Annotated in this window: 53 protein-coding genes and 1 tRNA gene (2 of these 54 running past the window's edge); 27 read left to right on the top strand and 27 right to left on the bottom strand. The window is 57.3% G+C overall.

All coding sequences use genetic code 11. The features are described 5' to 3' along the window. The 13 genes from YBN1229_RS11795 to YBN1229_RS11735 all read right to left on the bottom strand — a co-directional run. A protein-coding gene (locus tag YBN1229_RS11795) for a L,D-transpeptidase family protein (protein WP_052743895.1) crosses the window boundary here: on the bottom strand, nt 1-523 show its 5' portion. It extends 914 nt beyond the left edge of the window; only the first 523 of its 1,437 coding nucleotides appear in the window; its start codon is at nt 521-523; the stop codon falls past the left edge of the window. A gap of 196 nt (nt 524-719) precedes the next feature. After that, the gene (thiL, locus tag YBN1229_RS11790; RefSeq protein ID WP_046479135.1) at nt 720-1,730 is read right to left on the bottom strand and encodes a thiamine-phosphate kinase; all 1,011 of its coding nucleotides are present in this window, start codon (nt 1,728-1,730) and stop codon (nt 720-722) included. Further along, on the bottom strand, nt 1,723-2,340 hold the full coding sequence (gene nusB, locus YBN1229_RS11785) for a transcription antitermination factor NusB (protein ID WP_046479136.1): 618 nt from the start codon (nt 2,338-2,340) through the stop codon (nt 1,723-1,725). The genes thiL and nusB overlap by 8 nt, the downstream gene beginning before the upstream one ends. Continuing rightward, on the bottom strand, nt 2,337-2,858 hold the full coding sequence (ribH, locus tag YBN1229_RS11780) for a 6,7-dimethyl-8-ribityllumazine synthase (protein ID WP_046479137.1): 522 nt from the start codon (nt 2,856-2,858) through the stop codon (nt 2,337-2,339). Before ribH ends, nusB begins: the two co-directional genes overlap by 4 nt. A gap of 142 nt (nt 2,859-3,000) precedes the next feature. Then, nucleotides 3,001-4,152 (bottom strand): 3,4-dihydroxy-2-butanone-4-phosphate synthase, encoded by a 1,152-nt coding sequence (gene ribB / locus YBN1229_RS11775; protein ID WP_348270692.1) that lies wholly within the window; start codon nt 4,150-4,152, stop codon nt 3,001-3,003. Continuing rightward, entirely contained in the window at nt 4,149-4,742 is a 594-nt protein-coding gene (locus YBN1229_RS11770) for a riboflavin synthase (RefSeq protein WP_046479138.1), read from the bottom strand. The genes ribB and YBN1229_RS11770 overlap by 4 nt, the downstream gene beginning before the upstream one ends. An 11-nt stretch (nt 4,743-4,753) precedes the next feature. Continuing rightward, entirely contained in the window at nt 4,754-5,863 is a 1,110-nt protein-coding gene (ribD, locus tag YBN1229_RS11765) for a bifunctional diaminohydroxyphosphoribosylaminopyrimidine deaminase/5-amino-6-(5-phosphoribosylamino)uracil reductase RibD (protein ID WP_052743894.1), read from the bottom strand. A gap of 205 nt (nt 5,864-6,068) precedes the next feature. Beyond that, nucleotides 6,069-6,623, bottom strand: a complete 555-nt coding sequence (nrdR, locus tag YBN1229_RS11760; RefSeq protein ID WP_082101116.1) for a transcriptional regulator NrdR — start codon at nt 6,621-6,623, stop codon at nt 6,069-6,071. A gap of 98 nt (nt 6,624-6,721) precedes the next feature. Next, nucleotides 6,722-8,032, bottom strand: a complete 1,311-nt coding sequence (glyA, locus tag YBN1229_RS11755) for a serine hydroxymethyltransferase (RefSeq protein ID WP_046479140.1) — start codon at nt 8,030-8,032, stop codon at nt 6,722-6,724. A 227-nt stretch (nt 8,033-8,259) separates the two neighbouring features. Further along, a complete protein-coding gene (hemA, locus tag YBN1229_RS11750) occupies nt 8,260-9,492 on the bottom strand; it encodes a 5-aminolevulinate synthase (protein WP_046479141.1) in 1,233 nt (410 codons plus the stop codon). A 261-nt stretch (nt 9,493-9,753) separates the two neighbouring features. Further along, a complete protein-coding gene (locus YBN1229_RS11745) occupies nt 9,754-11,022 on the bottom strand; it encodes a L,D-transpeptidase family protein (RefSeq protein ID WP_244464939.1) in 1,269 nt (422 codons plus the stop codon). 366 nt (nt 11,023-11,388) lie between these two features. Continuing rightward, nucleotides 11,389-11,898 (bottom strand): transcriptional regulator LdtR, encoded by a 510-nt coding sequence (gene ldtR / locus YBN1229_RS11740; RefSeq protein ID WP_046479142.1) that lies wholly within the window; start codon nt 11,896-11,898, stop codon nt 11,389-11,391. Between the two features lie 278 nt (nt 11,899-12,176). After that, nucleotides 12,177-13,277, bottom strand: a complete 1,101-nt coding sequence (locus tag YBN1229_RS11735) for an enoyl-CoA hydratase/isomerase family protein (protein ID WP_046479143.1) — start codon at nt 13,275-13,277, stop codon at nt 12,177-12,179. 418 nt (nt 13,278-13,695) lie between these two features. Here YBN1229_RS11735 and YBN1229_RS11730 point away from each other — a divergent pair, with 418 nt between their 5' ends. After that, on the top strand, nt 13,696-14,736 hold the full coding sequence (locus YBN1229_RS11730) for an extensin-like domain-containing protein (RefSeq protein ID WP_152025018.1): 1,041 nt from the start codon (nt 13,696-13,698) through the stop codon (nt 14,734-14,736). Between the two features lie 155 nt (nt 14,737-14,891). Then, nucleotides 14,892-15,941, top strand: a complete 1,050-nt coding sequence (hemB, locus tag YBN1229_RS11725) for a porphobilinogen synthase (protein ID WP_046479144.1) — start codon at nt 14,892-14,894, stop codon at nt 15,939-15,941. Between the two features lie 14 nt (nt 15,942-15,955). Here hemB and YBN1229_RS11720 read toward each other — a convergent pair whose 3' ends face one another. Next, entirely contained in the window at nt 15,956-16,462 is a 507-nt protein-coding gene (locus YBN1229_RS11720; protein WP_046480652.1) for a DUF2155 domain-containing protein, read from the bottom strand. A gap of 166 nt (nt 16,463-16,628) precedes the next feature. Further along, complete coding sequence (locus YBN1229_RS11715; RefSeq protein WP_046479145.1) at nt 16,629-17,024, bottom strand: NADH:ubiquinone oxidoreductase subunit NDUFA12; 396 nt, start codon at nt 17,022-17,024, stop codon at nt 16,629-16,631. 766 nt (nt 17,025-17,790) lie between these two features. Between YBN1229_RS11715 and YBN1229_RS11710 the strand changes: the two genes are divergently transcribed. Continuing rightward, nucleotides 17,791-21,471 carry a vitamin B12-dependent ribonucleotide reductase gene (locus YBN1229_RS11710; protein WP_046479146.1) on the top strand — a complete coding sequence of 1,227 codons (3,681 nt, stop codon included), beginning with the start codon at nt 17,791-17,793 and terminating at the stop codon, nt 21,469-21,471. A 102-nt stretch (nt 21,472-21,573) separates the two neighbouring features. Then, the gene (locus YBN1229_RS11705) at nt 21,574-22,212 is read left to right on the top strand and encodes a hypothetical protein (RefSeq protein ID WP_139165335.1); all 639 of its coding nucleotides are present in this window, start codon (nt 21,574-21,576) and stop codon (nt 22,210-22,212) included. An 87-nt stretch (nt 22,213-22,299) separates the two neighbouring features. Here the strand turns inward: YBN1229_RS11705 and YBN1229_RS11700 are convergent, their stop codons facing one another. Then, nucleotides 22,300-23,550 (bottom strand): septal ring lytic transglycosylase RlpA family protein, encoded by a 1,251-nt coding sequence (locus YBN1229_RS11700; protein WP_052743891.1) that lies wholly within the window; start codon nt 23,548-23,550, stop codon nt 22,300-22,302. A 202-nt stretch (nt 23,551-23,752) separates the two neighbouring features. Beyond that, nucleotides 23,753-24,544, bottom strand: coding sequence for a competence/damage-inducible protein A (locus YBN1229_RS11695; protein ID WP_046479147.1), 792 nt, complete (start codon nt 24,542-24,544; stop codon nt 23,753-23,755). Nucleotides 24,545-24,700: 156 nt separating this feature from the next. Between YBN1229_RS11695 and sfsA the strand changes: the two genes are divergently transcribed. The 3 genes from sfsA to msrA all read left to right on the top strand — a co-directional run bounded on the left by sfsA (nt 24,701) and on the right by msrA (nt 26,876). Further along, nucleotides 24,701-25,414: a DNA/RNA nuclease SfsA gene (gene sfsA, locus YBN1229_RS11690; protein WP_046479148.1), complete on the top strand. Its 714-nt coding sequence runs from the start codon at nt 24,701-24,703 to the stop codon at nt 25,412-25,414. Nucleotides 25,415-25,604: 190 nt separating this feature from the next. After that, nucleotides 25,605-26,117 (top strand): peptide-methionine (R)-S-oxide reductase MsrB, encoded by a 513-nt coding sequence (gene msrB / locus YBN1229_RS11685; RefSeq protein ID WP_082101114.1) that lies wholly within the window; start codon nt 25,605-25,607, stop codon nt 26,115-26,117. Between the two features lie 93 nt (nt 26,118-26,210). Further along, on the top strand, nt 26,211-26,876 hold the full coding sequence (gene msrA, locus YBN1229_RS11680) for a peptide-methionine (S)-S-oxide reductase MsrA (RefSeq protein ID WP_046479150.1): 666 nt from the start codon (nt 26,211-26,213) through the stop codon (nt 26,874-26,876). 64 nt (nt 26,877-26,940) lie between these two features. Here msrA and YBN1229_RS11675 read toward each other — a convergent pair whose 3' ends face one another. Next, nucleotides 26,941-29,007 (bottom strand): elongation factor G, encoded by a 2,067-nt coding sequence (locus YBN1229_RS11675; RefSeq protein WP_046479151.1) that lies wholly within the window; start codon nt 29,005-29,007, stop codon nt 26,941-26,943. Nucleotides 29,008-29,451: 444 nt separating this feature from the next. Here YBN1229_RS11675 and YBN1229_RS11670 point away from each other — a divergent pair, with 444 nt between their 5' ends. Then, on the top strand, nt 29,452-29,763 hold the full coding sequence (locus YBN1229_RS11670) for a hypothetical protein (protein WP_152025019.1): 312 nt from the start codon (nt 29,452-29,454) through the stop codon (nt 29,761-29,763). On the opposite strand, the gene YBN1229_RS11665 is transcribed toward YBN1229_RS11670, so the two are convergent. Further along, on the bottom strand, nt 29,741-30,661 hold the full coding sequence (locus tag YBN1229_RS11665) for an alpha/beta fold hydrolase (RefSeq protein WP_160298706.1): 921 nt from the start codon (nt 30,659-30,661) through the stop codon (nt 29,741-29,743). The genes YBN1229_RS11670 and YBN1229_RS11665 overlap by 23 nt on opposite strands. A 127-nt stretch (nt 30,662-30,788) precedes the next feature. On the opposite strand from YBN1229_RS11665, the gene YBN1229_RS11660 reads away from it, so the two are divergent. Both YBN1229_RS11660 and YBN1229_RS11655 read left to right on the top strand, forming a co-directional pair. Then, nucleotides 30,789-31,226, top strand: a complete 438-nt coding sequence (locus YBN1229_RS11660; RefSeq protein ID WP_046479154.1) for a c-type cytochrome — start codon at nt 30,789-30,791, stop codon at nt 31,224-31,226. A 126-nt stretch (nt 31,227-31,352) separates the two neighbouring features. Next, nucleotides 31,353-32,006: a polymer-forming cytoskeletal protein gene (locus YBN1229_RS11655; RefSeq protein WP_046479155.1), complete on the top strand. Its 654-nt coding sequence runs from the start codon at nt 31,353-31,355 to the stop codon at nt 32,004-32,006. A 73-nt stretch (nt 32,007-32,079) separates the two neighbouring features. Here YBN1229_RS11655 and YBN1229_RS11650 read toward each other — a convergent pair whose 3' ends face one another. Further along, on the bottom strand, nt 32,080-33,282 hold the full coding sequence (locus tag YBN1229_RS11650) for a pyridoxal phosphate-dependent aminotransferase (RefSeq protein ID WP_046479156.1): 1,203 nt from the start codon (nt 33,280-33,282) through the stop codon (nt 32,080-32,082). Between the two features lie 426 nt (nt 33,283-33,708). On the opposite strand from YBN1229_RS11650, the gene YBN1229_RS11645 reads away from it, so the two are divergent. From YBN1229_RS11645 to YBN1229_RS11635, 3 genes are all read left to right on the top strand, one after another. Further along, nucleotides 33,709-34,041 (top strand): hypothetical protein, encoded by a 333-nt coding sequence (locus YBN1229_RS11645; RefSeq protein ID WP_046479157.1) that lies wholly within the window; start codon nt 33,709-33,711, stop codon nt 34,039-34,041. A 90-nt stretch (nt 34,042-34,131) separates the two neighbouring features. Next, complete coding sequence (locus YBN1229_RS11640; RefSeq protein WP_046479158.1) at nt 34,132-34,674, top strand: hypothetical protein; 543 nt, start codon at nt 34,132-34,134, stop codon at nt 34,672-34,674. Nucleotides 34,675-34,847: 173 nt separating this feature from the next. After that, nucleotides 34,848-35,027, top strand: coding sequence for a hypothetical protein (locus tag YBN1229_RS11635; protein WP_076605417.1), 180 nt, complete (start codon nt 34,848-34,850; stop codon nt 35,025-35,027). Nucleotides 35,028-35,135: 108 nt separating this feature from the next. Here YBN1229_RS11635 and YBN1229_RS11630 read toward each other — a convergent pair whose 3' ends face one another. Continuing rightward, nucleotides 35,136-35,852, bottom strand: coding sequence for an SDR family oxidoreductase (locus YBN1229_RS11630; protein WP_046479160.1), 717 nt, complete (start codon nt 35,850-35,852; stop codon nt 35,136-35,138). A 210-nt stretch (nt 35,853-36,062) separates the two neighbouring features. On the opposite strand from YBN1229_RS11630, the gene uvrB reads away from it, so the two are divergent. The 4 genes from uvrB (at nt 36,063) to YBN1229_RS11610 (ending at nt 41,099) form a co-directional block, all read left to right on the top strand. Continuing rightward, nucleotides 36,063-38,813 carry an excinuclease ABC subunit UvrB gene (uvrB, locus tag YBN1229_RS11625; protein WP_046479161.1) on the top strand — a complete coding sequence of 917 codons (2,751 nt, stop codon included), beginning with the start codon at nt 36,063-36,065 and terminating at the stop codon, nt 38,811-38,813. Between the two features lie 188 nt (nt 38,814-39,001). Then, nucleotides 39,002-39,751, top strand: coding sequence for a hypothetical protein (locus YBN1229_RS11620; RefSeq protein ID WP_046479162.1), 750 nt, complete (start codon nt 39,002-39,004; stop codon nt 39,749-39,751). Between the two features lie 304 nt (nt 39,752-40,055). Next, entirely contained in the window at nt 40,056-40,556 is a 501-nt protein-coding gene (locus YBN1229_RS11615) for a hypothetical protein (RefSeq protein ID WP_046479163.1), read from the top strand. A gap of 186 nt (nt 40,557-40,742) precedes the next feature. Further along, the gene (locus YBN1229_RS11610) at nt 40,743-41,099 is read left to right on the top strand and encodes a hypothetical protein (RefSeq protein ID WP_046480655.1); all 357 of its coding nucleotides are present in this window, start codon (nt 40,743-40,745) and stop codon (nt 41,097-41,099) included. A gap of 84 nt (nt 41,100-41,183) precedes the next feature. Here the strand turns inward: YBN1229_RS11610 and YBN1229_RS11605 are convergent, their stop codons facing one another. Together YBN1229_RS11605 and ctrA are read right to left on the bottom strand one after the other, a co-directional pair. After that, a complete protein-coding gene (locus YBN1229_RS11605; protein ID WP_046479164.1) occupies nt 41,184-41,831 on the bottom strand; it encodes an MBL fold metallo-hydrolase in 648 nt (215 codons plus the stop codon). Nucleotides 41,832-41,955: 124 nt separating this feature from the next. Further along, nucleotides 41,956-42,651, bottom strand: coding sequence for a response regulator transcription factor CtrA (gene ctrA / locus YBN1229_RS11600; protein ID WP_046479165.1), 696 nt, complete (start codon nt 42,649-42,651; stop codon nt 41,956-41,958). 713 nt (nt 42,652-43,364) lie between these two features. Between ctrA and YBN1229_RS11595 the strand changes: the two genes are divergently transcribed. Both YBN1229_RS11595 and YBN1229_RS11590 read left to right on the top strand, forming a co-directional pair. Further along, nucleotides 43,365-43,745 carry a hypothetical protein gene (locus YBN1229_RS11595; protein WP_046479166.1) on the top strand — a complete coding sequence of 127 codons (381 nt, stop codon included), beginning with the start codon at nt 43,365-43,367 and terminating at the stop codon, nt 43,743-43,745. A gap of 172 nt (nt 43,746-43,917) precedes the next feature. Next, entirely contained in the window at nt 43,918-44,496 is a 579-nt protein-coding gene (locus tag YBN1229_RS11590; protein ID WP_152025020.1) for a hypothetical protein, read from the top strand. Between the two features lie 91 nt (nt 44,497-44,587). Here the strand turns inward: YBN1229_RS11590 and YBN1229_RS11585 are convergent, their stop codons facing one another. Next, a complete protein-coding gene (locus YBN1229_RS11585; protein WP_046479168.1) occupies nt 44,588-44,866 on the bottom strand; it encodes a DUF1153 domain-containing protein in 279 nt (92 codons plus the stop codon). 407 nt (nt 44,867-45,273) lie between these two features. Here YBN1229_RS11585 and mnmA point away from each other — a divergent pair, with 407 nt between their 5' ends. The 3 genes from mnmA to YBN1229_RS11570 all read left to right on the top strand — a co-directional run bounded on the left by mnmA (nt 45,274) and on the right by YBN1229_RS11570 (nt 49,500). Continuing rightward, entirely contained in the window at nt 45,274-46,461 is a 1,188-nt protein-coding gene (gene mnmA / locus YBN1229_RS11580) for a tRNA 2-thiouridine(34) synthase MnmA (protein WP_046479169.1), read from the top strand. Between the two features lie 124 nt (nt 46,462-46,585). Continuing rightward, nucleotides 46,586-46,662, top strand: a tRNA-Met gene (locus YBN1229_RS11575). 732 nt (nt 46,663-47,394) lie between these two features. Continuing rightward, nucleotides 47,395-49,500: a methyl-accepting chemotaxis protein gene (locus YBN1229_RS11570; protein ID WP_082101113.1), complete on the top strand. Its 2,106-nt coding sequence runs from the start codon at nt 47,395-47,397 to the stop codon at nt 49,498-49,500. Between the two features lie 88 nt (nt 49,501-49,588). Here the strand turns inward: YBN1229_RS11570 and YBN1229_RS11565 are convergent, their stop codons facing one another. Further along, entirely contained in the window at nt 49,589-49,864 is a 276-nt protein-coding gene (locus YBN1229_RS11565) for a PepSY domain-containing protein (protein WP_046479170.1), read from the bottom strand. Between the two features lie 122 nt (nt 49,865-49,986). Here YBN1229_RS11565 and YBN1229_RS11560 point away from each other — a divergent pair, with 122 nt between their 5' ends. The 3 genes from YBN1229_RS11560 to YBN1229_RS11550 are packed head-to-tail and all read left to right on the top strand — an operon-like array spanning nt 49,987 to nt 52,327. Beyond that, nucleotides 49,987-50,307, top strand: coding sequence for a PepSY domain-containing protein (locus YBN1229_RS11560; RefSeq protein WP_082101112.1), 321 nt, complete (start codon nt 49,987-49,989; stop codon nt 50,305-50,307). Continuing rightward, nucleotides 50,307-50,972 (top strand): response regulator transcription factor, encoded by a 666-nt coding sequence (locus YBN1229_RS11555; RefSeq protein WP_046479171.1) that lies wholly within the window; start codon nt 50,307-50,309, stop codon nt 50,970-50,972. Before YBN1229_RS11560 ends, YBN1229_RS11555 begins: the two co-directional genes overlap by 1 nt. Continuing rightward, a complete protein-coding gene (locus YBN1229_RS11550; protein WP_046479172.1) occupies nt 50,969-52,327 on the top strand; it encodes a sensor histidine kinase in 1,359 nt (452 codons plus the stop codon). The genes YBN1229_RS11555 and YBN1229_RS11550 overlap by 4 nt, the downstream gene beginning before the upstream one ends. Here YBN1229_RS11550 and YBN1229_RS11545 read toward each other — a convergent pair. Further along, complete coding sequence (locus YBN1229_RS11545) at nt 52,322-52,798, bottom strand: Lrp/AsnC family transcriptional regulator (protein ID WP_046479173.1); 477 nt, start codon at nt 52,796-52,798, stop codon at nt 52,322-52,324. The genes YBN1229_RS11550 and YBN1229_RS11545 overlap by 6 nt on opposite strands. A gap of 132 nt (nt 52,799-52,930) precedes the next feature. On the opposite strand from YBN1229_RS11545, the gene YBN1229_RS11540 reads away from it, so the two are divergent. Together YBN1229_RS11540 and YBN1229_RS11535 are read left to right on the top strand one after the other, a co-directional pair. Beyond that, a complete protein-coding gene (locus tag YBN1229_RS11540) occupies nt 52,931-54,340 on the top strand; it encodes a pyridoxal phosphate-dependent decarboxylase family protein (protein WP_046480658.1) in 1,410 nt (469 codons plus the stop codon). Between the two features lie 183 nt (nt 54,341-54,523). Beyond that, nucleotides 54,524-55,906 (top strand): hypothetical protein, encoded by a 1,383-nt coding sequence (locus tag YBN1229_RS11535; protein WP_046479174.1) that lies wholly within the window; start codon nt 54,524-54,526, stop codon nt 55,904-55,906. A 22-nt stretch (nt 55,907-55,928) separates the two neighbouring features. Here the strand turns inward: YBN1229_RS11535 and YBN1229_RS11530 are convergent, their stop codons facing one another. Next, nucleotides 55,929-56,527, bottom strand: partial view of a molybdopterin-binding protein gene (locus YBN1229_RS11530; RefSeq protein WP_046479175.1) — the 3' portion only. Its footprint extends 172 nt past the window's final position; the window shows 599 of its 771 coding nt (coding positions 173-771); its start codon lies beyond the right edge, outside the window — the gene reads right to left on this strand; the stop codon is at nt 55,929-55,931.

Here is a 56,527-nt window from a genome sequence, read left to right as displayed (position 1 = left end):
GCTCACCGTCGAAAGCGAAGCTGTCATAATAGCTTCCGGTCGCAGGCATATCGCCACTAGCGCGCAGACGTCGGCGCAGAGCGGGGACGCGTTCATCATCATCACCCGGGCGCATAAGCCGCGGCCCTGGGACCATCGGCCAACCGCCGTTAGCGACAATCTGTTGATACCGCTTGATGGCTTCGTGCATCGACTGGATCATCACGTCGCTCAGCCACGGCGTAGGCCCGTCGCGCAGATCGTCAAGCCGGATCGTGCTCGATTCACGTGGGCCGGCACGGGAGCGGCGATCCAGCTGCGCGCCATGGCCGATAATCGATTCCCACCACTGGCCATCCTGAGCAAAAGCACCGCGAGAGAATGGAACTAGTCCAGCCGAAGCGGCAAGTGCCGCAGCACCGCAAAGTAAGCCTCGTCGTGTCGCGCCAGACACCTTCTTGGTGCGCTCCATAGTCATCGCAAATTCCTGATGAATTCCCGTGTGCCCATTGCCCGTTGCCGTCAGCTTTAATTGCCGCAGCACGTTAGCTCCGCCGCTTTTACCTAACAACTATGCCTGTGGCCAAACAAAGACGTTTGACGTTCCCGTGAAATTGCTTCTCCAACTGGCCTTGGGAGCCAGCAATATCATGCTGCCGAGACCCCGTAGAAACGACTTTCACTTTGTCGAAGTTCCGTTCAAAGCATTGCTCATTGGCGCAAATCGGGCGAGCGCTCTGTCAACCGAGATGATCCCAACCTTTACGGGTTATGCTCAATGAGTTTCCATCGTCTCCGACGACGCTAACCCCTAGCGTCGCAATTATTTCTCCAACCTCAGCAATTGATACGCCGGCGTGCCGCGCAGCCTCTGCGAACGCTCCGAGCGCATCCGGCGGTACGGCCGCCAAAATTTCATAATCATCGCCTCCGCTCAAGGCGTCCGTCAGCGATACTTTCTGGTTGTTAACCAGTCGCTGAATTGGTGCGCTCAAGGGGACCTGATGCGCCCGCAGACATGCCCCTACTCCGCTGGCGCGGCACATGCGTTCCAGATCGAGGATCAGGCCATCCGAGATATCCATCGCAGCCGATGCATATGTGCGCAGGGCTTCGACGATGCCAAGTTTCGGCCTCGGACGCTGATAGCGGTTTTTGAGGAAATCCGCGTCGGTTCGAGAGAGATGCCCGAAGGCCTCTGATGACTGGCATACCTGCAGTCCCGCCGAGGCATCTCCGATTGTTCCCGTTACGATAAGCCGGTCACCGGGTCGCGCGTTACGGCGCAACACCGCGGTTTCCTGCGGCACGCTGCCAATTGCGGTCACGGTCAGCGCCAGCCCGCTCGTTCCACGAACCGTGTCCCCGCCAGCCAAGTGGATGCTCCAGTCTGACTGCCCCTGTCGGAAGCCCTCTGCCAACCCCTCAAGCCAATCGGTCGAACCGACGGCTGGCAATGTCAGCGAGAGCATATAGGCAAGCGGATCGGCAGCTTTCGCCACGAGATCGGACACGTTCACCGCGAGAGCTTTGTAGGCTGCGTCGGATGCTTGCTGCACCGAGCCGTCGAAAAGGAAATGGACGTCCTGGACCAGCGTATCCATGGTCAAGACCAGCTGACGTCCGGACGGCGCGGAAAGAATTGCTGCGTCGTCAGTCAGCCCAAGCGCGCCGGGCAGGCCTGCCGTCAGGGGTGCGAACACCCGAGCGATCATGGCTTGCTCGGCGTCGGACTTGGGAAGCTCAGCCATTGGCCCTATCGGGAGATGGATCCGGCTCGGTATCGGCAGGCGGTTCGTTTTTATCCTGCGGAGAGGTCCGCCGCATCTCAAACTCGGAAACGCGGAGGCGGCGCGCGAGGCGATCCAACACGCCATTGGCGACTTTGGGCTCATCGTCGTCAAAGAACGCATGCGCGACTTCGATGTACTCGTTGATCACAACGCGGGCAGGGATGTCGCGTCGCTCGATCAATTCGAATGCGCCTGCACGCAAAATAGCCCGAAGCGTAGAGTCGACGCGCTTGAGCCGCCAATTCAACGCAAGCTGATGATCGATCATAGGATCAATGTCGCGCTGTCTGCGCACGACGCCGCGCACGAGTTCTGCAAAAAACGCAGCGTCGGTGGCGGGCGTCTTCGGTTCAGTCGTCTCTTCGGCTGGATTTGCTTCCGTCTCTTCGGTCGGAAAGCGGAGCGTTGTGAATTCGTGGATGACGTCGGTCACGTCGGTTCCAGCAAGGTCCATCTGGTAGAGAGCTTGCACGGCCGCCATGCGGCCAGCGCTACGGGCTGCACGGTTTGCGCTGCCGGTAGCCTTTCCTGAAGCCCGGCGAACAACTTTACGTGGCTTGACGGTCATGCCCCTTGCCCCTGGAATTCACGCGAAAGTTCAATCAATCGGAGGCAGGCTGCAGCGGCGTCGGCGCCTTTGCTGGAGCGGCCGCCCCGCGCGCGTTCCAGCGCCTGGGCTTCGTTTTCCACCGTCAGAATACCGTTGCCGACGGGCACGTTATGTTCAATCGCAATCTGCATCAGCCAGTGGTTGGCGTTGTTAATGACGACATCAAAGTGTGAGGTCTCCCCTCTTATGACGCAACCCAACGCCACGGCGCCACAATACTGAGCGCTGGCGGCGCTGCGGGGAATTAGGCCGGACGTCACGGCCTGCGCGAGAACCTGGGGAATCTCCAGCGCCCCGGGGACGATAATATGATCATAGCTTGCGCCCTGCGCCTCTAGCTCCGCGAGCGCCCCGGTAAAGAGCTCGTCGGCAATCTCCGGATAAAACCGTGCTTCAATGATGAGCACTTTAGCGCGCCAGCGCGGTGACTTGTGATCGACGGCTGGTGCATCCGGCCGCCCTGTTCTGGTTACCATGTCGGTCCACCTAGAGGTCTTGATTTCTTACAAATTTTTCGAGCGTTGAAGCTCACGAGCCAGCGCTGCTCCCGCAGCACACAAGGACATTCCGCCCATGCGTTTTCCGAAGACGGCTATTTCTTATGTCAAAAGCGAACCCTCAGTAGAATTCGCGCGTGTCGACAATAGATAGTCCGAAAGCTTCTAATCCGACATAGATATGCGCCGGGGAGTTTGTGAGCAGCACCATATCGCTTACGCCGAGCGAGCGCAGTATTTGCGATCCCACGCCGATCTCAACTTGGCGACGGTCGTTGCGGGTATGCCCACCTTCAGATGCCGGGCGTGCCGCGATATACTCGGACACCCCCTTCGGCCGAAGATCACGGATCAATACGATAACGCCCCGGCCTTCATCCGCGACAGCGCGCATGGCAGCGGCGATCTGGGATTCGCCTGCTGTCTCGGAGCCCACGCCAAGCAGGTCCACGAACGGGCTCACAGCATGTACACGCACAAGCACGGGCTCTGAACCGGAAATGTCGCCTTTGACCAGCGCCAAGTGTTCCCCCGGCTCCACCAACGTCTCGAAGACGTGCAGTTTGAATTCTCCGCCGAACGCGCTGTTAATATCGCTCACGGCCAACGGGCGGACGATGTGATCATGCCGCAAGCGGTATGCGATCAGGTCTTCGATCGTGCCGATTTTCAGTCCGTGCTTTTGGGCAAACACCATAAGGTCCGGCAGGCGGGCCATGCTGCCGTCGTCATTCATGATCTCGCAAATTACCGCTGCGGGCAAAAGCCCCGCCATGCGGGCTAAGTCCACGGAAGCTTCCGTATGCCCCGCACGCATCAAGACACCCCCTTCGCGCGCGGCGATCGGAAAGACATGTCCTGGAGAAACTATGTCGTCTGCACCTTTACTGGGATCAATGGCCGTCGCGATGGTCCGCGCACGGTCGGCCGCCGAGATGCCGGTGGAAATTCCTTCACGCGCCTCAATCGACTGGGTGAACGCCGTGCGGTTCCGTGAAAGGTTGGAGCGCACCATGGCCTCGAGCCGCAGCGTCTGCGCGCGTGCCCGCGTCAACGTCAAGCATATGAGGCCACGGCCATGCTTGGCCATGAAGTTTACAGCATCCGGCGTAGCCATCTGTGCGGGTATGACGAGATCGCCCTCGTTCTCCCGATCCGGGGCATCAACCAGGATGACCATGCGGCCATTACGCATTTCCTCGATAATTTCCTCGGTCGAGGACAACCCGAGTTCGGTCTGCGGCGAGGCTGATGTTTTCGCCTGATCTATCAATTTCGAAACTCCATCATGCGCGCGACGTAACGCGCGAACACATCAACCTCAAGATTGACGTTCTCGCCTGCGCTTTTCGCTCCCCATGTGGTGGCGGTCAAGGTGTGGGGGATGACATTTACGCCGAAACGCCCACCACTTACCTCGTTAACGGTCAGAGAGGTGCCATCCAGAGCCACAGAACCTTTGGGCGCGATGTAGATTGCGAGATGCTCAGGAACCTCAAATGAGAAGCGCCGGGATACATCATCGTCCTGACAATCAATAATGCGTGCGACACCGTCGACATGGCCGGTCACGACGTGTCCCCCCATCTCATCTCCCAATGCCAGGGCACGCTCGAGATTGATCCTCCGGCCCGGCTTCCATTGGCCTACCGTCGTTTTGCTACGGGTCTCATTGGAGACATCGACGGAGAAAAGACACCCCTCAGCACGCGCTCCGATCTTCGTGACGGTGAGACAAACGCCATCGCAGGCGATCGACGCGCCGATCGCGATATCGGCGGCCGGATAAGAGGCGCTGATCTGGAAGCTGCCGTCGTTTTGGTCGGCAATTGTGCCAATGTCGGTAATGATACCGGTGAACATCGCCTCAATCCTCAATTCTTACGATACGTTAGCATTACATCGTGGCCGACGTGGTTGATCTCCGCCAATGACAGAGAAAGACCTGGGAGAAGTGCTGCAAGTTCTTCGGGCCCGGGAACTTGCCGGGGCGGCGGCAAAACTGCAAACGATGAATCCGTGGGCGGTGCGCGAAACATAATCACTTCGTCCGCGAGACCCGCCCCCGCGAAGGCCCGCCACATGGTTGGGCCCCCTTCAACGAGGAGCCGCGTGACGCCCTCTGCCACGAGTGCTTCCGCCACTGCGGGGAGCCAGGGAAGTCCACGGACGTCGTTCACTTCAATCAGCTTGGCGCCCAAATCGGATAGCTCACCCGCCACTCCAGCTTGTTCCGCAAAGAGTTTCCTGCTCCCGACAATCCACACGGGTGTCTGTTGTGCAGAACGCACCAGTCGGCTTCTGGGCGATGGAAGCTCTCGCCCTGCGAGCACAATACGAACAGGCGAACGGTCAGCCAAACCCGGAAGGCGACATGTCAGATCAGGGTCATCATCGGTGACGGTACGGGCTCCGACGAGAATTGCGTCTGCGCGCGCGCGCAAAAGATGGCCCCGCAAGCGTGCCAACTTTCCCGTTACCCACGTGGGCGCGCCGCTGTTTCCCCGGGGGACGCTCAATGCGTGGTCGACCGCCAGCTTCAACTGAACAAGCGGGCGTCGCTCCGTCACGCGTAGAATATGGCCCCGCGTTACCCAATTGGCTTCCTTATTAAGGACCCCGCGTTCAACATTTATGCCGGCTGCGCGCATCCGCGCCGTACCGCGACCCGACACCCGCGGATCCGGGTCCTCTTGAGCGAGAACGACGCGCGAGAGGCCGGCGGCAATGACGGCGTCCGCGCACGGTGGCGTTCTTCCGACATGGGAGCAGGGCTCCAACGTCACGTACATCGTCTTGCCGCGCGCGCACTCACCCGCCTGCCCGATAGCTATAGGCTCGGCGTGTGGACGCCCGCCTGGGGCCGTGGCCGCCACCGATATGATCGTTTGTGTCGTCTCGTCGGCAATGACTGCACCAACAGTCGGATTCGGCGCCGTTGTGCCCAGCGCACGGCGCGCGGCGCTCAAAGCAAGCGACATCATCTGACGATCGAAGGCAGTCGTGGTGGTAATCGGACTATTCCAGTTTCAGCCGCAGGCCCACATGCGGCGGTTCACGATGAGGATTGTGAGCAGGCGGACATTTGAGACCGACTAAGCCGGCGAATGCCGCCAGCACAGATTTGTGTCCCAGGGGATAATCCGCGCAAGCCGTACTCTGAACGTCCGAAACGCTCTTTTACACCCCTTAGCCCCGCTTACCAACGACTGCGATATCCACGATGCGCTCAGGCTTCGCCGGAGAGTTCGGAGGTTCAGATATGCCCGCTGCCTGCTCGCGCGGTGGGATTGCATCGCCAGCAATCTCGCCGAGAACGCCCGCGAAATCCGCAGCCTCGCGGAAATCGCGGTACACGGAGGCAAACCGGACATAGGCAACGGGGTCTAATCCGCGCAGCGCGTCCATTACAAGCTGACCGATCATGGCGGAATCGATTTCGGTCTCACCGCTCGCCTCAAGTTGGCGAACAATGCCGGACACCATCCGCTCAATGCGCTCCGTATCGATGGGCCGCTTGCGCAGCGCGACCTGCACGGAGTTCATCAGCTTATCGCGGTCGAACGGGACTTTGCGCCCGGAACGCTTCGTCACGATGAGTTCGCGCAGCTGCACGCGCTCAAACGTCGTAAAGCGGCCGCCACAGTCCGGGCAGACGCGACGCCGGCGGATCGCGGAATTTTCCTCCGTCGGCCGGCTGTCCTTTACCTGCGAATCTTCGCAAGCGCAGTAGGGGCAGCGCATAGGTCTCTCTTCTCCGCAAAAGCTAAAGGCGCCGCGCAGGTCGTTGGCCCGCGCGACGCCTCTATCTTATAGCCCGTTACCGATGCTCCGGTTAAGGCTCAATTCTGGCTGTAGATGGGAAAACGTTTGCAAAGCGCAATCGCTTCCGCCTTGATCTTCTCTTCCACAGCTGCATTGCCGTTTTCGCCATTCTTCGCGAGGCCATCTAGCACTTCGGCGATCATACGGCCGATGTCACGGAACTCAGCGACGCCGAAGCCGCGTGTCGTGCCAGCAGGCGCGCCGAGACGGATACCCGAAGTCACCATCGGCTTCTCGGGGTCGAACGGCACACCGTTCTTGTTGCAGGTGATATGCGCACGGCCCATCGCCTTTTCCGAGATGTCGCCGGTCACCTTCTTCGGACGCAGGTCCACCAGGATGAGGTGGGAATCGGTGCCGCCCGAAACCAGCGCAAAGCCGTTTTCAACGAGGACTTCGCCCATGGCCTTGGCGTTATCGATGACGTTCTTGATATAGACTTTATAGTCCGGCTGCAGAGCTTCACCGAAAGCGACTGCCTTAGCGGCGATGACGTGCATCAGCGGGCCGCCCTGAATGCCAGGGAAGATCGCCGAGTTGAACTTCTTCGACAGGGCTTCGTCGTTGGTCAGGATCATGCCACCGCGCGGGCCGCGCAGGGTCTTGTGGGTCGTCGTGGTGACGGCGTGCGCGTGCGGGAACGGGCTCGGATAGAGACCGGCGGCAACAAGGCCAGCGAAGTGGGCCATGTCGACCATGAAGTAAGCGCCAACTTCATCGGCGATCTGACGGAACGTCGCGAAGTCGATCTTGCGCGGATAAGCGGAACCGCCTGCGATGATCAGCTTCGGTTTGTGCTTCTGCGCGAGCTCACGAACCTCATTGAAGTCGATCAGGTGCTTTTCGCGGTCGACGCCGTAGTGGACGGCATTGAACCACTTGCCCGACTGGTTGACCGTGGCACCGTGGGTCAAGTGACCACCGGCGGCCAGACTCAAACCAAGGATCGTGTCGCCTGGCGCAAGCAGTGCGTTGAAAACGCCCTGGTTTGCCTGGCTGCCCGAATTCGGCTGAACGTTGGCGAAGCCACAGCCGAAAATCTTCTTGGCGCGATCAATCGCCAGCTGTTCAGCGATATCGACGAACTGGCAGCCGCCATAGTAGCGGCGGCCGGGATAGCCTTCGGCGTACTTGTTTGTCAGAACGCTTCCTGCTGCCTCAAGAACAGCCTTCGACACGATGTTTTCAGAGGCGATCAGCTCAATCTCGTGCTGCTGACGGTCAAGCTCTTTCGCGATCGCGTCGGCAATCTCCGGGTCGCGCTCAGCGAGTGACTGAGTAAAGAAGTTATTGGTGTCTGCGCCCGCTGCGGCCGTGGCTGTCGACATGAAGCTGTCCTCGTGCTTGCAAAAAGTTGCGGCGTTTCAAAGAAAAATGGCTGGTTCGCCGCAAGAACCCCGGCATCTCCAGCGTTGGTTGATCGTATGCCCTACCATAGTCGAATACGGTGGAACAAGATGTCGGACTAGACGCGGCGCTTTGCCGCCACGCTGTAAAAGGCCCTACAAACCCGGCAGGAAGTGCCTTTTCTATCTAACTTCTTCAAATTCTGGATTTATTCCGCAGCGAGGCGCACATATTCGCCCTTGGCGACTGGGCAGCGCTGCCAAAGCTCTCTCAGTGAAGCTACGAGATGGTCCATGTGCGCGTCTGTGTGGGTCGGACCAGGCGTCAGGCGGATACGCTCGGTGCCCCGCGGTACGGTCGGATAATTGATGGGCTGCACATAGACTCCGTAATGATTGAGAAGCGCATCCGTGACCGCTTTGCAGTGCACAGGATCACCAACCATCACTGGGACGATATGGCTCGGGTTTTCCATAACCGGGAAGCCTTCGTCCGCGAGGCGCCGTTTCAGCGTTGCCGAGCGCTCGTGCATGTGTTCCCGCTCAACCTTACTGGACTTCAAGTGGCGAATGGACGCCAGCGCGCCAGCGGCAATGGCGGGCGCGAGCGAGGTCGTGAAGATGAAGCCTGCCGCATAGGAGCGGATGGCATCGCAAATGACGCGGCTTGCCGCGATATAGCCACCCATCACGCCAAAGCCCTTGGCAAGGGTACCGTTGATGATGTCGACACGGTTCATCACACCGTCACGCTCGGCTATACCGCCGCCACGGGGGCCATAAAGACCAACTGCATGGACCTCATCGAGATAGGTCATGGCGCCGTACTTTTCTGCGAGATCGCAGATCGCGGAAATCGGCGCGATATGACCGTCCATCGAATAGACACTCTCGAATGCAATCAACTTGGGCGTTTCCTTGGGATACTGCGCAAGCTGAGCTTCAAGATCCGTGATGTCGTTGTGCCGCCAGATGTGCTTCATGCCGCCACCGTGGCGGATACCAGCAATCATCGACGCATGGTTTTTCTCATCCGAGAACAGCACGATGCCGGGGATGAGCTGTTGGATGGTTGACAGTGTCGCGTCATTCGCGACGAAGGCCGAGGTAAACAACAGCGCCGCTGGCTTACCGTGCAGGTCGGCCAGTTCAGCTTCCAGTTCGACGTGATAATGCGTCGTGCCGGAGATGTTCCGCGTTCCGCCAGAACCGGCCCCAACCAGATCAATGGCCTCGTGCATCGCATTGGTGACCACGGGGTGCTGGCTCATGCCAAGATAGTCATTGGAGCACCACACCGTGATGTCGGACGCCCCATGTGTATCAACATGATAAGCGTGCGGGTAATTCCCGCGCTGGCGTTTCAGGTCCGCGAAAACGCGGTAGCGCCCTTCCCGATGTAAGGCATCGATAGCGTCCTGAAACTTCTTGCCATAATCCATGTTGCGGTCCCGAATGCCCGTGGATGGCCCAGTTCCAGAAAACCGAGCTGGTTAATCGGTGGAGTCATAGAATGACTATAATCTGCGATAGAGCAAGACAATGCGGCGCATAGTCATAAATGCCGTTGAAATGCCCGATTTTCCTCGGCGTCCAGTGAAGAGCATCGTGCAGCCGAGTTCAACCCTCGTTTTGAGGGTAAATCTGCGCAGATAGCAAAATTAGGATCAGGCACACCCGCGGCAAGGGGAGAACGGACTACCTCAGTAAGAAGCGACGTCTCGCCCCACGCCATCTTTGAGGTAGAGATCGCGGCGAAACTGCACCACGCCATCTTCCGTGGCCCAAGCCGTGATGTAGGCAAAATACAGCCGTACAGGCTTCTTAAGCCGCACATCTTCGCGTTTCACTTTGGCCTTCATCTCGTCCACACGAGAACGGTCCCAACCACCTTGATTCGCCAACAGCCATGTCGCGAGTTGTTCGATATTTTGCACACGCACACATCCGGAACTCGCCGCCCGGAAATTTCGGCCAAACAGGGAATCGGAGGGCGTGTCGTGCATATAAACGGAGTGGCCATTGTGGAAGTTGATCTTCAGGAAGCCCATCGGATTACCCTCGCCGGGCTTTTGCCGATAAGACAGCGCGTGCGGACGGCTTGAGTTCCAATTGATCTTCTCGGGGTCCACCTTGCGGCCTTCGCCATCGTAGGCGTCGATGCCATATTTCACGAGCACGCTCTGGCCAGCGCGCTGCATTTGCCGCCCCTTGGGGATCAAGTCTTGAGAAATGACCGTTGGGGGAAGGCGCCAGATCGGGTTGAAATTCAGTTCGTGGATACTCGAGGTCAACAGAGGTGTCTTTCGATCCGTTTTGCCGACGACGCCGGCATGGCGTGACACAACGCGATCATTCTCGATAGCTTCGATCTGGGCGGCGGGGATGTTGACGACGACGTAGCGTCCTTTTGCAGTGTGACGCGTGTATTCCTTCAGTCGCTTCAAGCCCAACTTAAGCTGGCGCAGCCGCACTTCGGCCGACACATTCAATGCAGCTCGCGTGCGCTTATCTACGATCCCGGTCGGTGCGAGCCCGTTCGATGCTTGGAAGCGCTTCACCGCCTTTTCAAGATAATAGTCAAAGTGCTGCGGCATCCAGGACTCATCCTGGAGATCGCCAGACAGCTTAAGACGATCGCGCAGGTCCTCAACAGCTGGACCATTGGACCCCATTGCCAGCTGATCGGAAGGTAATTCTTTCCAGCCGCCGCCTTTGACGATTAACTCGTAGCGTTTGATTGCAGCGTCTGTCGCTGCGATGTTGCCGGGGGACAGCGTTGGATATCCCGGTGGGGGATTGGCTTCCCAACGTCGGATGAAGTTGCGATCAACCGCGCCTGTATTGGGCTTGTTGAACGACATCCAGTCGTTGGGCCCCACTGCATGTGCGGGCATGACAACCGGCGCAGCAAACAAGGCCAGCACACACACAGCACGCCACAAGCTTGACTTGAAACGTTGATCGAGCACGGTCCCACCCTCGCAATAGCGCCCACGTCTTGTGAACCTTTTGCAGAGCCGCCAATCCGTCGACGTTCGGTGTTAATTGGCTCAATACAAATAATCAGCCCAAGCCGCGCGGGCCGAGCCAAGGCTCACGAAAATCATGATCGTGAGGTTGTGCTATTCGCCGCCAAATGGAAAGCCGTGTCCCAGCGCCTGCGTGCGTCCAGACAATAAGTGGTGCGGCCGGGCCACATAGTCGCCGTGAGGAAGCCTTTGAGAGGGCCGGTCGCTGGACAAAAAAAACGGGACCGCGGTTCGGCGCAGTCCCGTTCATATGAATGCGATCACGTTTTTTGTCCTTGACTGGGACTTATCCTTCCTCAGCCCTAATTACAGACGGTAGCGGATCTGATCGGTCCAGAAGCGCTCAAGGCGAACCAAAGCCCGGTTCAAGCGGGAGAGATCGTCTTCCGCAACTTCGCCAACAGCTTCGATCGAGCCGAGTTGGCGGCGATAGAGATCATCAACTACTTCACAAGCGCTTAGCCCCTTATCGGTAAGGCTTACGCGGACCGACCGACGGTCGACCTCGGAGCGCTTGTAGTGGATGTAGCCCATGTCCACGAGCTTCTTGAGGTTGTAGGACACATTCGAGCCAAGATAGTAGCCGCGTGTCTTCAACTCGCCCGCGGTCAGTTCGCTATCGCCAATATTGTAGAGCAGCAGCGCCTGAACTGAGTTGAGGTCGGAGCCGCCCTTGCGATCAAACTCGTCTTTGATGACGTCAAGAAGCAGACGATGGAGCCGTTCAATCAGGCGAAGAGCCTGCATGTATTCGGAACGGAACGTTTCATCGTCCTCTACTGCGGCGTGTGGGGTCACGTCGTAAGCTAGATTCATTGGACTGCCTCATACCTGTTTACGCCCCGATTTTGTTCCGGGTTAGGCACAAGGTACCTTGGACAGCTAAATCTTGCCTAAATAGATATAGTAAAAGAATAGTAACGGGGGGTTCCAGAAAAGGATTTATTAACTCATCAGCTTTCGCACGCCCGTTTTTCGGGCTTTTGCCATTACTGAACATTGCGCGCGTGCCACCAAAAATACTTTCTTTTGGCGATGGCGGACGCTCATGAAGCTCTGAATATTAACCTCGTTTCGCAATTCGGGCGACAATCTCAGACACGTGCGGCCTGCATTTCGGAACGGGTCGGCAAATCCAAGCCATCATCTGTAAGTTGTGAAAAATAGTGGGCGACCATCTCTGCCGTCACCCCGGACAAGTCGGCCGGCTGCCAGTTTGGCTTGTTGTCTTTATCTATAAGCACAGCGCGTACCCCCTCGCGGAAGTCCGAGTCTTCCAAGAAGCGGCACGCTAACTTGTAATCGACACCCAATGTCTGTCTCAGGTCCATGGCCCGCGCCTCGCGGATATGGCGTAGCGTAACCTTGAGTGACAATGGCGCCTGCTTTTCGAGATCCGCAACGACCGCTTGCGCCCATTCCGCATGAGGCCCACTGGCCGCCTTCAGGCGCCCAATGATCTCTTCGACCGTATCTGTCGCAAAACATTTGGCGATGAGTTCATTATAGGGCTCCAGTTCTCCGGGCCCCGGATCGCTGTGACGCTCGTCCAGCAGCGTGTCCACCGGCCATGCCTCACTTAAGCCCGCTTTAATCGCGTCAAACTCACTTTCCGGAATGCAGTGAGTTGCAAGGCCCAGCTTAAACGCATCGGACCGGGAAATGGCGCGTCCCGTTAAGCCCAGATAGGTTCCGATTTCATGGGGCAAACGGGCTAGGACGTAAGCAATACCGACGTCCGGAAACAGGCCGATCGCCGTCTCAGGCATGGCAAACTTGTAGCGCTCCCCAGCGACGCGGTGCGTGTTGAAGGCGGTCAAACCGACGCCCGAGCCCATAACAATGCCGCTTATCAGAGAAACGGTTGGCTTAGAGAAGCACTCCAGGAGCCAGATCAGCTCATATTCTCTTTTGAATGCCACGCGTGCTGCAGGCATGTCGCTTCTCGCAGCACTTACGCTTTCGCGTACATCGCCGCCTGCACAGAAGGCCCGCTCTCCAGCCGCTTCAATTGCCGCGGCGTAGATATCTGGATTGCGGGCAAAAGCCGGGAACGCCTCCGCCAGGCGCGCTTTCATGGGGGTATTGAGAACGTTGAGGACCTGAGGGCGATTGAGCGTGATCAAGCCCAGCGCGCCATTCTCACTTACGGTGACGCCTTCGACATCAGGTGCAGTCAAGTCTGATGTGCTCATAATCCCCCGACATTGGCTATCTCAGGCTTTATCCCAAGACTGTGGTTCATCGCGCATTGGTTAGTTGCGTTGACACGTTTCGCAGGTATATGGCGACTTATAAGCATGGCGAATCATCGGGGGCAACTGCACCTCGCGCGTCCATTTGCTAGGGGTTATGTTGCCGGCGTAATGGCGATCTGAAAGTCAGGGGGAAACTTTGCGTTCCGTCGGTTGGATCACATTATGCCTGGTCAGCTTAACCGCTTGGCCAGTCGCCAGCGCTTATTCACAATCCTTCCCGGACGTTGTCAGTCAGACAGCGCGATCCGTCACAAGCTCATTTAAAGCTGTGGAACGGGCGGCTCAAAATTTGGCTGCCGAGGGATCGCAAACTGGCACGCCAACACGCAAGCAAGCCAGCGCTCGGGATCAGGCGATGCGCCTCGCGCCTCCGGATCCGGAACGCAAACCTCGTGCTCCCCTCGCGAAACCTCAGATTACTGCCTCTTGGCCCAAGGTGCTTCCACCTAACGGCGAGGAGACACGTTCGAAGGCTGCTGAAGACAAGTGGAGCGACGTCGAGATCAACCTAGCGCGGGCGCGCTGCGTGCATCTCTTCAAATCTTTGGACGCTGTGACGCTACCAGAAACTCCCATCAAAGAGGGAGCTTGCGGCGATCCCGCCCCCGTACGACTCATCAGCGTCGGTACGAACCCAGCGGTTAAGCTGTCGCCCGCACCGATCGTCAATTGCCAGATGGTTGCCGCCCTCCACGATTGGGTCGAAAAGGATCTTCAGCCTCTCGCCCGCAAACATTTTCGCAGCCCCATCGTTGCGATCAATGTGATGAGCTCCTATTCCTGCCGCAACACGTATGGACGCTCGAAGGGGCGCCTATCGGAACATGGTCGCGCCAATGCCCTGGATATCCGGGGGTTCGTGACGAAAAAGGGTGTCGAGCCAGAACTTCTAGCCCATTGGGGACCGACGAAACGGGAGGTGACGGCCGCTCGTAGAATTGCTGCAGAGAAGGCGGCCGAGAGGAAGGCCCAGCGCCTCGCAGAAGCAAAGCGGCGTATTGAAGCCCGCCGCCAAGCCCAGGTGGCTCGTCTCCAGAAGGCTGAAACCGCCCCAAGTTTGGCCATGTTGGGCTCTACCGGCAGTGCGCTCTACCAAACTATTGTCAACGACGACAAGGATGAGGTGCAAGCCGCAAGCTTTAACGCGAGCAAGCTTGGCGGCCCCAAACCGCCCTCTCAAGCGCCACTACCCGAATTCAAAACCGAGGTCACTCCGACCGCCGCCCCCGCCGTGCGTGCGCCGGTCAATACACGATATGCGCGCTTCCTGCGCGATGCGCACACGAGCGCTTGTGCGATTTTCGGCACCGTGCTTGGCCCAGAGGCTAATCGGGCGCATAGTAATCACTTCCACGTCGATATGGCAGAACGCGATCACGGCAACTATTGCCGGTAAGTCCAGCTTTTTATGCGCGCTCGTCCCCGTGCATTTTGCTGGACTTTACGGTAATCCGTGATGGCGCGCGCTTAAGCCCTCGCGATGTTTATGCTGGATTTACATCCGGCAAATGTTTCGCCAATCGCCCCCCTGCAATCCTGGCCATCTGATCCATGACGAAGTCAAACGAGCGATCCCTCGCATCTCCGCTGGAAAATGTCAGCCCTGGGAGCTTTCCCCTCGTGCGTCCGCGGCGCGTGCGTCAAGCGGATTGGAGCCGGCGCTTGGTGGCTGAGACCCGCCTCAGCGTCGACGATCTCATTTGGCCAATTTTTGTGGTCGAAGGTGAAAACCAACGCGTGCCCGTTGCTTCGATGCCAGGGGTGGAGCGGCTGTCAGTCGACCTTGCCGTCGCTGCAGCCCACGAAGCCACAAAACTCGGCATTCCTGCCCTTGCGCTCTTTCCTTACACCGATCCCGCTTTACGCCGTGATGACGCGCGCGAAGCGTTCAATCCTGACAATCTCGTTTGTAAAGCGACGCGAGCGATCCGGGAGGCGAACCTCAACATCGGGATCGTTCTCGACGTCGCGCTCGACCCTTATACGAGCCACGGACACGACGGCCTGCTGATCGAAGGCCGGATTGCGAACGACGAGACGCTTGAAGCCCTGGTCAAGCAGGCGATGGTTCAAGCGGAAGCTGGCGCCGATATCCTGGCTCCCTCAGACATGATGGATGGCCGCGTCGGCGCGATCCGTCGGGCGCTCGAAGCTGGCGGTTATCGCGACACGATGATCATGTCCTATGCGGCTAAGTACGCATCGGCCTTCTATGGCCCGTTCAGGGACGCGGTCGGATCTTCGTCGACGCTGAAGGGCGACAAACGAACCTATCAGATGGATGCCGCCAATACCGATGAGGCTCTGCGTGAGGCGGCGCTCGATCTCGCTGAAGGCGCCGACATGATCATGGTCAAGCCTGGCATGCCGTATCTCGATATCCTGCAGCGCATCTCCCAGGATCTGCGCGCTCCGACGTACGCGTACCAAGTGTCGGGAGAGTACGCGATGCTGATGGCTGCGATCCAGAATGGATGGCTCGACGGAGATCGCGTGGTGGTCGAAAGTCTGCTGGCGTTCAAGCGTGCAGGCGCGTCAGGGATCCTGACCTACTTTGCGCCGCGTGTTGCGCGCGAGCTGCGTGACCGGCCGACGGGCTGAGGCTTTTGCGCGGATCAGCGACGGATGCGGCGGCGCGGAAACGGTGCTGGTGAGGCGTCTTCGCTCTCGGCGGCTGTCGCTGCCGAAGGATCGGTTGCAGGTGACGTGGCCACGCTGCCACCGATGGGCTTACGGCATTCGGTCAGCCAGATATCGAAAACGGGATGCTCCACAGCGTTCAGGCCCGGGCTCTCAGCAAACATCCAGCCCGCAAAGAGCCGCTTAACGCTGCCATCCAGTTCCGTTTCGTCGATCTCAACAAATGTTGTGGTTTTGGGTCGCTCAGTGGGTGGGCGCGAATAGCACACGCGCGGCGTAATCTTGAGCGCGCCGAAGTCGATAGTTTCGTTGAGCGGAACTTCAAGGGTTTTGATCCGCGCCGTCACTTTGTCGAGCGCAGCAAAGACGGCGACCTGATTCGATAGCCGCTCGGCCATAGCCGCGCCTGCGCTTGCAGTTACCCCGACAGCGACAACCGCAAGGGTAATTGTAAGATACTCGGAAGCAGGTCGGCTGCGCATCGTCATCCTAAGTGTGGGATCGTTCCCCTGAACGGGGCCTGTCCGGCGGCTGTTGCACGCCCGTCGGACCTCGCCGTTATCGACAGTGAATTTGTCTGCAGCAAGATGCCCCGCACCTCTGCGGGGTGCCGCGGGCGGCACTTTTCACTTCATATTGCCAACCGGGTCATTCCGGCTTCCAGGCTTTATAATCACCTGTCGCACGTTCACGCTTTTGCGGACGCAGAATTGAGCCCTTCGGGCGATAGGCTTTTCCGGTCCCAGTCATATTCATCTTGTGAGGTTTTTGCCACGCTCGCGGCTTGTAGTTTTCGTCGGGTAGATCGTCGACGGTGTAGTGCAGCCAACCGTGCCACTCCGCCGGCACCTTAGAGGCATCCGCCAAGTCCTTATAGACTACGAAACGGCGGGGCTTCCCAAGTGGCCCCACGCCACTGCGCTGCAGGTAATAGCGATTACCGAACTCGTCCTCGCCGACTTGGCTCGCAATTTTCCAGATCGTGAAGCGCGTCCCCCAGGTGTTGCCACCCCACCAACTGAAGATTTCGCTAAGGATGCTCATTGCCGCTCACCTCATCCCGACGGCGCGGTTGCGCCGCTAAAAAGTGACCACAGCTTAGAGCAAAGCCGGCCGATGATGTCCATATGCTGACGAGGCTTGCTGGGATGCCACAGTGTCTCGGATCGGAATCGCGTTAGCCTTAGATGCGTAGCTCTTCTCGGGGTTCGATTTGTCCTGAACGCCTGAGATCAACATTGGCGGGGGCTTCAGAAGGTTCTGTGCTCGGTCTGTCCCGTACCGGTCCACGGGTTTTCCACATACCCTCCCCGCACACCCCACATATAGTCCCTCAGCAACACTCGAGCCCCTAGAGGTTGTATGGATGTCTTTTGACGAGGGTCGAATCGACCTAGTGTGGTCGACGTGGTGGGACGACGTTGTTGCATTGCTCTGGAATGATCTTTGAGCGTCTCAATCGAACCAACACACCTGTCGCGTTCAAGTTTCCAGTCACAGTCAAAATCGTAGGGAAGAGCTGTGCGACGTGCAGCGCAGCTGGATTTTGGTGTGTGTTTTCACGGGGTTGTTCTGCGCTCCTTTCTTAATGGCCGATTCAAAGCATCGGCCAAATGAGAGGGTGTGTGCTCAGGACCCCGACTGTGGATCTTGATCGAGCCAGGTCGCGTCCCGTCTCAAGTGTTTGCGTTCCCAAAAAATAACGCAGCGTCATCCTCGTCTTACGTAGGCGCCGCATCCCGCGAAATTACTGTCGCAGCGATTTCCTTTGTATCGCGCGCAGTGCCTATGACCTTGGGGGTTTACGAGAATGAAGATCACACGGCGCTTCACCAAAGCCGGCACTTCGCCTTACGCCAACATCCCCTTCCGCAGCGCCACCTCCGAGATCAAGAACCCAGACGGCTCGATCGTTTTCAGCCTCGAAAACTTCGATGTTCCGGAACATTGGAGTCAGGTTGCCGCTGACATTCTTGCGCAGAAGTATTTCCGCAAGGCCGGCGTTCCCGCACGCCTGAAAAGGGTTGAGGAAACCCAGGTCCCGTCCTGGCTGTGGCGCTCGGTGGCTGACGCTGACGCTCTGGCTGAGCTCCCAGAAGATGACCGGATCATCGGCGAAACCGACTCTCGCCAGGTCTTTGACCGGCTCGCCGGTACCTGGACCTACTGGGGCTGGAAGGGCGACTACTTCAGCAGCGAGGAAGATGCGCGCGCATTCTTCGATGAGCATTGCTACATGCTGGCCATGCAGATGGGCGCGCCGAACAGCCCGCAGTGGTTCAACACTGGATTGCACTGGGCCTACGGCATCGATGGCCCCGGCCAGGGTCACTATTATGTCGACCATGTTACGGGCGAGCTGACTGCTTCAGCTTCCGCTTACGAGCACCCGCAGCCGCATGCTTGCTTCATCCAGTCGGTCGAGGACGATCTCGTCAACGAGAACGGCATCATGGACCTGTGGGTGCGTGAAGCGCGCCTCTTCAAATATGGGTCCGGCACCGGCACCAACTTCTCGAGCCTGCGCTCCGCAAATGAAAAACTGTCAGGCGGCGGTCGCTCGTCGGGTCTGATGAGCTTCCTGAAAATCGGCGATCGTGCTGCCGGTGCTATCAAGTCCGGCGGGACGACACGGCGTGCGGCGAAGATGGTCGTTGTCGATGTCGATCACCCGGATATCGAGGAATACATCAACTGGAAGGTCAAGGAAGAGCAGAAGGTCGCCGCTCTGGTGACCGGCTCCAAGATCTGCGAGAAGCGCCTCAAGGCCATCCTCAAGGCATGCATCAATTGCGAGGCCGACGGTGAGGACTGCTTCGATCCGGCGAAGAATCCTGCGCTGAAACGAGCGATCAAAGAGGCTCGCCGTGAGTTCGTGCCGGACAACTATATCCGTCGCGTTATCCAGTTCGCGCGTCAGGGTTTCAAGGATCTCAACTTTGCGACCTACGATACCGACTGGGATTCGGAGGCTTATCTGACCGTCTCTGGCCAGAACTCCAACAACTCCGTTCGAGTTAGCGACGACTTCCTGCGTGCTGTCGAAGCGGGTTCGGATTGGAACCTCGTGTCGCGTATCGACCGCAAGCCGGTGAAGACTATTAATGCGCGTGATCTGTGGGAACAGATTGGTCATGCCGCTTGGGCATCAGCCGATCCCGGTATCCAGTTCCATACGACGATCAACGACTGGCACACATGCCCGAACAGCGGTGAGATCCGCGCCTCTAATCCGTGCTCGGAATACATGTTCCTGGACGACACGGCGTGCAATCTGGCGTCGCTCAACCTGATGACCTTCCGGGATGCGGATGGCAACTTCGATACAGAAATGTTCGAGCACGCCTGCCGGCTGTGGACGATCGTGCTGGAAATTTCGGTCACGATGGCCCAGTTCCCGTCTCGTCGCATTGCGGAATTGAGCTATCGTTACCGTACTCTGGGCCTGGGCTTTGCCAACATCGGCGGCCTGTTGATGGCTTCGGGTATTTCCTATGACTCCGCACAGGGGCGAGCCATCTGCGGTGCGATCTCCGCTATCATGACCGGAACCTCCTACGCGACCAGCGCCGAGATGGCTGGCGAGATTGGAGCTTTCCCGGGTTACGAAGCCAACGCGTCCGAGATGCTTCGGGTCATCCGGAACCATTGGCGTGCGGCACACGGCGAAGCTGGCGGTTACGAAGAACTCTCGACGCTGCCGGTGCCCCTCGACCACAATGCATGCGAAGACAAGCGTCTCGTCGACGCGGCTATGCGGGCTTGGGACAAAGCCATCGAACTGGGCAACCAGAATGGTTTCCGCAACGCGCAGGCCACGGTGATTGCGCCGACGGGCACAATCGGCCTTGTTATGGATTGTGATACGACGGGTATCGAGCCGGACTTCGCGTTGGTGAAGTTCAAGAAGCTTGCCGGCGGCGGCTACTTTAAGATCATCAACCAAGCCGTGCCGGGAGCACTCCGCAAGCTCGGGTATAGCCAAGCGCAGATCGCAGAGATCGAAGCTTACGCGGTTGGACATGCCTCGTTGGCTCAGGCGCCCAATATCAATCACACCAGCCTCAAGACAAAGGGTTTCGATGATGCGGCCATCAGCCGGATCGAAGCCGGACTGGAAAGCGCATTCGACATCAAGTTCGTCTTCAACAAGTGGACCCTTGGTGAGGAATTCCTGACCGGAAAACTCGGTGTGCCTGCCGAAAGTCTCGTTGACCCGAAGTTTGATTTGCTGAGCCATCTTGGATTTACGGCGAAAGAAATCGAAGCGGCCAACGATCACGTCTGCGGTGCGATGACTCTGGAAGGAGCCCCACACCTCAAGGCTGAGCACTTGCCAATCTTTGACTGCGCCAACCCATGCGGACGTACGGGCAAACGCTACCTTTCGGTCAACAGCCACATCGACATGATGGCCGCAGCCCAGCCGTTCATTTCCGGCGCGATCTCTAAAACGATCAACATGCCGAACGATGCGACGGTCGAGGACTGCAAGCAGGCCTACACGCGTTCTTGGCGGTTAGCTTTGAAGGCGAACGCACTCTATCGCGACGGCTCGAAGCTCTCACAGCCGCTCAATTCTCAGTTGCTCGGTGAAACGGCCGAAGAGCAGGACGAGGCGGTAGAACAGCTCAGCAGCGAGAGGCCGCAAGCTTTGCGCGCAGCCGCTGCAGCCGAGAAGATCGTGGAACGTCTGGTTCCACGCGGTCGGGAACGCTTGCCAGGCCGTCGCAAGGGCTACACTCAGAAGGCGACCGTTGGCGGACACAAAGTCTATCTAACGACGGGCGAATACGAAGATGGCCGTATCGGCGAGATCTTCATCGACATGCATAAGGAAGGCGCGGCTTTCCGCTCGTTGATGAACAACTTCGCAATCGCCATTTCGCTGGGCCTGCAATACGGCGTGCCGCTCGATGAGTACGTTGATGCCTTTACGTTCACACGCTTCGAGCCTGCTGGCTTGGTGCAGGGCAATGAAACAATCAAGAACGCGACCAGTGTTCTCGATTACTTGTTCCGCGAGCTTGCCGTCTCTTACCTTGGCCGCAATGACCTCGCGCATGCTGACCCTGGTGAGATTTCAGCTACGGCACTCGGCGGCAAAGAAGCGGAATCCGAAACGCCATCGGTGCCCGCGGCTCAAATCGTGTCGCATGGGTTCACGCGTGGTGCTCTCGTGGGTCGTATCGGCCCCCGTGACAGCTCAACTGTGCAGCTCGCACCGAGCGACGTAACAACGGCTTATTCCGGCTCGGGTGTGAATGATGGCGGTACGCAGTTGTTTGCTCGTCAAACCATCGAAACATCCCGCGTGGTCACCGAAGGTGCTCTGGCGCTTAAGCCGGATCTGGTGTCCGATCGGATCACGGAGGCGCGCATCAAAGGCTACGAAGGCGAAGCTTGCGGCTCTTGCGGCAACTTCACTCTGGTGCGCAACGGTACCTGCCTGAAGTGCAACACATGCGGCGGAACCAGCGGCTGCTCGTAAGACTGGCGCAGTACACAACCAATACACAGGTTTCACCACATGGTGTCCACAGCCCTCGGGAATCCCTTTACACTGGGATTCCCGAGGGGACAGGTTGACCTTATGAGCAGATTGAAACGAAACGAGCAAATCCCGCCATGCGTCTATCTGGTGGCCGACCATTTGGATGCGGCTTTGGCTGCGGGCGAGGATCTCATTGCTGCGGCTCAGTCGTGGCAGCCAGGCGAGTGTTGTGATCCGGCGATAGTCGGAGTACAGCGCTGGACGCTCTCACGCGTGATGACCTATGAAATGGCGCTGGTGACGCGGGTGGTCAAAGCGCGCGAGCATGTAGCAGATCTCGCCGATGCTGCGCCTCACTTCAGACCTCTGGCTCAGCTGTTCGTTTCCGGAACGCGGGACCTTTATGAAGCTTTGAAGGTCATTGGCGACACGGCTGCGCTCGACTTCGATACGGGTGACGGGACGATCGCGTATTTGCGGTCTCGCGGTCTCATTGCAGCAGACGCGCCGGGCCTTGCCGATTACGCACCGCTTACTGTGAATGACGATTTCCTCGTGGCGAGCCGCATTCCTCTCGGGGTCGTGCTCGACCTCATCTCGGAGTTCATCGAAGCTCTTGATGCACAGTTCGAGCTCTATCCCGATGAGCCAGAATTCGCATCGGACTCATCACCGGATGGTAGCTTCTCCGTGTTGCCAGGCGATGAGCCGTCAGTCCGGGCAGATTCGGCCGCTTAATCGCGCAATCGACCCCAATAAAGTTAGCCCTTCATGTCACGTGTTTAGCCCGACAGTTTGTCTGCCGGGCTAAATCTTTTGTCGTCCTCATGCAAAAGCGGCGAGGCGTGCAATTTTGGGGACGGCCACTGCGTAACGTGGCCGCTGTGGTGTCGGCGAACGCCGGTCCTCATCCCATTGGCTCAAGCGGCCCCAGCTCCCGTCTTTCGCTTCGATTTTAAGATACTCGTAAAGCAAATACTTCCAGGAATCGGATCGTGCGGCCCCTACTTCCTTCGTTCTGATCACCATAACAGGCGTGGTGCTTGAACGCGTGTGTGCCGCTATTATCCGTCCCCGGAGCCCTGCTTGGACGCTCGCGGGCCTATCTTTGGGATTGCCGAAAGCAGGCTGTGCAACGGCTTCTACCGCCACCGCAGATGCTCGGCCCGTCTTCGATGCCATGTCCTTCCGCAGCTCCGCCGCCCTTGCAGCCGGCTCAACGGGTTGGACCCAAGCGTCCGTTAGAGCGCTGGCCGGCGGCGACGGTATTGTGACAGCGCGTACCGGCAGTTCCTCGATCCGGTGCAGCGCCTCGCGGATCGGTTTCGCGCGCCGCGCGCGTTCCATACGCGCATCTGCTTCCTCGTTTGTTTCCGCCTGCGTCGCCATAGCCATCGCGCCAGAGGATGGCGCGATCATGCTGGCGGCGATTGCGCTGACAGCCATGGCCGCAACGGCGGCACGCTCAGCATCCTCAACGTTTTCGTGCTTGCCAATGTAACCGGGCACAGGCCGATAGCGCCGATGCTTCCTGTATGTCGCTTCACGCTTGTCCGGGGCTTGAAGAATGCGGGTCTTAAGCGTCGCCACCCCGCGGTTGCGGAACCCGAGCTTTTCGGCGGTTGCAATAGAGACGTCCAGCTTCCGGTTTCCCCAATAGGGGCCAGCGTTGTTTATGCGGATCACCGCAGCATCCTGCGTGACTTCATTCCAAACCAAAAGGACGGTGCCATCCGGATAGATGGGACTCGCAGCGTTGTCCGCGCGATCTGGATGGAATCTCTCACCCGATGATGTCAGCCCACATGGATTGTACCGATCAAAACGGCAGTCATTGTAGTGAGAAGCCGCGAGCGTGACGTCCTCTCCGACAAGAGCCTTTGTTTCATTGAGGCTCTTCACGCGGTGGCACTTTTTATAAAAGCAGTAAGTTGAGCCGGGCGTCTTCGCTTCTACCTCTGTGACAGCAAGCCCAGCAAAGATAGCTGCGAGAGCAATCATCAGTCCCGTCGCGGCAATCAGATACGCGCGGGACGGCGAGCACACGCTATCGTCCGCTAAAAAGCTTGTACGCATTTAAGGTACCCCTCGTATCAACAGTCTTCGTCTTATTGCGATGCAGACACGGGGGTTTCAGTCAGAACCCCCGCCCGCGCCTGAATCGGAGTTAACGGCGGGGGACACGAGCAGGAGTTGTTGGCACAATCGAGTTGTTATAATGAATTATGGTTAACGGTGCATATTGCGCTCGCTACGGAGCCGTCCGTGGGCATGTCCTTTAACTTTCTGTTTTGGAAAATGAAATTCCAGAATCTGCGAGTTTCTGACGCAGCGAAATCATCGCCTTTTCAAGCTCTTCTGCGTCGATCGACCGCAGTACCAGTTCGCACCTGAGGCCGTCTGCAACGAACTTTGGGTAGCTGCCCATCGCCACATCGGGGAATTCGGCTTGATGCGCGGCGAACATGTCGGCGATGTCGCCTTCCGGTGCGGCGACGACGATGCTTTCGGACAGCATCCTGGCTCCCGTCCGAAGATACTGCAGGGCGTCGTCGAGCATCACCTGCATGATCTCAGGGACCCCGGCCATCACCGTGACGTTGTCCAGCTGGAAGCCGGGGGCGATGGAAATGCTGTTGCGGATAAGACGGGCCCCTTCGGGAATACGGGCCATGCGCAAACGCGACGGCGTCAATTCCAAACCACGGCGCTCGTAATAAGGCCGCATCAATGCCAGCGCGCGCTCGTCCACATCAATCGGGACGCCGAACGCTTTGGCGATGGCCGAGGCAGTGATGTCGTCATGCGTCGGACCAATCCCACCCGTTGTGAAGACGTACGTGTATGCGGCGCGCAGTGCGTTGACCGCGGCAACGATAGCTTCCTCCTCATCCGCGACGACACGCACCTCACACAATCTAATTCCGGAACGGGTCAGATGATCGGCGAGGTAACCTATGTTCCGGTCTTTCGTGCGCCCCGATAGGATCTCGTCGCCGATGACGAGCACTGCTGCCGTTACCTCATCCTTCGCCGTAGCCTGATCCGGATTAGCCTGTGTTTTGGTCATCTCATTCACACTCTCGTCGTCTTGCCCCCTGCTTCAATTTCCCGCCGCGGGCGAGGGCACATTGCCGGAAATTGCGTTCCGGCAGAAGCAGGCAATTTCTCCAGCGCTGTGATAGGGCTGCCCGTTCGTCGTCAAACCTCACCAGGCTAACACTCCATGCGATTTCCGAACCCTCTTGTCCGCGGACGCCTCATCAAGCGTTACAAACGCTTTCTTGCTGATGTCGAACTTGATAGCGGGGAACTCATTACGGCAAGCTGTCCCAACACCGGCGCCATGCTTGGCTTGTCCGCCCCTGGCACGTACATCTGGCTGTCAACTAATGACAACCCGAAACGGAAATACCGGTACACATGGGAGCTGGTTGAGAACGATCTCGGCTTTGGTCCGGTTCTTGTTGGGATCAACACAAGCCATCCGAACAAGCTTGTTGCCGACGCGATCGGTGATGGTCAGCTTGAAGCGCTTGGTGGATATGAGAGCCTCAAGCGGGAGCAGGCCTACGGGAAGGCGAGTCGCATTGACCTCCTGCTGGAGGATCCAGCGAAAGGCCGGGCTTATGTCGAAGTCAAGAACGTGCACTTGATGCGCGAACGCGGTCTGGCGGAATTCCCCGATTCAGTCACGCAACGTGGCCTCAAACATCTTGAGGAGCTCGGCGACATGGCTGAGGTTGGGCACCGCGCGGTGATGCTTTATCTGATCCAGCGCAGTGATGCTCGCCAAGTTCGTATGGCCGCGGATATTGATCCAGCTTATGCGAACGGGTTAGCGCGTGCTGTTAGCCGTGGTGTCGAAGCACTGGCTTACAAATGTGATCTATCCAGCGAAGAGATACGCGTGACGGATGCGGTCCCTGTTATCGTTTAGCTTTTGCGTCTCATGCGTTTTCATCCAGCGCGCGAGATTGGCTGTTGTCTTGCCTTTGCGCACATTGATTTGATGTGGGGGTGACCTGACAAATACGGTGTTATGCCCCCAAGTTACGGACACCAATCGATATGCCCACGGAAGGGCCCCACGAACCCACTCCGCTCCTGCGGATCAGGGAGGACACGCGATGCTAAGCCGCCGTACATTTAGTATAGCCGGATTGAGTACCGTTACCGCCGCCGTGTTTACGTTGGCGTCCAACCGAGAAGGTGCAGCGGAGAACTCTATGACAACGACATTTCCAATAACGAAAACGCCGGAAGAGTGGCGTGCCCAGCTCACCCCCGAGCAGTTTCGCGTGCTGCGCCAGCATGGCACGGAGCGCGCACGCTCTCACCCCTTCGACAAGAACTACGATGCAGGTACCTATTTGTGCGCAGGTTGCGATCAGCCGGTGTTCAGCTCTGACACCAAGTTTGACAGCCGCACCGGATGGCCCAGTTTCTGGAAACCGATTGAGGGCGCCATCGGCACCTCTACGGACCACAAGTTTTTCATGGTTCGCACCGAAGTCCATTGCAGCCGATGCGGCGGGCACCTCGGACACGTATTTGATGACGGCCCAGAGCCGACGGGCCTGCGTTATTGCATGAACGGCGTCGCGATGAAGTTCGTCCCTGAAGGGGGTGAGAAGCCGTAACTGTCTCGGAAAAGATTTTGTGTTGGCCGGATCGTCGGCTCCGGCCACTGCTCTAATTTTTCTAGATTGCATCGCCTTTTCGGAGATTTATCGATGCGTATGAGCCGCGGATTTTGGTTTAGCATTTCAGGCTTGGTTATTGCTGCCCTTGCCGCAGGTGTAGTCGGGCTCGGAGCTCAGGCGCCATCGCATGCCAAGACCGAGGGCTCCGTATCGAAAAATGCGAAGCTTGACGTCGCAACGTTCGGTTCAGGCTGCTTCTGGTGTACTGAAGCCGATTTTGACAAGGTCAAAGGCGTTGTGTCGACCATTTCCGGATATATGGGTGGCAAGACGCCCAACCCCACATACGAAAGTGTCTCGGCCGGTGGCACCGGCTACGTCGAAGTCTTGCAGGTGACATATGATCCGTCCCAGGTCTCCTACAAGACGCTACTCGATTACTACTGGCGGCATACCGATGTCGTCGATGGCGGCGGGCAGTTTTGCGATCGCGGCGATCAATACAAACCCGTCATCTTCGTTCACACGCCGGAGCAACGGCAGCTTGCCGAAGCGGGCAAGGCCGAACTGGAAAAGAGCGGTCGCTTTTCAAAACCGATTGCCGTTCAGATTGTCGCTGCGAGCACCTTCACGCCCGCCGAGGACTATCATCAGGACTATTATGAGAAGAACCCGCTGAAGTATCGCTACTATCGCTACAGTTGCGGCCGGGATGCACGCATCAAGCAGCTTTGGGGCAGCGGTGCGACTCATTGAGCCAAAGCACGAATAAAAAAGGGCCGGCGCGTCAATCATCGTCCGGCCCTCGAAATTTTGTGTGTCACGCTGTTGCGTGCATCTGATCCGTGATCGCGTGATCGGCCAGTTTGCCGGTCAGTTCGGCCAGATGATCAAATCGCGCCGAGTATGACCCGACGCCAGCGGTGGCCGACCGCAACTCAATAATCAGATCTTCCATCTCAGCTGCCGGGATGTGCGCTTCGAGAACATCCCAACCGGGCCAGCCTGGTCTTGCGTCATATCCTAAAATCTGCCCCCGTCGTTGTGGGATCATACCGTTGACTTTCGCGGTGGCCTCAGACGGGACGGCGATCGACACAGCCATAATGGGCTCAAGCAAGACAGGCGAACACTTGGGCATGCCGTCAGCCATGGCGAGCCGCGCAGCTTGTCGAAATGCCATGTCCGATGAATCCACGGAGTGATACGATCCATCCTTCAGCGTCACCGAGATGTCGACCACGGGAAAGCCGAGCGGCCCGCGTTGCATGAAATCCTTCACACCGATTTCGACAGACGGAATGAACTGCTTGGGAACAGCGCCTCCGGTGATCTTTTCGTTGAACGAAAATCCGGTGCCACGCGGTTGTGGACTAATTTCAATCACGACATCACCGAACTGTCCGTGTCCGCCAGATTGCTTTTTGTGTCTTCCCCTGATCTCCGTGGGTTTACGCACCGTTTCCTTGTAAGCAATCTGGCGTTTGATGCGGTCGACGGCCACGGAGAATTTGCGCTCAAGGCGTTCGAGCGCGACCCTCAAGTGCATTTCTCCCTGACCTAACAGAACGATCTGATTTGTATCCCGCGAGTGCTCGACCTGCAGGGAAGGATCTTCCTCCATCAGCTTGCCGAGTGCGGTGGTCAATTTGACCTCATCCTTGCAATCTTTGAGACCCAGCCCCGTGCCATAGACAGGTTGGGGTGGTTCGGGAGCTTCGATCTGGACGACCGGCGTCTTGCTGGTTGTTACCGTTTCTCCCGTCGCCAATCCGTCGACTCGTCCCAGCCCGACAGTATCGCCAGCTGCTGCTGCGTCGCACTTCGTAGTGTCTTCACCCATTAATCTGAACAGGCCGGATATGCGCTCTTCCTGACCTTGCGCCCCTCGTAACACGGCGCCGTCAGTCAAGCTCCCGGTCAGCACCCGAGCAACCGACATCTTGCCACCGTGCGGGGAATGAACCGTCTTGAATATAAAGGCTGCAGAGTCGGTGTCGGCAACGCCAAGCCGTTGGGCGGTCTTCGCTACAGCAGGCACCTCATGGCGGAGAGCTTTGAGCAACCTGTTGATGCCATTGCCGTGCTCGGCACTTCCCAACAACACAGGACAGATAACGCCCTTCCGCAAATCTTCGGAAAGGTCATCAAAAACCCTGTCACGCGAAGGCTCCACATCCGAGAGAAGTTGCTCCAAGAGTTCGTCGTCGTAATCGGCGAGCTGCTCGAGCATCTGGTAGCGTGCTTCGGACTCGCGGTCCTTCAGTCCGGTCGGAAGTTCGATAATCTCAGACGTATCTTGTTCGCGATAAACATACGCACGTTCGGATGCGAGATCGACGAACCCCGTGGCTACGCCATTTTCCCAGATCGGGATCTGACGCAGCACAAGCGGCTTCACGCTTGCAGGTTGCAACATTGGGATGATGTCGCGAACCGGAGTCATGAAGCTGTCGATCTTGTTCAAAAACAGGAAATGGGGAATTCCCCGATCATCCAGTTGCTTGAGGATAAGTTGTAGGGCCGGCAGTCGCTTAGTATCCGGCTCGCACACGACGATCGCGGCATCGCAGATCGTCAGAGCCAATGAAGACTCGTGTTGGAATTCAATTGAGCCGGGGCAATCTATAAACGTGAACTGATCATCAAGGTATGTCGTGTCTGCAATGTTGGCTGACACACTCATGCCGTGCGCCCGTGCCTCCGGGCTAGCGTCACCGATGCTGTTGGGATCTGAAGTTTTGCGTTGACGCGGCACAGCGCCTGTGCGGGCTAAAATTGCTTCTAGCAATGTCGTCTTACCGCAGAGATAAGGTCCGACAATCGCAACACAGCGCGTGCCGTTACCTCGTCTGCCGCCCGTTTCAGAGCCGTTGGATTGGTCCATGTGCTCCTCCCGATCTGGTTGTTGTCCCCTAATCTGAGGACGTGCCCAGGCATGCGAGTGCGCTGCCGCACCCCGCGCCTGGAAGGAGCGCGGCCACGAGCATGTTCGCGCCGTCTCCGCAACGACGCAAGCATCAGTTGTCAGCAATGTACTCGCAGGGAGCAGCTAAGCTGCTGTTTTTCACGTATTATTTATATTTTTCAACCGCATAGACTCATAGCTTAAGGCAGACCATTAGCTCTCTGCCGGCGGCGACTATTGTATTGCAGTGCAAATTACTTTTCTCGCTGCGCCGCAACACTAAAAATAAACCAAAAAGATCTTGACCCTGAGCACCTATGCACATGATATTTTCAACATTGGTTGGTAGGAATCGGTAGACCCGCCGCAACGAACGAAGCGGGTCGCGCGTTGGGTGAGGCAGAACACGGCGAGGAGAGATCGATGGGAATAAAATCCCTTATGTCCGCCGCGCACGCCGCCGGTTTTGCCATGGCGTCGTCCGAGGACCTTCTAAAGTCCAGTTCTAAATCTCTTAGCGAGATCGGGCGGGACGACGAGCCACAACGCCCTGTTTATACTTATGTCCCGGTTTTGGAACGGGAAGTGGCTGCTCTTCCAGCGCCGCGTCCGCGTGCAATTTACCCGATACCCGCTGGACGCGCACTCGTACCGGTTGCTCCGAAAGCAACCGACACGTATGAGCGTTGGCGCCATTATTGGCTCGGCTGGCTCAGTGGTCGTGCCGTAGCCTGAAGCGCGTTACGTCTTCATCGAGATCTGTCGCGAGCCAATCAAATACCTCTCGGTAATTTTCCATAATCCAGAAATGCCCTGCCCCGACGATTTCGGTGAGCTTTGCGTTGGGTATTGCCGACGCTAGGCGGCGGGCGGGACCTAGAGGAATATTGTGGTCTTCAAGACCGAGCCACAAATGTGTTTCGGCCGTCACCGTGGATAAGTCGACATTCCAATTTCGGCCAAACAACATCATATCGATGACAGGCCCTTCAACGCTGCGAAGGAGGCCCGCGCGCATAATTTCGGCGATGGCTTTCTTATTCTCGCGTTGGCGAAGGATCTGTCTGTCAGCGTAACCTGCTCTTGCAGCCACCGTAGTAATGGCCAAGTCTTGGCTGGCGGACAGGAGCATGCGAAACGTCGCGAACGTAAGCCGCATTCCGCCGGGCATTCTAGGCCACGCAGTAAAAGCGAACCTGTGAAATGGCCCAATGGGCCCATGGAACGGCCGCGGCAGGATTGGTCCGACCGGGCCGATCAGAGCGAGTTTGTCAACGCGCGCACCCAACGCGGCAGCAACCGTAGCTGCGAACGGTCCACCTCCCGAAATGCCGACGATTGAGAAACGCGCGAGACCCAAGCGGTTTGTGACCTCGCAGATGTCATTGGCGAACTCTGCGAGGGAAGGCTGTAGGAGAGGTTTGGCGGTGAGCCCGTACCCCCAACGATCGGGACAGTAGAGCTTTAGACCTAGCTCGTTGGCCGCTTTACTCGCGAGACGGAATTTCAACCGCGACCCGGGCGTGCCGTGCAGGGCAAGCACGGGCTGCCCGTTTGACGCGCCGTACCAACGCAGGCCGAATTGCCTTCCGTCGGAAAGAGGGATTGAAAAGTCCGTATCCTCTTTGACCATGCCCGGATCCATTTGACGCGGACCTTAATATTTGTTGGTGCCTTGGGATTGTCTGATTGACCGTTTAGCCACCGAAATGCAGGTTTAATCGGGTTTTTCGGCCCGCTGGTCCGACGGGGAGTTCCTTATGCTGCGTTTGTCCGTTGCCGTGTTCGCGATCACCGTTGGTGTAGGCGTCGCTGCGGCTCAAAACCACGATATCATCAAGGCACGCCAATCGGCGTTCAAGGCCATGTCCGACGCTGCAAAGCCGACGATCGCGATGATGAAGGGGGAGCGACCCTACGAACAAGCGGCCATCGACAAAGCGCTGGCGACGATGGCTGAAAAAGCAGCCGTTCTCCGCAATATGTTTCCTGAGGACTCCAAGACGGGCGAAAAAACAGAAGCTCTACCGGTTATTTGGGAGAACAAGGAAGACTTCGTCGGTCGCTTTGGCAAGCTGGCCGAGACCGCAAAGGCGGGGCAAGCCAGCATAACCGACGAATTTGTTTTCATGGACGAGTGGCCAAAGGTTATGGGCAATTGCAGCGGTTGCCATAAAAAATACCGCAAGGATGACTGAGACGGTCGTCGCACTATCGGTCACAACACTTCTTTAGGGTGTGCCCGATAGGTCGATACGATCCGGCGCTCGCGGCGGAAAAAATTTGGCGAATGCATAGTTCATCGTAGCAGGGAAGCAATCACCGTGACCCAATCTCAAGGCGTTGCCATTATTAGCGACGATACAGTCCTTAAGGGCCGGATCGCGCACTGCAAGCTGCTTGAAGTTCATGGCTATGTTGAAGGCGAAGTCGCCGCCGAGCGCCTGATCATACATCCTGGCGGTCGAGTTTTCGGAACGATCAGGGTCGATAACGCAGAAATCAACGGTACGCTTCAGGGAAACGTCGCGGTCAAACATCTAATCGGGATCGGGGCTACTGGCTCCGTGAACGGGCAAGTGCAGTACGGCCGCATTTCACTGGCGTCGGGTGCGGAACTCTCAGCTGATCTTCGCAACGTGCCGCCGGAAATTTCCGGCGATCTTGACCTCGTCGTGCGGCGCGGTCGCACCGTGAGGATCACGACCATGGATCTGACTGCGGTCGATCCGGACGACAGTGCGCACAACCTCAGCTTTTTGGTTTCAAATCCGATCAACGGCTTCGTCGCGTTGAACCATGGCCAACGCGTTCCCGTGGAGACATTCACGCAAGCAGATCTCGAGAACGGCCATGTGATGTTCGCGCACGATGGCAACGCCGCGGAAACCGCGAGTTTTGATGTCATCGTTTCGGATAGCGCGGGCGCAACGTCAGGTGCAGCCAAGACGGTAACAGTCGCCGTCATAGCCGCCTGATAATGTTCTCATATCAGGCGTTCTTTTAAAAATGCCGGAGCCCCGACGTGGTGCTCCGGCATTTCTTTTATTCTTACTTCAGGTTCGCGCAGAAGCGTTGAATCCGTTCGCAAGCATCCTGCAGCGCCTCAGTCGACGTGGCGTAAGAGATGCGGAAAGCAGGAGATCCCTCAAACGCCGCACCATGGACGCAGGCGACACCCTCGGCTTCCAACAGAGACGTCACGAAGTCCTCGTCGGTCTCGATCTTCTTGCCGTTGGATGTCGTCTTGCCGATGAGGCCGGCGCAGGACGGATAAACGTAGAATGCCCCCTCCGGCTTGAAGCACGAAATACCGGTTGCCTGATTGAGCATCGATACGACGAGGTCCCGGCGCTCAACAAAGATCTTGTTGTTCTCTGCGATGAAGTCCTGGGGCCCGTTCAACGCTTCGACACCGGCCCATTGCGTGATGGAGCATGGGTTCGACGTCGACTGCGATTGAAGTTTGCGCATGGCGTTGATCAGCGGCTCAGGGCCGCCGGCATAGCCCAAACGCCAGCCCGTCATAGCGTAAGCTTTCGAGAGGCCGTTCATCGTCAATGTCCGGTCAAAAAGCCCCGGCTCCACCTCAGCCGGCGTCGCGAACACATTACCGTCATAGATCAAGTGCTCGTACATATCGTCCGTAAGCACCCAAACATGGTCATGCCGCATCAGAACATCGGTGAGCTTCTTGATGTCTGCTGCCGAATACGCCGCGCCAGTCGGATTGGAAGGCGAGTTGAACAAGAACCACTTGGTCTTGGGTGTGATCGCGGCCTCAAGAACCTCTGGCTGCAGCCGGAAACCATGCTCCATCTTGGTTGGTACGAAGACAGGCTTGCCGCCCGCGAGCATGACGATATCCGCGTAAGACACCCAGCATGGCGCTGGAATCACAACTTCGTCACCCGGATTCAACGTCGCTAGAAGGGCGTTATAGAGAACCTGCTTACCGCCCGTCCCCACTGAGATCTGGCTCGGCTTGTAGTCGAGTTTGTTGTCGCGCTTAAATTTCGCGATGATGGCCTGCTTGAGTTCGGGAATGCCATCGACGTCAGTATATTTTGTTTTACCTTCAGCGAGCGCTTTGACAGCGGCTTGCTTGATATTTTCAGGTGTATCGAAGTCCGGTTCGCCTGCCGAAAGCGAGATGATATCCCGTCCCTCGGCCTTGAGCTGACGCGCCTTTGTTGCGACGGCGATCGTGGCGGAGGGCTGGATGCGGTTGAGGCTATCGGCAATGAAGCCCATCAGACTAAGCCTTTCTTTCAAATGTAGGCGTGATTAACTGGCCGGCAGCGGGGATCATCCGCACGCTGCCGCCGAACAGCTGCTCTATGTAGGGCGCTTTCTGGCGGCGCGCAGGCTAATGTCGGTTTGCTTATGGGGCAAGCAAACATCTTGCCCTTCCCATTGGTCTTTTGGACTATTCGCGCGGCTCTTCGCCTCCAACCCCCATCTGATGCGCAGCGACAACATCAGCGAAGAGTCCGTTACTCCTCCACCGCTGTATATGGCTCGGCCACAATCTTGGCTCAGCCTCCGCTCAAATTGCGTTCTCATAACGCTGAACTCGGCTATGCTCGTGCGCAGTGATAGGAGGCGCTTCTGAAGAAATTTGCGGGAATTCCGAAGCACTTTGCCCGGATTGGGGCGGATATTGCCGTCGGTCTCGGGTTGTTTTGCCTTATCGTCAGTCTTGTGGGGGCCGAACCGGGCCCCGCCGTTCCACAATTCAGCGATCTCATCGCAATTAGTGCCAATGCCTCGGAAATCGGGAAGGTTCCTGATCAGGCGCAAGCGGCGGCCAAAGCTGCGGAAGTGGTTAAGGTGGCCTTACCGGTCACGCAGTCAAAGGCTTCCAGCCTGCTTCTGTTTGTCGACCAGCGCACCGCTATGTGGATGCTCGCGGCCATATTTTCCGGGATCTTTGCGTTTAATCTGACGTTTCTGCGATACCTCAGGCGTCAGCACGCACCGGTTCGGATACATCGCCGTCGGCTCAGATAACAGCTTAGCGAATGGCCGGGGCCTTAGACTCCGGCCAAGTTGCCCCTATATTTAGGGCTCAGTGAGCAATAGAAGCAGGAGTAGACGCACATGCGAGATGCGAATGCGCGCTTTACAAGCAGGCCCGTGGCCATTGGCTTGGGGGCGTTTTCGGCTCTACTTGCCACTGGCCTCCTATTTTTCTCGACCAGTGAGACGATGCTGAAAGCGCAGTTCGTAACCGCTTTTGATTCTTATTCAGCACCGAGCCCGACCGGAACCTCCAAAACCGGTGGGCTTTCCCTGGCTTCGCTGCCGTTCGCGGCTGGCGAAGATTTCTGGCTTGGCAGTTCGTCTCCTGGCGCAGGTCTTAGCGACCACGTACGCCCGGCTTCCTGGTCCGGGTCCGTTGCGGTCGGGGACGAAATCTCACTCTCCGGCAACAGTGGCCGTCGTGTTTTCGAGATTGTCGCCATCACGGAACTGCCTGTAGAGGGCCTGACGCGTGTCCTCCACGGCGGTTCCAACGATCGAATGATTTTGGTCACTGCTCGTGAAAAAGGCAGCAGCAAAGGTCAGATCATTCGGTTTGTGATTGATCGCGACGATGCCAACGTGTTTGGGGACAAGCTCGCTTCGCCACATTCCCTTTAAACACTCTGCCTCCTGACAGATCCTGCTTCGCAGACCTCTCCTTGTAGCGTTGCGGGATTGCCATAGCGCTCTCTCTAAGGCTATGGCGAGGTATGCTCGCGCGATGGACGGCGGTGGTCTGCCCGTGCCAATCTCCAGCCGCGCAAATATTTCCATCCAGGCTGGAGTTGTTCATGCGGCTCAATCCCCCAACCGTCGTCATCTTTTTGATTTCGTTCATCCTGGCCGTGCTGGCCCTGATAACGAAGATGGGGTTTGTCGCGGTTCCCCGATACCTACCTCATCAGGAGTACTGGCTGGCGATGACGGCGTATCTCGTGCTGATGGTAGGCAACCTTGTTCGCGGCCTCTAAACGAGGTGCGTCTCAGGTTCTCAAGCCTTCATGTGAAAGATCAAACTTTGTAGCGAAGGCCCGCTTAAGGGCCGCCGCATTGTGATACCAATTCGACTGTTGGGTCCCTCACCAAGCAATCTGCTTCTTGTCGCGGAAGAACCCACCTGTTGGTCCGCTGTCGTCCAGCGTTGCAAGCCAGACTGCCGTCTCTGCGCCCTCTTCAGGTGATCTCGTCGCTTCTGGGCCGCCCATATCGGTCTTCACCCATCCGGGGCACATCGCATTGACCTTTATGTCGCCATGGCCAAGATCGCTTGCCAATGTCCGGGTCAGCGTGTTCAGGGCGGCCTTCGACATACGGTAAGCAGGATAGCCGCCGCCCATTTCGGAGAGTTGACCAAGCCCTGAGGAAAGGTTGACGATCCGCCCGTACCCAATCTCCTTCATCGTCGGCAGAACGGCCTGGATCATCAGCAACGGTCCAAAGATGTTGGTGGTGAAGGTCTGCTGCACGATCGAGAGCGGAACATTCTCGACAGTGGGAGCCCCTGAACTCGGTCCATCTATCAAGATACCAGCGTTGTTCACCAGAATATCGATCCGGCCAAACAGATCCTTGGCATTCGCCACACCCGTAGCGATGCTCTGAGGGTCGTCAACATCGAGTTGAACGACTGCCGGCTCCAGGCCTTCACTCGCGAGCTGCTCAGCGGCCCGCTTGCCCTTGTCGAGTTCACGCGAAGCAATGATCGGCATCACGCCCAATCGTCCCAACTGACGGACGATCTCAAGGCCGATGCCCCGGTTTGCCCCGGTGACAAGCGCGACGCGCGTTTCTGCCATTTCAGGCCTCCTAGCTCGCCTAAAAATTCTTTCAACACGAAGACCTTAGACGGACGGTCTCCTTGCAGGAAGTGTAGGTCGCGAATTTTTTGCACGGGCTTAACAGGTTGCATCTGCTTTTGGCATTATCGCTTGCTCGAACGGGGAGCGTGGCAACTCACTGTCATCTAGGCCCTTTGCTCGCGACACCGGACGCGCCATATTGCGGGCATGTCGCCAACTTCCAAGAATCCCTCATCGGTCAAACCGAAGAAGCCGCGTGCCGCACGTAGCAAATCCGGAAAACCGACACCTCCGCCTTCCGAGACGGCCGCGCGCACGCCTGGGCTCGGCGAAGCTCCGCAGGCTCCATTTGATAGCGGTGTGCTCCCGGCCTTGAGGGCTCAGGCGCTGCAGCCCACGAGCGGAACAGGCAGTTTAACGGCTTATCTAGACGCCTTGCTTGCCAAGCCGCATGAGCGCTCAGCAAGTGCACGGGAACTGCTGAAGCAGCAACCGATGATGGCCGCGCATCCGATCGTCGCAGGATCCGAAATCGACTTCGTGCCGCATCGTCCGCCGCGGCCGGAGAAAAGCGAAGGCGGCATCCGTTTTGAGATCGTCTCGGAATACGAACCGAAAGGCGATCAGCCACAGGCGATCACAGATTTGGTGGCCGGGATAGATGCCCACGAGCGCGACCAGGTTCTGCTGGGCGTTACCGGCTCGGGCAAGACGTTCACGATGGCTCAGGTCATCGCGCGAACGCAACGGCCCGCTTTAATCCTGGCGCCGAACAAAACTCTCGCGGCGCAGCTCTATGGCGAGTTCAAATCGTTCTTCCCAGACAATGCCGTCGAGTACTTCGTCTCGTACTATGACTACTATCAGCCGGAGGCCTACGTCCCCCGCACCGACACGTATATCGAGAAGGAAAGCTCGATCAACGAACAGATCGACCGGATGCGGCACGCCGCAACGCGTGCGCTGCTCGAACGCGATGACGTTATCATCGTTGCATCGGTGTCTTGCATTTACGGTATCGGTTCGGTCGAGACGTATACGGCGATGACCTTTGCCATAAAGGTCGGGGAACAGCTCTCTCGAGATCAGTTGCTCGCAGATTTGGTCGCCTTGCACTACAAGCGCAATGACACTGCCTTTCAGCGCGGCACGTTCCGCGTACGCGGCGACACCATCGAACTCTTTCCGGCTCACTTGGAGGATCGCGCCTGGCGCATCTCTATGTTCGGCGACGAGATTGAGTCTATTACCGAGTTTGATCCTCTTACTGGGACCAAATCCGACGACCTTGAACTCGTGAAGGTCTACGCGAACTCACACTACGTGACTCCCCGCCCGACTCTCCAGCAGGCGATCAAAGCCATTAAGTCCGAATTGAAAGGACGGCTCGACGAGTTGCATGCCGCCGGCAAATATCTCGAAGCCCAGCGCATCGAACAGCGTACGCTGTTCGATATGGAGATGATGGAGGCGACGGGTTCCTGCGCCGGCATTGAGAACTATTCCCGCTATCTGACGGGCCGCCGCCCTGGCGATCCACCACCGACGCTGTTCGAATACCTTCCGGACAATGCCCTTGTCTTCGTTGACGAAAGCCACGTAACGATCCCGCAGATCGGCGGCATGTTCCGCGGCGACTTCCGACGTAAAGCAACGCTGGCCGAGTACGGTTTCCGCTTGCCGTCTTGTATGGATAACCGCCCTCTCCGTTTCGAGGAATGGAATGCCATGCGTCCGCAGACCGTGTCGGTTTCGGCAACTCCCGGCGGTTGGGAATTGGAACAGTCTGGCGGCGTATTTGCGGAACAGGTTATCCGGCCGACAGGGCTGATCGACCCGCCCATCGATGTGCGGCCCGCGAAGTCACAGGTGGACGATCTTCTCGATGAAGTGCGCCAGATTTCCCAGAAAGGCTACCGTGCGTTGGTCACGACGCTGACAAAGCGCATGGCCGAGGACCTCACCGAATACATGCACGAAGCGGGAGTCCGCGTGCGCTACATGCACTCGGACATCGACACTTTGGAGCGGATCGAGATTATTCGCGATTTGCGTCTTGGTGCATTTGACGTGCTGATCGGCATCAACCTGCTGCGCGAGGGCCTCGACATCCCCGAATGCGCGCTCGTTGCTATTCTCGATGCTGACAAGGAAGGTTTCCTACGCTCAGAAACTTCACTCATTCAGACAATCGGCCGTGCGGCGCGTAATGTCGACGGACGCGTGATCCTCTATGCCGATCATGTGACGGGCTCGATGGACCGGGCGATCGCAGAGACGAATCGGCGCCGGGAAAAACAGCTCGCCTACAACGCTGAGCATGGCATCACACCGCAAAGCGTCAGAAAGAACATCGCGGACGTTCTGGCCTCAGTGTACGAACAGGATCACGTCACAGTTGATACCGGGCTGGCCGATGCACCGGTCGCCCACGGACACAATCTTGCGCGCGTTATCGAGGACATGGAAGCGCGTATGCGTACGGCAGCTGCAGATCTGGAATTCGAGGAAGCCGCGCGACTACGTGATGAGATTAAGCGGTTGCGCGATACCGAACTTGCTATTGCCGACGACCCGCTGGCGCGGCAAGCCCAGGTGGAGGACCGGGCCGGACGCTATGAGGGCGACCGCAAATATGGTGCAAAAGCCAATCTTCCTGCCACCGAAAAAAGCCGCATCCGCAAACCCTCCCTTGACGACATGGGTCCGGGTACGGACATGCCCGTACCACGCCGCGATGCCAAAGTTGAGCCACGGACAAAAGCTGGTGCGTTCGGAGAGCGCATTTCGGGGGCGCACAAGCCGACTCTCGACGAGATGGGCCCTCACGCTATGCTCTCCGTGCCAACTGGAAAAACGAAACCCGTGAAGCCTGTGAAGACGACGGAATTTGATGATCCGTCTGAAAAGAAACAACGGCGCGGCCGACCGAGGAAGACCGGGCGGCCTGGCGCGTAACGCTTCAGCTGCCTCCCTGTAAACCACACTTTGGAACTTCGCGTGCGGCGGCGCGGTTGGAGATTTAAATTAATTGAATTCAATTTGCGTCCGTGACGGCGGTCGCACATTTCGTACAGTTATTGATTATCCTTGGATCCGCCGGAAGCTGACCTCGCACATTTGTCGTTCAGTCCGAGGGCTCATTCATGCCCGTCGTTGCGTTTCTGATTGTGTTTGCGCTCACATTTTGCGCGGCATTACTCGGCCTGTTTTTGGCGACTGTTCTGCCCAAACATCACATGACTGAAGAGTCTCAGCGGGCCATTCATTCGTTTCTTGAATTGAACGGTCTGCTCGCAGCGGTCGTGCTCGGATTTCTCGTATTCTCGGCAAAAACCTCGTTCGATACGAAGGACACGGAATGGCGACATGCTTCGGCGGAGGTCATTCTCCTCGATCGATTGATGTCTCATTATGGCCCCGAAACCCGTGATTTGCGCGCCCTGTTGCGGAAGGCCGTTGCAAGCAAACTCGCCCAGTTCGAAAAAAGCCGGAAACCCACTGAATTGGTGGTAGGGATCGACCAGGTTCAATTGCAACTCAGCAGCCTTGTGCCGACCACGGATGCACAATCCTGGCTCAAAAGCAGAGCGCTCGACGTAACAAATGAGATCGCGCAGACACGCTGGTTTCTACTCGACGACGTCGACAGCACCATGCCAATCCCCTTCTTGGCGCTTCTCATCTTGTGGCTCGCCATAATATTTTTCGGCAATGCTCTCTTCGCCCCGCGGAATACCACCGTGCTTTCCATCATCGCGCTGTGCGCTGTTGTGTTAGCCGGCTCCGTGTTCCTGATTATGGAAATGGACGAATCTCAGGGCGGCTTGATTTCGATTTCAAGTGCGCCATTGCACGAAGCGCTCACCGAACTGACCCCGGGACAGGCCCACTAAAATCAAACGCTAAAAGTCAACACGAGGGCAGATCTTTCCGTTGTCGTTAGAATCTTGCCCTAGCATAAGTTTTGCGCCGCGCGCCTGCACACAACTCCCAGGGGTTGCACGAGTTCTATCTTTGCTAGCTATAAGGGCGTTAGGCACAATCGAATAGAGCTGAAGTAAGAATCCAATTTGGTGAGATCTTTCAGATCGATAGCCTCAGCTCGCACTCTCCGTAAAATCAGTGTGACCCGCAGGACCTCGTCAATTGGCTCAGAAACCTTATTATTCCGCGCCGAAACCGGGAGCGGAGATCAGAATGAAACTTTCGACGTCTGGACTGATTGGCGGCGTCTTGATGTCGGCGTCAATCGCATTGCTCGGCTTCGCGCAGCAGGCTACGGCTAATCCATTGAACGGATATGTCGGCACTTGGAGCGGCTCGGGTTCGGTCAAACTCGATAGCGGCAAAAGCGAGCGGATCGATTGCCGCGCGTATTACACCTCGCGTCAGGAGGGAACAGACCTCAACGTGGCCATCCGGTGCGCCAATCCTTCGAACAAGATCGAAATGCGTGCCGGCTTGACCTATTCCGGCGGCGCCGTTTCCGGGACCTGGGAAGAGCGGACGTTCAATGCGACTGGCGCTGTGACTGGAACAGCAAACCCTGCATCAATCAAGTTATCAATCAACGGCGCCATTACGGGATCCATGTCGGTCTCCCTCAGCAACAACCAGCAAAACGTCTCGATCTCGACTGCTGGATCCGGCTCGGGGCTTAGCGCCGTCAAGATCAACTTGAAGCGTCAAGGCGGTTAATCCGCCGTAGAACGCCGCTGTGATTGGCAATATCGGTGCCACAGGGCCACATGAACTCTGCCGTCGGGCAGAAGGTCCCCTGGAACCCCTCCCTGTCCGGAATCCGTTATGTTATTTTCATTCTTCGTTGCCATGTTTGGCATGCGGCGTGTTGTGCCCGCGACCCTAGACCCTGGAGAGCTTCCGATGTCATTTGGAAACCGCTTCGCCCTGATGTGCGCGGGCCTATTGGTAAGTGTCGTGTCAGCCCTGCCGCAGAGCGCAGAAGCCGGCCGGATCGGGCGCCTCCCCGAGGACCTCAGCAAAGGCTACGTCGTGGCCGAAAGCAACTTCGGCAACGGCACCGTCTCAGGCCCCGTGCGTCTCACGCGGCTCGGCCCGCAAGTGCGGCTCCCCGGAGGCACATGGGAATACTGCCGCCGCAGTTGCTCCGAGACGCTCCGCGTCGAGACTGTCGACTTCTGGGAAGGCCGAGCCAACGGCGAGCAGGGGTTGTCGCAGGAGTGCGGTTTGCTTTGCCTCCAGTTTAGAGGTCGTTACTGAGCCGTAGGGCACCGGATCTGTGATCCGGTGCTATGCACGCCTTGCACAGGGCCCCGCCACTCCCGGGGCCTATAGTGCTCCCGTTCAGGTCAGGAACGGATTCGCGTTGCGTTCGAGGCCGATTGTACTGCCCGGACCATGACCGCAAATGAACGCGAAGTTGTCTCCGAGCGGCAGCAGCTTCGTTTTAATTGCTGAAATCAGCGCATCGTGGTCGCCATAGGGAAAATCCGTTCGGCCAATTGATCCCCTGAACAGGACATCGCCAAATAGCCCGAACTTATGGGGCTGGTTGATAAACACGACAGAACCTGGCGAATGTCCGGGGCAGTGCATGATATCGAAGTTATGCCCTGCAACGGTGACCTGGTCCCCTTCCGACAGCCATCGATCAGGTGTGACATTACGGGCCGAAAAGCCGTACTCGCGTCCCTGCGATTCCAGCCCCTGAAGCAGGAATTCATCGGCCCGGTGGGGACCTTCGATCTTCACACCCAGCTTTTCGCGAAGCTCGTCTGCGCCGCCAGCATGGTCAATATGACCGTGGGTCAGCAAAATCTTTTCTGGCTTCATGCCCACTTCTGAGATCGCGTCTTCAATACGGTCGATGTCGCCACCAGGGTCCACGACGGCGCCGACACCGGTTGCCTCATCCCAAATCAGCGAGCAATTCTGCTGAAATGGCGTGACCTGCAGAATTGCGGCTTTAAGCGATGGCTTCGTATCTGTCATCTTGGCTGGGCCTTTCGGGCTGAGTTTCGGCGCGCCCTTCCTAAAGCATTTTGCCGATAAGAACAAAAAAACGGGGCCTTTCGGACCCCGTTTTGAGTAGTCTCAGGTGCTGCGATCAGCGCGATCAGGCTGCGGCATGTTCGTCGTCAGGATCTCTCAGCACGTAACCACGTCCCCAGACGGTTTCGATGTAGTGCTGACCGCCGGTTGCCGTCTGCAGTTTCTTGCGCAGTTTGCAAATGAAGACGTCAATGATCTTCAGTTCGGGCTCGTCCATGCCACCATAAAGGTGGTTGAGGAACATTTCTTTGGTCAGCGTGGTCCCCTTGCGCAAGGAGAGCAGCTCCAGCATCTGATATTCTTTGCCCGTCAAATGCACGCGTTGGCTGTTCACCTCTACAGTCTTCGTGTCGAGGTTAACCTTGAGGCTTCCCGTCTCGATAACGGACTGCGCATGACCCTTCGACCGCCGGACGATGGCGTGGATACGCGCCACGAGCTCATCTTTATGGAAGGGCTTCGTCATGTAGTCGTCAGCGCCAAAGCCGAGGCCCCGAACCTTGTCTTCGATGCCGGCCAAGCCGGACAAGATCAGGATCGGCGTCGAAACCTTGCTTACACGCAGAGCTTTCAAGACTTCGTAACCCGACATGTCTGGAAGATTGATGTCGAGAAGGATAATGTCGTAGTCGTACAACTTGCCGAGGTCTGCTCCCTCCTCGCCAAGATCCGTCGTATAGACGTTGAAACCTTCAGACTGCAGCATCAGCTGAATGCTTTGCGCAGTCGCACTGTCGTCTTCGATCAGAAGCACCCGCATTTTATTTCCTCTCTTCTCCGGCCGCCGCCAGCGCCGCAGTTCAATTAATGCAGAGCACGCAAACTTCGATCTCTAGCTAAATCCTCTTTAGGACGTTAAGCATTAGAAGTTTAACAATTCCTAATTTTGTCTTGAGGCTGCCCGTCGAACTCTCGACAATTTGCTCACAAGACATCAACGAATCTCCAAAACACCTGTGACCTTGCCTGCTTCGCGCAATACTCCAGCGCCCGCTGAATCACCGCTCCGCAGACACGAAGTGAAGACCACCGGTTTCTTGCAGGTACACAGGGAACTCTAATTCGGGCTGGCAGGTCGAGCGGATACACTCCGCCTATGGACGGCTCAAATCCAAGCTTCACGCCATTCGGCGCAATGCCGGACCTTTCGATTCGGCCGCTGACTACCCCACAACGCGCACTATCAACAGTTAGCATTATTCGCGACCGGCCCCTAGACCGCAGATTCATATTTCTGAGTCTCGGGACGTTCCCAGTTAATTAGATCCGTCAAGCGTTGTTTTAGCGCAACGTTAAATAGCATGTGCTACACATCATATTGTACGCTAGCGCGCCGATCTCATATTGACGTTTTCCCGCTATAGTAGCAGGTTAACAGATTGTGTGGAGACTTCAGTCGAGCTTTATCTCGACTGGCATGTTTTTTGATTGTCGAAGCTGGCGAATGGTCGAAAGAGTTAGGGGTATCGAACCATGAAGTCACGTGATGCTGCGCTTCGCCTGAAGCGTTTTGAGGCTGATGAAAAGGCCCGTAAGGTTGTCGATCTTCAGCATATGATTGCAGAATTTGAGCGCATGGCGGGCGATCTCGACCGCCAGATCCGCGCCGAAGAAGAACGTACCGGCGTCAAGGACACGGCACATTATGCCTACTCCACGTTTGCGAAGTCGGCGTCTCTTCGTCGTGACAACTTAAATTCATCGGCTAACGAGTTGCGCATCAAGCTTGAATCAGCTCAGCGCGAGCGCGACGAAGCCATGGAACAACTCACGCGCGTTTCATCTGGCGAGAGCCAGGTTGGCCTGCGTGAGCCACAGCGTCCCGAACGCCATTCAGGAATGGCGGCACGCTGATCCCAATCAGCGCGCCTTTCCTACATTTAACATAGTTATGCAGTCAAACGCGTGGGTGCCGGGCCACTTGGCCTTGCGCCCCACGTTTTTTTTATGACATTGAAACAACGTTCTCTCCGGCGGGAGACAGCTCTTAGCTCCTCGTTTTTTAAACGGTCAGGTAACGATCGGCATGACGGGATCTACCCGAGGTTTGTTCGCATGCATAAGCCTTTGCGTTGCGCTCACCGGCTGCGCCGGAAACGGGCCGGTTGACACGTCGGTGTTAACGTCTGGGACCACGGGCGCACTTTCAGCCATTCCCAATGCAGCGAGTGCCCTTGCCAAAGGGATGAAGCAACCAACCGGTTCGCCGACCGAGATTTACACACGCATTGCCCGTGGTGTCCTAACCTGCTGGCTCGGCGGCTACGGCCCGTTACGTACTCAGTACCTGTTCCAAGCCGAGGCACGGCCGGAACACCAGGGCGGGGGAAGTAAGATTTTGATTCACGAGCGCATCAAAGATGCTCCCAATCAGCCCGGGCGGGTTGCCTTTGAGATCCAGATTGAGCCAATCGGTGAGACAGCGACAGTATCCGCCAACAATAAGCAGCTGCCAGCAAGTATTGGCGACAACCTCAGTCAGGATGTTTACCGATGGGCCGCTGATGAAGAGGGATGCGTCGAAGGCGGGGTGAAGGCGGGGTGGGGCGCAACAGCTGCAGCCGGGCAGGACAAAGCACCCAAGTCGAAAAATAAACGCAAATAGAGCAGCCCGCCTCAATCGCAGCCAAGAGCGGAGCGCCCTGGGGACGCACCGCTCTGGGGGCTAGGGGAGGGGGGATTACTAGCCCGGGGGATCAGTCGCGGTAGTCTTGCACGCGGGTGGCGCGCAGACCCGGCAAGCCATGCCGGTCAATCGAGCGTTGCCAGGAGAGGAACTCGTCGACCGTCAACTTGTAGCGGTCACACGCCTCTTCAATGCTGAGCAGACCACCACGCACAGCGGCAACAACTTCCGCTTTGCGACGGATGACCCAACGCTTGGTGTCCTTTGGAGGAAGATCGGCAACCGTCAGAGGGCTACCGTCGGGTCCGATTACGTAGCGCACGCGGGCGCGCATCTGTTGTTCTGTCATGGTACTGGTTACTCTGTACTCGTTACACTTTTTATGACGCCTAAAATCCTTATAGCCGATCTCGATTAAGTTCCGACTAAAGCCTTATGTAAAAATAGCATAAACAGCCGTCCCTTTAGTATTCGCCCGACCATTAACCTTGACGTAGAAATCCTAAACAAATGACCCTAAGTAGTTATCGGCGCCGATATCCTTGGACATTTGGCACAATAACTCTTGTTGCGAGCTGCGGCTGCCTGCCTCTTGAATTGCGTGCGCTCGCAAACCTAAATTGCTTCCCAGCCGCGATGCGGGCATAGTGAGCGCCGCGCGCAACTGCGAGTGCGCGGAACTTGTCCGCGATTTTCAACTATGTGTCCGTGACTTGAGTCACTGGATTCAGTCCTCATCTTATCAATGAAGTGTTAATGACCGCAAATTCAACCGTCTCCACTTCTGATCGTCCCAGCTTAAACGTTGGGGAACGTCGCCGCGTGGTGGTTGCCATGTCTGGCGGCGTCGATTCATCGGTTGTTGCGGCGCTGCTTACACAAGCGGGCCATGAGGTTATCGGTATTACACTTCAGCTTTACGATCACGGCGCTGCTGTGGGGCGCAAGGGTGCGTGCTGTGCTGGTCAGGATATTCAGGACGCGCGCAATGTCGCGTCCCGGCTTGGCATTCCGCACTACGTTCTCGATTATGAAGATCGATTTGCCGCCACGGTCATCGCTTCGTTCGCAGACAGCTACGTTGCCGGCGAGACCCCGATCCCCTGTGTCAATTGCAACAGCCAGATCAAGTTCCGCGATCTGCTAGATACGGCACGCGAACTCGGTGCCGACGCCCTTGCCACCGGGCATTATATCCGACGCCGGGAAGGGCCGGCCGGCCCCGAACTCGCCCGTGCGCGCGACGCCGAGCGCGACCAGAGCTATTTTCTGTTTACGACCACCCGGGAGCAACTGGCGCAGCTTTGGTTCCCACTAGGGGACCTGCCAAAATCAGATGTGCGCACTCTGGCCCGTGATCTTGATCTGCCGGTCGCCGACAAGCCTGACAGCCAGGACATCTGCTTCGTCCCAAGCGGCCGGTACTCAGACATCATTGAACGGCTTAAGCCAGAAGCCATGACACCGGGCGATATCGTGCACGTGGACGGCCGCCGGGTGGGGCAGCACCAGGGTATTGTCCACTACACCGTGGGCCAGCGCCGCGGTCTTGGCGTCGCATTCGGGGAGCCCCTCTTTGTCATCCGGCTAGATGCTGGGCGAAATGAGGTTATTGTCGGTCCGCGTTCGTACCTTGATACCCGACGCATAGTCCTGCGTAACGTCAACTGGATCGGCGACGGTATTCTGGAAGAGGCTGCTCGCGAGGGCTTGACCATCCATGCGCGGGTGCGTTCAACGCAACAGCCCCAGCCGGCCGTGCTGTCCGCCGATAATAATGGAGAGGTTTCTGTTGTACTGACCGATCCAGCAGGCGGTATCGCAACGGGGCAAGCCTGCGTCTTTTACTCCGATGCCGGTAATGATGCGCGGATTCTGGGCGGCGGCTGGATCTCTGCGACAAAATCCGCCAACGACGACGTGCCGCTGGCACGGCCAGCCTGAGCCTATAGCCGGGGCATTCGGTTCGCGTATTCTGGTAATTTCCAACGCCACAAATTGGATTGCGTGCATTCCGATGCGCACAGCCTCTTGCACGGGATGATCCAATCAGTTACATCCTGGCTTTGGCGGAGTAGCTCAGCTGGTTAGAGCAGCGGAATCATAATCCGCGTGTCGGGGGTTCAAGTCCCTCCTCCGCTACCATCCAACACCCCAAATCTGGAAGTCATGGTCAGGCCGCCGCTTGGTGGCACGCGCCCGCATATCGCGGTTTTGCATCCTTTGCGGCCGCAATCGTCATCACATTATATATACGCATGAAGCCTGCCCGATTTCGCTGCCGCCTTTCCGGCAATGAAATATCGATGCATTGACGAGCCGAATTCCCCCCGTTTCCTAATATGGAGCGTCTCCACTTTTAGTATCCTGCGCAGCGCGCCAGCAAGGCGGTCCGAGACTGGGAATGGTGTCATCTTCAGAGTTTCCTCCCCCTCGCCGAGAGCAAAGCACCCAAAGGCGTTCTTTCATTTTTTCTCAATCGTTGCAGCGTCAAATTTTTCTCGCCTTGAATAAATTCCGGACCCGAGCCAAAAGCCGGCTTACCTCTTTCGTATTGCATACTTTCTGACAACTCCCGAACTCAGGCTTTAAACGTGTTCGGTGACAGAGGTGCTATTTTTTCTTTGGATCGCATGCACTTTTCGACAGAGATTCACGTTTCATTCTCATATTAACGGACTAACATCACTAAAACGTTCCCTCCCTATAGCGCGCAAGATTCGCGGAATTATTTTTCATATTCCCCATCGCTCCCAACCAAATGAAACAAATCCATTCTGTGCACAGAAGGTAATTGTTCATTTCTTCAAAGTAATTTTTCTTCCGGGAAATGATACCGGCCGTTCCGTGCCGGCTATTTTGGGGTGGGGGCCAATAATGAGTTCTATTCGAACGCTTACCATAGGTACCGTTCTGAAACTTCTTTTCGGAACGATGGTCATAATTGCAATCGCCACATTGGCAATTCCAATACACAATGACATCAACCAGCTGAGAGAGAGCCAGCGGGTGGTTAGAGTTGCAGAGGCCGGACAAGCCGTCTTCATAGCGCTCCAAAACAATCGTATCCAACGCGGCCCGACGCGGGTCCGGCTCCAAGCCGAGGCACCGACTTCGGATAGCTATTTCGCAACGCTGAATGCGGCGCGCGCCAAAGTAAATCCGGCTGTCGCCGATATTCTGCGGCTTTGCGCAGAGATCGACTGCACCAACGGACAAACGGAAATCTTCACCGGCTTTCCAGGTAGCCTTGAAAGATTGGCAACCATGCAGAAGCGCTCGGATGCTGCTCTGAAGGTGGCGCTTTCCGAACGGCCGGCTGGCATTGCTCAGGAATTTAATACGGTCGCCACGGACGTTATCGATCGCCTTGAAAAGATGTCGATCGCACTGGCGACCGAAGTGCGCATGAGTGACGTGCAGATCGCGGAGCTTATGGCGGTGAAGCAGGCCGCCTGGCTCGCCCGCGACGGTGTCGGCCTTGGTCGCACGGCGCTGGCCGAAGCTCGCACCAAGCAGGCGTTGACGCCGGCACTTGACCGTAAAATCGCTGATCTGCGCGGCCGGGCTCTCGTCAATTGGTCTGTTGTTAAAGAGCTTATCTCGCGTCGCGGTGTGCCGGCTGAACTGAAGGCTGCCGTAGAGACGGCCGATACAGAGGTGTTCCAGAACTATTATGAAAGCGTTTGGAAGACTGCTTTCGAGGAACTCTCCAACGGCGTTCCCACAACGATTTCGAACGACACCATGAATGCAACCAGCATCAAAGCACTTAACACTTTGACCGCTGTTGCTGACACGGCCATGCGGCTGACCCAGGAACACGCTGAACGTAAGTATGGGGAAGCTCAATACACATTGATGGTTCAAAGTGGCGTTCTCGTTTTTGTACTCCTCCTTGGCGCCGCAGGCTTTGTGATCGTTCAACGCCGCATCACACATCCTTTGGGTCAGATGACAGACGCGATGCGCCGTCTGGCGGAAGGCGATCTGATGATCGAAGTTCCAGGTGCGGATCGCAAAGACGAAATCGGTGCGATGGCAGGTGCTGTCGAAATCTTCAAGGAGAGCGCCATCCAGCGGGCTCGCCTCGAGGAAGAAGGCCAACGCCTGCGGGCGCAGGCGGAAGCAGACAAGCGCAAAGCCATGTCGCAACTTGCCAAGGACTTCGACTCCAAGGTGAGCAGCCTAGTGGAATCCCTCGTCTCAGCTTCCAGCCAGCTGGAAACTACGGCAAACGAGATGTCCAACACGGCGAGATCAACCAGTGATCAGTCAAGCGTTCTCTCCGAATCCGCAAAGGAAACCGGCGCAAACGTTCAGGCTGTTGCGGCTGCGACGGAAGAACTTGCCTCCTCGGCGAGCGAGATCGGCATGCAAATCGGCCAGACGGCCAGGACCGCCCGCAAAGCCGTTGAAGATGTACGCATGACGGATAGCACCGTGCAGACGTTGTCTGCTGCGGTTGAAAAGATCGAGACCGTTGTCGCGCTCATCAATGACATTGCCGCGCGGACCAACCTGCTCGCGTTGAACGCCACAATCGAGGCTGCTCGTGCAGGTGAAGCCGGTCGTGGTTTTGCTGTTGTGGCCAGCGAGGTGAAAGACCTTGCGAACCAAACGATCCGCGCGACTGATGAAATCGTCTCGCAGATCAGCGAGCTTCAACAAGCAACGACCGGTGCTGTGAGTGCAATCCGGGCCATCGGGGAGCGCATCGAACAGGTCGACGAGATCGCGAGCTCGATCGCGGCGGCCGCTGAGGAACAGCAGGCGGCGACATCCGAAATCGCGCGAAGCATCTCGCAGGCGGCGCAGGGCGCTGACCTCGTCGGCCGCAGCGTCGATACGGTTCGCGATGCCGCTGAGAGCACCGGCACCTCCTCGAGCGAGGTTCTTTCCTCGGCCAAGGAACTCGCAAAGAGCTCGCATGCACTGCAACGCGATATGCGGGACTTCATCTCCGGCCTGGAAGCTGCTTAAGCCTCTTTTTCGCTCTCTCTTACACATCAAACAGCAAAGGCCGCCCTTGGGCGGCCTTTGTGTGTCCAATCAGGGCCTCGTAAGAACCTTAGTCGTCATACCCCACGAGAACCTCTCCCGTGGCGGGATGAACATGAACTTCGATCCGAGTGCCGTTCTTGCTCATCTCGACCTCATAAGCGCCATCGTCGGATTCAATTTCGTGGACCGTGTACCCTTGCGCTGAGAGCTTCTCGATCATTTGCGTAGGGGAAAGCCACTGATCCCTTGGAACATTGAGGCGCTTGCCGTTCCAGTCGGCGGCGGCGGGAAGAGCGCTTGCCAGAGTTGCTGCAAGGGCGGCTGCAACGATGAGATGCTTCATCTATAAGTTCTCCTGTTTTGCTGGGCTCGTTGCCCGTCCCTGCAACATTGCAAAGGCGCACTGACCGCGCCCTGACCGACGCTGTCAGCGTTCTGTCAGCTTCAAGAGTGGAAAATGCTCTGATGCCGCATCCTCTAAAAATCCTGCTCACGCTTCTTGTTTGTGGCCCCGTCCTGCTTACCGGGGTTGGGACCGCTGTTGCCGACGACATCGGACACGAGGAGGCCCGCCGTCTGGTTGAATCCGGGAGGATCCTGCCGCTCGCAGAGATCGTCGATAAGGTGAGTGTGGAGGTTCCCGGAGATATTCTGGAGACAGAACTGGAATACGATGACGGGATAATCGTCTATGATTTTAAAATTCTGAGACCTGATGGACGGGTCCAGGAGGTCGAGGTTCACGCCTCGACAGGTGATATTCTCAAGATCGAAGACGATGACTGATGCGCATACTTGTCGTAGAAGACGAGCCTCGGATCGCAGCAGACATAACGACGGCGCTTGGTTCATCTGGGTTCGTTTGCGACGTATCGACCGACGGCGAGGAAGCCTGGTTCAAGGGCGATACGGAAAACTACAGTCTCGTCGTGCTCGACTTGGGTCTGCCAACAATCGACGGCCTCAGTGTTTTGAAGCGATGGCGCGCTGCCGGCCGCGACATGCCCGTATTAATTCTTACCGCGCGCGGGGCTTGGCCGGAACGCGTGGAAGGCATTGATGCCGGCGCCGATGATTACCTTGTGAAACCATTCCAAATGGAGGAGCTCATCGCGCGGGCGCGGGCACTCATCAGACGCTCCCGTGGCATTAGTAGTCCTGTGATTGAAGCTGGCCGAATCAGAGTCGACACGCGTCAAATGCGGGTCCTCGTGGACGATGCGCATGTTTCTCTTACTCCGCTGGAATATCGGCTGGTCTCGTTCCTGGTGCACAACAAGGGGCGGGTAGTCTCGACGACGGAACTGCTCGAACACCTTTACGGTGATGACGACAGCCGCGAAACAAATGCACTTGAGGCCGCGATCATGCGCGTGCGCAAGAAGCTCGGGACAGGCTCGATCGAAACCCGACGCGGCTACGGCTACATCATCATGGATGAAGCGTCGTGACCGCCCGATCACTCAGGTGGCGATTGCTTATCGCTGCCGCAGCGTACATCTCCACCGCACTTGTTATTTCAGCCTTAGTGCTTTCCCTGCTTTTCGAACGGCACGTAAAGGCGTGGATCGACGGCGAGCTAAACGCGCAGCTTGATCAACTCATTGCCGGCGTCGAGAAAATAACCTCCGGCGAGCTAACACTTTCCCGCACGCCGAAAGATCCGCGGTTTGAGAAGGCGCTTTCAGGGTTGTACTGGCAGGTGGAATTCGGGGCGGAACACCGCGTACTCCGCTCGCGGTCTTTGTGGGATTTCAAGCTGACACTGCCGCGGGAACAGCAGATCGACCAGGAATCTCGCCACCATCGGGTGGCTGGCCCCGGCGGCCAAGAACTTTATCTCCTTCAAAAGCGCGTGGAGCTACCGGCACGGCTCGGCCGCGAACAAGCTTACTTCGCCGTGGCAATCAACGAGGCGGAGGTGCAGGCCGCTGTCTGGCGATTTGCGAATGCCTTGATCCCGTTGCTGGTGACATTGGGCATCATGCTTGCCGCCGCGGCGTGGATACAGGTTTCCATTGGGCTTCGTCCTCTCGCGTCAATTCGCGAGAAAATCTCAAGTATCAAGTCCGGTGCCCAGGCTCGGCTCGGTTCAGAGTTTCCTGACGAAGTCCGGCCGTTGGCAAGTGAGATCGATTCACTCCTGGACAAGCGCGACGATGAGATCGAGGTTGCGCGCACACGGGCAGCGGACTTGGCACACGGTTTAAAAACGCCACTTCAAATCATCTTCGGCGGCATCGCACGTCTCAAAGCCAAGGGAGACGCCGAGTTAGCCGAGGATCTAGAGACCGCCGCGCGCATGATGCAACGGCATGTCGACCGGCAACTGGCACGTGCGCGTTTGCAAGGACGCCGCATGGACGCCGTTGCGGATGTGAAGAGCGTCGCCACTCAGGTTGCCAATGTTCTCAGACGCTCTCCTGACGGGGAGCACCTGGAGTGGCTCGTTGACGTGCCCTCAGGCACCGTTGCGAAAATTCACACCGATGATCTCGCCGAAGCCTTAGGATGCCTTGTTGAAAATGCAGCACGGTATGCCCGTTCGCAGGTCACCATCACCGCCATGAAAGAAGCGGGCGGCATTACCATTCGCGTCAGTGACGACGGTCCTGGCATTCCTAAAGACAAAATGCCGGACGCACTCAAGCGTGGAGAACGGGTGGATACGTCTGGCCCCGGATCTGGGCTGGGCCTCGCGATCGCTACAGATATCGCAGAAGCTTGGCACGGCACGCTCGGCTTCACGCCTCGCGCAGATGCATTCGCTGTTGAGTTACGCCTCAAGAGTGCGAAAACTTCATAGTCGATCCGGAAGCGGCAACGGCACGTTTTCTTTGACCGTCCGGATCACGACATTGCTGCGAATATCCTTCACCATGGGCAGCTTCAAGAGCGTCCCAAGCAAAAACTTCTCATAACTCTCGAGATCCGGAACGGCGACCTGAAGCAGGAAGTCAGTCTCGCCGGATACGAGGTGGCACTCGATCACTTCCGGCATTGCGCAAAGCGCTTTCTGAATTGCCTGAGCATTGTCATCTCGATGACCGTCAACCTTGATTCCTACGAGTATAGTCAATCCGAGGCCGACGCTCTTTCGATCAAGGATTGCGCGGTAGCTCTTTATAACCCCGCTCCGCTCAAGCCCTTTAACACGCCGCAAGCAGGGGGTTGGCGAAAGGCCGACACGTTCGGCGAGTTCGGAGTTCGGCATCCGCCCTTCTGTCTGCAATATCTTGAGAATTCGACGGTCGAAGTCATCCAAACGCTCTAGCATATTCCACCATTTCATTCGAAATTTTTGGCATATTATGTCTTAATGTCGGCTCTCTTCGCCTCAAATAGCACGTTTCTGCTTTCCTTTTCATGAGACACTGCGGGTCCCGCTCGTAACATGGAATGGAACATCATGGGCTTTCGAGAAGACGTCTCGATTACGGTAGATGCCTTGGATGCGTTTGCCCGCGATGCGCGCAAACGAGAAGGCCCCGTGCTTCGCCAAGAACGCTTAGTCCCACTCCAGAACGCGCTTGACGTCGCGCATCTCATCGAACACGGCGGCCTTGAGGGGCAAACGCTGCAGCGTTTTCTGGACACTTATCTCGCTGCATCAACACGCCTGCATCACCCTGGCTATATGGCGCATCAGGTTGCCGTGCCACTTTCTCAAAGTGCAATCGCGGCTCTGGTTGATGGCTTCACAAACAATGCTATGGCCATCTACGAGATGGGGCCTGCCGCTGCAGCGGTCGAACACGCCGTCATCAATTGGATGCTGGAAAAGATCGGCTGGCGCCCTTGCGTTTCAGAGGCCTCAGACGAAACAGCGGACGGCGGCGGCGTGCTGACGCATGGCGGCTCGCTCGCCAATCTGACGGCGTTGTTGGCCGCTCGTGCGCGGGTCGCGCCAAATGCTTGGCAAGAAGGGAACCCCTCTCACCTTGTCATCGTCGCATCGCCGAGCAGCCACTATTCCGTCTCTCGCGCGGCGGGCATCATGGGGCTCGGTCCCGTTCGCTATGCTCCAACCGACTCCGCCGGTCGACTTGACCCAACCAGACTTTCTGGATTTCTCGCCGGATTGCAGCAGGAAGGAACGCTTCCACTTGCCCTCGTCGCTAACGCGTGCGGAACGGCTCTCGGACTTTACGACCCTTTGCGAGAGATCGCGCACATCTGCCGGCAGCATCATATTTGGTTGCACGTCGATGGCGCGCATGGCGCATCCGCTTTGCTCTCCCAACGGCTCCGCCATTTACTGGATGGAATTGAATTGGCCGATTCCGTTGTGTGGGACGCACATAAAATGCTGCGATCATCGACGCTGTGCGCCGCCGTTCTCACACGCGACCCGTTGGCCCTCGATCGGGCTTTTCGGGAAGAGGCGAGCTATCTCTTTCACGAAAAAGATCAGCCCGGCATCGACCTCATTCACCGAACGGTTGAGTGCACGAAGGCAGCTCTTGGGCTGAAGGTGTTCTTTGCGCTTGCCTCTCAGGGGGAGAAGAGCATCGCCGCCACGATTGAACGGCAGACCGCCTTCGCCCAGGAGACCGCTGCATATTTGCGAACCGAGCCTGAGATCGAAGTCGCCGTGGAGCCTCAATCGAATATCGTGTGTTTTCGTTTTGACGGCCCAGACTCCCTTCAACTCAAACTTCGCCGGCGCCTGACTGAATCAGGAAATTTCTACATCTCGACGGCAGAGGCTCTTGGACGACGCTGGCTCCGTATCGTGTTCATGAACCCTTCCACGAATTTGAATGATGTCGTCGCACTCATCAATGAGCTCAGAGAATATCTCAAGAGTGGAGTTTGAAGGAGACAGCTCCGCTTGCAGAATTTTCTTTACCGTTTTGATTATCCTAATCTGTCAAAGATCAAGATCGAGCTTTGGTGAATAGCGTAGTCCGGCAAAATATGGCCATCTACGCTGTGAGGGATTTCCAACAACGCGTACCGCGCCAAGCGCTACCCCTGTTGCGATGAGGCCTGGGCAATAGTGTCAAAATCATTCATCGAGAGCCTGACCGGAGTTCTGCTCTTTGCAACTGCGGTCCTGGTGATGCTCTCGGAATGGCATGCAAACAAGCTGCTCTCCTGGACGGGAGACCTCTTCGCAGTATTGACGTTGTTGCTCCTCGTCGCGCAAGTTCACTGGGGTCGGCAAATCTTTGTCGTTGTCGGTCTAGCCCTCGCAGGTATCGCCTTTGCGACACGGCCCGACTGGTTTCAAATGATAGTTGGAGCCACCGGAAAAGCGGCCTTTATCGCGGCCTTGTTCACGGCGCTTGCCACAATGCGAAATGCAGCGGCGAGTTCACCTTCGATCGCCGAGTGCGGCCATTTTCTAGCTTTGCAGCCCCCGGGGCGCAGGTACATCGCACTTACCGTTGGCGGCCAATTGTTCGGTCTGCTGCTGAACTACGGCGCACTTGTTTTGCTCGGCACCCTCGCTGAGGCGAATGCGCGACAAGAACCTAATGAGGAAATTCGCAACCACCGCATTCGGCGGATGTTGCTCGCGATCCAACGCGGCTTCGTTTCCATGCTAACTTGGTCACCTTTAGCTTTTTCCGTCGCCATCTCAACGTCTCTTATTCCGGGAGCGCGATGGTCGGATGCTCTCCTTCCGTGTCTTGTTAGTTCTGCAATCCTTGCTGGCGTTGGATGGGGGCTCGACACTATATTCAAGCCCCGCCTTTCCGTTCAGCCATCACCACGAACAGCTGAGGGAAGCTGGCTCAGCCTCTGGCCGCTTTTTTTATTGCTCGCGGTACTGGGTGTCCTCGTGGGCGTGCTCCATGCCGCGACCGACATCCGCGTCATTGGAATCGTTATGATGGTGGTTCCCGTCATTTCGATCATCTGGATCAGCATTCAAAACTCGGGGAAGGTGCCGGCGACATGGGCTCGCATTAAGACGTACGTGACGAGAGATCTGCCGTCCTATCGCTCCGAAATAGTCCTGCTCATGATGGCCGGTTGGATTGGCACGCTCGGGGGCGCACTTTTGTCGCCCCTGGCTGCCGCTTCGGGGTTTGATCTTTCAAACGTACCCGCGTGGCTCTTACTCGTTTGCATTGTGTGGTTGATACCGCTGACCGGTCAGCTCGGCATGAACCCGATTATGACCGTCACACTTTTGGCCCCGCTTCTTCCCAGCGCGGCCGCTATCGGGGTCGAGCCATCCGACATCATTGTGGCGATCACAGCAGGCTGGGCGATGAGCGGAGCTAGCTCACCGTACACTGCCACGACCCTGATGATCGGCGCGATGGGCGGCGTGAGCGCACACCACGTCGGCCTGCGATGGAACGGGCCTTACATTCTGGTTTGCGGTGTCGCGCTCTCAATCTGGGTCGTTGTCCTGACGCTCCTTTAAGGTCGGGCGACGCGTAGCGCGACTAGATGCCAGCGTACCATTCGTATCCGCGATCTTCCCAGAAGCCGCCGCGGCCGCGTCCGATAGCCTTCAAGCTATCGACGATTTCAATACGCATGATGTATTTGGCGTGCTTATAGCCAAGTTGGCGCTCGACGCGCAGACGAAGCGGGGCTCCATGTGCCACTGGCAGGTTCTGATCGTTCATGGTGTAGGCCAGGATTGTCTGCGGATGGAACGCATCGACGAGATCGATGCTCTCATAGTACTGGCCATCGGCCGTGTTTTCGTATTTGTCGGCGCAATGGAAGACTGCATAACGCGCGTCCGTATGCAGGCCTGCTGTCTTTAGGACGGTACCCAACTGCACGCCGGTCCATTTGCCGATTGCGCTCCAACCTTCCACGCAGTCGTGCCGTGTGATCTGCGTGCGCGCAGGCAGCTGCTTGAGCTCCGCGAGAGATAGGCTGAGTGGACGGTCGACCTTACCGTCTACTGTCAGACGCCAATCGGCAAAGCCGTTGTCGAGAAGGCTGGCATAGGCATCGCCCTCGGGGTGTTGCGTCCCATTCGCTTTAAATACGGGGGACATATCGGCCTCCGTATATTCGCGCGCCAATG

This window comes from Candidatus Filomicrobium marinum (assembly GCF_000981545.1).
GTDB lineage: Bacteria > Pseudomonadota > Alphaproteobacteria > Rhizobiales > Hyphomicrobiaceae > Filomicrobium > Filomicrobium insigne.
Note: the sequence above shows the minus strand (reverse complement) of the source record. Positions and strands in the feature narration are given on the sequence as shown.

What these genes read in the sequence shown, in the direction of transcription:
- YBN1229_RS11705 (WP_139165335.1), top strand. Translation starts at nt 21,574, where the DNA reads ATGAGCAGATTGAAACGAAACGAGCAAATCCCGCCATGCGTCTATCTG.
- YBN1229_RS11635 (WP_076605417.1), top strand. Translation starts at nt 34,848, where the DNA reads ATGCGGCTCAATCCCCCAACCGTCGTCATCTTTTTGATTTCGTTCATC.
- YBN1229_RS11570 (WP_082101113.1), top strand. Translation starts at nt 47,395, where the DNA reads ATGAGTTCTATTCGAACGCTTACCATAGGTACCGTTCTGAAACTTCTT.
- glyA (WP_046479140.1), bottom strand. Translation starts at nt 8,032, where the DNA reads ATGTCGACAGCCACGGCCGCAGCGGGCGCAGACACCAATAACTTCTTT.
- YBN1229_RS11730 (WP_152025018.1), top strand. Translation starts at nt 13,696, where the DNA reads ATGCGCCTCGCGCCTCCGGATCCGGAACGCAAACCTCGTGCTCCCCTC.
- ldtR (WP_046479142.1), bottom strand. Translation starts at nt 11,898, where the DNA reads ATGAATCTAGCTTACGACGTGACCCCACACGCCGCAGTAGAGGACGAT.
- sfsA (WP_046479148.1), top strand. Translation starts at nt 24,701, where the DNA reads ATGCGATTTCCGAACCCTCTTGTCCGCGGACGCCTCATCAAGCGTTAC.
- YBN1229_RS11555 (WP_046479171.1), top strand. Translation starts at nt 50,307, where the DNA reads ATGCGCATACTTGTCGTAGAAGACGAGCCTCGGATCGCAGCAGACATA.
- nrdR (WP_082101116.1), bottom strand. Translation starts at nt 6,623, where the DNA reads ATGCGCTGCCCCTACTGCGCTTGCGAAGATTCGCAGGTAAAGGACAGC.
- YBN1229_RS11630 (WP_046479160.1), bottom strand. Translation starts at nt 35,852, where the DNA reads ATGGCAGAAACGCGCGTCGCGCTTGTCACCGGGGCAAACCGGGGCATC.
- YBN1229_RS11720 (WP_046480652.1), bottom strand. Translation starts at nt 16,462, where the DNA reads ATGCGCAGCCGACCTGCTTCCGAGTATCTTACAATTACCCTTGCGGTT.
- YBN1229_RS11660 (WP_046479154.1), top strand. Translation starts at nt 30,789, where the DNA reads ATGCTGCGTTTGTCCGTTGCCGTGTTCGCGATCACCGTTGGTGTAGGC.
- thiL (WP_046479135.1), bottom strand. Translation starts at nt 1,730, where the DNA reads ATGGCTGAGCTTCCCAAGTCCGACGCCGAGCAAGCCATGATCGCTCGG.
- msrB (WP_082101114.1), top strand. Translation starts at nt 25,605, where the DNA reads ATGCTAAGCCGCCGTACATTTAGTATAGCCGGATTGAGTACCGTTACC.
- YBN1229_RS11615 (WP_046479163.1), top strand. Translation starts at nt 40,056, where the DNA reads ATGAAACTTTCGACGTCTGGACTGATTGGCGGCGTCTTGATGTCGGCG.
- uvrB (WP_046479161.1), top strand. Translation starts at nt 36,063, where the DNA reads ATGTCGCCAACTTCCAAGAATCCCTCATCGGTCAAACCGAAGAAGCCG.
- YBN1229_RS11595 (WP_046479166.1), top strand. Translation starts at nt 43,365, where the DNA reads ATGAAGTCACGTGATGCTGCGCTTCGCCTGAAGCGTTTTGAGGCTGAT.
- YBN1229_RS11545 (WP_046479173.1), bottom strand. Translation starts at nt 52,798, where the DNA reads ATGCTAGAGCGTTTGGATGACTTCGACCGTCGAATTCTCAAGATATTG.
- YBN1229_RS11675 (WP_046479151.1), bottom strand. Translation starts at nt 29,007, where the DNA reads ATGGACCAATCCAACGGCTCTGAAACGGGCGGCAGACGAGGTAACGGC.
- YBN1229_RS11585 (WP_046479168.1), bottom strand. Translation starts at nt 44,866, where the DNA reads ATGACAGAACAACAGATGCGCGCCCGCGTGCGCTACGTAATCGGACCC.
- YBN1229_RS11590 (WP_152025020.1), top strand. Translation starts at nt 43,918, where the DNA reads ATGACGGGATCTACCCGAGGTTTGTTCGCATGCATAAGCCTTTGCGTT.
- YBN1229_RS11610 (WP_046480655.1), top strand. Translation starts at nt 40,743, where the DNA reads ATGTCATTTGGAAACCGCTTCGCCCTGATGTGCGCGGGCCTATTGGTA.
- YBN1229_RS11540 (WP_046480658.1), top strand. Translation starts at nt 52,931, where the DNA reads ATGGGCTTTCGAGAAGACGTCTCGATTACGGTAGATGCCTTGGATGCG.
- YBN1229_RS11695 (WP_046479147.1), bottom strand. Translation starts at nt 24,544, where the DNA reads ATGACCAAAACACAGGCTAATCCGGATCAGGCTACGGCGAAGGATGAG.
- YBN1229_RS11560 (WP_082101112.1), top strand. Translation starts at nt 49,987, where the DNA reads ATGCCGCATCCTCTAAAAATCCTGCTCACGCTTCTTGTTTGTGGCCCC.
- ribH (WP_046479137.1), bottom strand. Translation starts at nt 2,858, where the DNA reads ATGGTAACCAGAACAGGGCGGCCGGATGCACCAGCCGTCGATCACAAG.
- mnmA (WP_046479169.1), top strand. Translation starts at nt 45,274, where the DNA reads ATGACCGCAAATTCAACCGTCTCCACTTCTGATCGTCCCAGCTTAAAC.
- YBN1229_RS11770 (WP_046479138.1), bottom strand. Translation starts at nt 4,742, where the DNA reads ATGTTCACCGGTATCATTACCGACATTGGCACAATTGCCGACCAAAAC.
- ribD (WP_052743894.1), bottom strand. Translation starts at nt 5,863, where the DNA reads ATGATGTCGCTTGCTTTGAGCGCCGCGCGCCGTGCGCTGGGCACAACG.
- YBN1229_RS11665 (WP_160298706.1), bottom strand. Translation starts at nt 30,661, where the DNA reads ATGGTCAAAGAGGATACGGACTTTTCAATCCCTCTTTCCGACGGAAGG.
- YBN1229_RS11620 (WP_046479162.1), top strand. Translation starts at nt 39,002, where the DNA reads ATGCCCGTCGTTGCGTTTCTGATTGTGTTTGCGCTCACATTTTGCGCG.
- YBN1229_RS11715 (WP_046479145.1), bottom strand. Translation starts at nt 17,024, where the DNA reads ATGAGCATCCTTAGCGAAATCTTCAGTTGGTGGGGTGGCAACACCTGG.
- YBN1229_RS11650 (WP_046479156.1), bottom strand. Translation starts at nt 33,282, where the DNA reads ATGGGCTTCATTGCCGATAGCCTCAACCGCATCCAGCCCTCCGCCACG.
- YBN1229_RS11670 (WP_152025019.1), top strand. Translation starts at nt 29,452, where the DNA reads ATGGGAATAAAATCCCTTATGTCCGCCGCGCACGCCGCCGGTTTTGCC.
- YBN1229_RS11605 (WP_046479164.1), bottom strand. Translation starts at nt 41,831, where the DNA reads ATGACAGATACGAAGCCATCGCTTAAAGCCGCAATTCTGCAGGTCACG.
- YBN1229_RS11700 (WP_052743891.1), bottom strand. Translation starts at nt 23,550, where the DNA reads ATGCGTACAAGCTTTTTAGCGGACGATAGCGTGTGCTCGCCGTCCCGC.
- hemA (WP_046479141.1), bottom strand. Translation starts at nt 9,492, where the DNA reads ATGGATTATGGCAAGAAGTTTCAGGACGCTATCGATGCCTTACATCGG.
- YBN1229_RS11565 (WP_046479170.1), bottom strand. Translation starts at nt 49,864, where the DNA reads ATGAAGCATCTCATCGTTGCAGCCGCCCTTGCAGCAACTCTGGCAAGC.
- ctrA (WP_046479165.1), bottom strand. Translation starts at nt 42,651, where the DNA reads ATGCGGGTGCTTCTGATCGAAGACGACAGTGCGACTGCGCAAAGCATT.
- msrA (WP_046479150.1), top strand. Translation starts at nt 26,211, where the DNA reads ATGCGTATGAGCCGCGGATTTTGGTTTAGCATTTCAGGCTTGGTTATT.
- YBN1229_RS11640 (WP_046479158.1), top strand. Translation starts at nt 34,132, where the DNA reads ATGCGAGATGCGAATGCGCGCTTTACAAGCAGGCCCGTGGCCATTGGC.
- YBN1229_RS11735 (WP_046479143.1), bottom strand. Translation starts at nt 13,277, where the DNA reads ATGAGCACATCAGACTTGACTGCACCTGATGTCGAAGGCGTCACCGTA.
- YBN1229_RS11710 (WP_046479146.1), top strand. Translation starts at nt 17,791, where the DNA reads ATGAAGATCACACGGCGCTTCACCAAAGCCGGCACTTCGCCTTACGCC.
- hemB (WP_046479144.1), top strand. Translation starts at nt 14,892, where the DNA reads ATGACGAAGTCAAACGAGCGATCCCTCGCATCTCCGCTGGAAAATGTC.
- nusB (WP_046479136.1), bottom strand. Translation starts at nt 2,340, where the DNA reads ATGACCGTCAAGCCACGTAAAGTTGTTCGCCGGGCTTCAGGAAAGGCT.